Source organism: Dawidia soli (genome assembly GCF_018598185.1).
Taxonomy (GTDB): domain Bacteria; phylum Bacteroidota; class Bacteroidia; order Cytophagales; family Cyclobacteriaceae; genus Ohtaekwangia; species Ohtaekwangia soli.
Genome location: NZ_JAHESC010000018.1, coordinates 1 through 57,671 on the forward strand (window position 1 = coordinate 1; position 57,671 = coordinate 57,671).

At 55.3% G+C, this 57,671-nt stretch carries 37 protein-coding genes (1 of these 37 running past the window's edge); 9 read left to right on the top strand and 28 right to left on the bottom strand.

The window, feature by feature from the left end; genetic code table 11:
* A partial coding sequence (locus KK078_RS13450; protein ID WP_254090802.1) for a FecR family protein occupies window positions 1-626 on the top strand: 626 nt, incomplete at its 5' end.
* A gap of 18 nt (window positions 627-644) precedes the next feature.
* Here the strand turns inward: KK078_RS13450 and ligD are convergent.
* The 4 genes from ligD to surE form a co-directional block, all read right to left on the bottom strand.
* Window positions 645-3,296 (bottom strand): DNA ligase D, encoded by a 2,652-nt coding sequence (gene ligD, locus KK078_RS13455; RefSeq protein ID WP_254090803.1) that lies wholly within the window; start codon window positions 3,294-3,296, stop codon window positions 645-647.
* Window positions 3,296-4,057 (bottom strand): non-homologous end joining protein Ku, encoded by a 762-nt coding sequence (gene ku, locus KK078_RS13460; RefSeq protein ID WP_254090804.1) that lies wholly within the window; start codon window positions 4,055-4,057, stop codon window positions 3,296-3,298. The genes ligD and ku overlap by 1 nt, the downstream gene beginning before the upstream one ends.
* 16 nt (window positions 4,058-4,073) lie before the next feature.
* Window positions 4,074-4,244: a hypothetical protein gene (locus KK078_RS13465; RefSeq protein WP_254090805.1), complete on the bottom strand. Its 171-nt coding sequence runs from the start codon at window positions 4,242-4,244 to the stop codon at window positions 4,074-4,076.
* Window positions 4,245-4,402: 158 nt separating this feature from the next.
* Complete coding sequence (gene surE, locus KK078_RS13470; protein WP_254090806.1) at window positions 4,403-5,149, bottom strand: 5'/3'-nucleotidase SurE; 747 nt, start codon at window positions 5,147-5,149, stop codon at window positions 4,403-4,405.
* A gap of 83 nt (window positions 5,150-5,232) precedes the next feature.
* Between surE and KK078_RS13475 the strand changes: the two genes are divergently transcribed.
* The gene (locus KK078_RS13475; protein ID WP_254090807.1) at window positions 5,233-6,147 is read left to right on the top strand and encodes a diacylglycerol/lipid kinase family protein; all 915 of its coding nucleotides are present in this window, start codon (window positions 5,233-5,235) and stop codon (window positions 6,145-6,147) included.
* Between the two features lie 281 nt (window positions 6,148-6,428).
* Window positions 6,429-9,371, top strand: coding sequence for a M16 family metallopeptidase (locus KK078_RS13480; protein ID WP_254090808.1), 2,943 nt, complete (start codon window positions 6,429-6,431; stop codon window positions 9,369-9,371).
* A 334-nt stretch (window positions 9,372-9,705) separates the two neighbouring features.
* Here KK078_RS13480 and KK078_RS13485 read toward each other — a convergent pair whose 3' ends face one another.
* Entirely contained in the window at window positions 9,706-10,758 is a 1,053-nt protein-coding gene (locus tag KK078_RS13485) for a TlpA disulfide reductase family protein (RefSeq protein WP_254090809.1), read from the bottom strand.
* A 408-nt stretch (window positions 10,759-11,166) separates the two neighbouring features.
* Here KK078_RS13485 and KK078_RS13490 point away from each other — a divergent pair, with 408 nt between their 5' ends.
* Complete coding sequence (locus KK078_RS13490; RefSeq protein ID WP_254090810.1) at window positions 11,167-11,718, top strand: REP-associated tyrosine transposase; 552 nt, start codon at window positions 11,167-11,169, stop codon at window positions 11,716-11,718.
* A gap of 107 nt (window positions 11,719-11,825) precedes the next feature.
* Here the strand turns inward: KK078_RS13490 and KK078_RS13495 are convergent, their stop codons facing one another.
* A complete protein-coding gene (locus KK078_RS13495) occupies window positions 11,826-14,603 on the bottom strand; it encodes a TonB-dependent receptor (protein WP_254090811.1) in 2,778 nt (925 codons plus the stop codon).
* A 329-nt stretch (window positions 14,604-14,932) separates the two neighbouring features.
* Here KK078_RS13495 and KK078_RS13500 point away from each other — a divergent pair, with 329 nt between their 5' ends.
* Window positions 14,933-21,100, top strand: coding sequence for an alpha-2-macroglobulin family protein (locus tag KK078_RS13500; RefSeq protein ID WP_254090812.1), 6,168 nt, complete (start codon window positions 14,933-14,935; stop codon window positions 21,098-21,100).
* 80 nt (window positions 21,101-21,180) lie between these two features.
* On the opposite strand, the gene KK078_RS13505 is transcribed toward KK078_RS13500, so the two are convergent.
* The 18 genes from KK078_RS13505 to KK078_RS13590 form a co-directional block, all read right to left on the bottom strand.
* Window positions 21,181-22,620 (bottom strand): C1 family peptidase, encoded by a 1,440-nt coding sequence (locus KK078_RS13505; protein ID WP_254090813.1) that lies wholly within the window; start codon window positions 22,618-22,620, stop codon window positions 21,181-21,183.
* Complete coding sequence (locus KK078_RS13510) at window positions 22,610-23,185, bottom strand: hypothetical protein (RefSeq protein ID WP_254090814.1); 576 nt, start codon at window positions 23,183-23,185, stop codon at window positions 22,610-22,612. Before KK078_RS13510 ends, KK078_RS13505 begins: the two co-directional genes overlap by 11 nt.
* 29 nt (window positions 23,186-23,214) lie before the next feature.
* The gene (locus KK078_RS13515) at window positions 23,215-24,042 is read right to left on the bottom strand and encodes a hypothetical protein (RefSeq protein ID WP_254090815.1); all 828 of its coding nucleotides are present in this window, start codon (window positions 24,040-24,042) and stop codon (window positions 23,215-23,217) included.
* Between the two features lie 39 nt (window positions 24,043-24,081).
* The gene (locus KK078_RS13520; protein WP_254090816.1) at window positions 24,082-25,725 is read right to left on the bottom strand and encodes a caspase family protein; all 1,644 of its coding nucleotides are present in this window, start codon (window positions 25,723-25,725) and stop codon (window positions 24,082-24,084) included.
* Between the two features lie 18 nt (window positions 25,726-25,743).
* Window positions 25,744-26,892 carry a PKD domain-containing protein gene (locus KK078_RS13525; RefSeq protein ID WP_254090817.1) on the bottom strand — a complete coding sequence of 383 codons (1,149 nt, stop codon included), beginning with the start codon at window positions 26,890-26,892 and terminating at the stop codon, window positions 25,744-25,746.
* 514 nt (window positions 26,893-27,406) lie between these two features.
* Window positions 27,407-29,659: a vWA domain-containing protein gene (locus tag KK078_RS13530; protein WP_254090818.1), complete on the bottom strand. Its 2,253-nt coding sequence runs from the start codon at window positions 29,657-29,659 to the stop codon at window positions 27,407-27,409.
* Window positions 29,660-29,740: 81 nt separating this feature from the next.
* On the bottom strand, window positions 29,741-31,165 hold the full coding sequence (locus KK078_RS13535) for a hypothetical protein (protein ID WP_254090819.1): 1,425 nt from the start codon (window positions 31,163-31,165) through the stop codon (window positions 29,741-29,743).
* A 1-nt stretch (window position 31,166) separates the two neighbouring features.
* Entirely contained in the window at window positions 31,167-32,774 is a 1,608-nt protein-coding gene (locus tag KK078_RS13540) for a hypothetical protein (protein WP_254090820.1), read from the bottom strand.
* A 24-nt stretch (window positions 32,775-32,798) separates the two neighbouring features.
* Window positions 32,799-34,331, bottom strand: coding sequence for a hypothetical protein (locus tag KK078_RS13545; protein ID WP_254090821.1), 1,533 nt, complete (start codon window positions 34,329-34,331; stop codon window positions 32,799-32,801).
* Window positions 34,332-34,336: 5 nt separating this feature from the next.
* Window positions 34,337-34,918 (bottom strand): hypothetical protein, encoded by a 582-nt coding sequence (locus KK078_RS13550; RefSeq protein WP_254090822.1) that lies wholly within the window; start codon window positions 34,916-34,918, stop codon window positions 34,337-34,339.
* On the bottom strand, window positions 34,902-36,662 hold the full coding sequence (locus tag KK078_RS13555) for a hypothetical protein (protein ID WP_254090823.1): 1,761 nt from the start codon (window positions 36,660-36,662) through the stop codon (window positions 34,902-34,904). Before KK078_RS13555 ends, KK078_RS13550 begins: the two co-directional genes overlap by 17 nt.
* Window positions 36,663-36,703: 41 nt before the next feature.
* Window positions 36,704-38,224: a hypothetical protein gene (locus tag KK078_RS13560; RefSeq protein ID WP_254090824.1), complete on the bottom strand. Its 1,521-nt coding sequence runs from the start codon at window positions 38,222-38,224 to the stop codon at window positions 36,704-36,706.
* Window positions 38,225-38,235: 11 nt separating this feature from the next.
* Window positions 38,236-40,251, bottom strand: a complete 2,016-nt coding sequence (locus KK078_RS13565; RefSeq protein WP_254090825.1) for a hypothetical protein — start codon at window positions 40,249-40,251, stop codon at window positions 38,236-38,238.
* 60 nt (window positions 40,252-40,311) lie between these two features.
* Complete coding sequence (locus tag KK078_RS13570) at window positions 40,312-42,297, bottom strand: hypothetical protein (protein WP_254090826.1); 1,986 nt, start codon at window positions 42,295-42,297, stop codon at window positions 40,312-40,314.
* Window positions 42,278-43,009 (bottom strand): hypothetical protein, encoded by a 732-nt coding sequence (locus KK078_RS13575; RefSeq protein WP_254090827.1) that lies wholly within the window; start codon window positions 43,007-43,009, stop codon window positions 42,278-42,280. The genes KK078_RS13570 and KK078_RS13575 overlap by 20 nt, the downstream gene beginning before the upstream one ends.
* Entirely contained in the window at window positions 43,006-43,674 is a 669-nt protein-coding gene (locus KK078_RS13580) for a hypothetical protein (protein WP_254090828.1), read from the bottom strand. Before KK078_RS13580 ends, KK078_RS13575 begins: the two co-directional genes overlap by 4 nt.
* A 5-nt stretch (window positions 43,675-43,679) precedes the next feature.
* Window positions 43,680-45,401: a hypothetical protein gene (locus tag KK078_RS13585; RefSeq protein WP_254090829.1), complete on the bottom strand. Its 1,722-nt coding sequence runs from the start codon at window positions 45,399-45,401 to the stop codon at window positions 43,680-43,682.
* A 5-nt stretch (window positions 45,402-45,406) separates the two neighbouring features.
* Window positions 45,407-47,182: a hypothetical protein gene (locus KK078_RS13590; RefSeq protein ID WP_254090830.1), complete on the bottom strand. Its 1,776-nt coding sequence runs from the start codon at window positions 47,180-47,182 to the stop codon at window positions 45,407-45,409.
* Window positions 47,183-47,372: 190 nt separating this feature from the next.
* Here KK078_RS13590 and KK078_RS13595 point away from each other — a divergent pair, with 190 nt between their 5' ends.
* From KK078_RS13595 to KK078_RS13605, 3 genes are read left to right on the top strand one after another with little or no spacing between them, the layout of a single operon-like run.
* Window positions 47,373-47,948, top strand: a complete 576-nt coding sequence (locus tag KK078_RS13595) for an RNA polymerase sigma factor (protein WP_254090831.1) — start codon at window positions 47,373-47,375, stop codon at window positions 47,946-47,948.
* Between the two features lie 23 nt (window positions 47,949-47,971).
* A complete protein-coding gene (locus KK078_RS13600) occupies window positions 47,972-48,781 on the top strand; it encodes a tetratricopeptide repeat protein (RefSeq protein ID WP_254090832.1) in 810 nt (269 codons plus the stop codon).
* Between the two features lie 30 nt (window positions 48,782-48,811).
* Window positions 48,812-48,961 carry a hypothetical protein gene (locus KK078_RS13605; RefSeq protein ID WP_254090833.1) on the top strand — a complete coding sequence of 50 codons (150 nt, stop codon included), beginning with the start codon at window positions 48,812-48,814 and terminating at the stop codon, window positions 48,959-48,961.
* 82 nt (window positions 48,962-49,043) lie between these two features.
* Here the strand turns inward: KK078_RS13605 and KK078_RS13610 are convergent, their stop codons facing one another.
* Together KK078_RS13610 and KK078_RS13615 are read right to left on the bottom strand one after the other, a co-directional pair.
* Window positions 49,044-52,091: a CHAT domain-containing protein gene (locus KK078_RS13610; protein ID WP_254090834.1), complete on the bottom strand. Its 3,048-nt coding sequence runs from the start codon at window positions 52,089-52,091 to the stop codon at window positions 49,044-49,046.
* Between the two features lie 132 nt (window positions 52,092-52,223).
* Complete coding sequence (locus KK078_RS13615) at window positions 52,224-53,024, bottom strand: EcsC family protein (protein WP_254090835.1); 801 nt, start codon at window positions 53,022-53,024, stop codon at window positions 52,224-52,226.
* 170 nt (window positions 53,025-53,194) lie between these two features.
* Between KK078_RS13615 and KK078_RS13620 the strand changes: the two genes are divergently transcribed.
* Window positions 53,195-53,416 carry a hypothetical protein gene (locus KK078_RS13620; RefSeq protein WP_254090836.1) on the top strand — a complete coding sequence of 74 codons (222 nt, stop codon included), beginning with the start codon at window positions 53,195-53,197 and terminating at the stop codon, window positions 53,414-53,416.
* 84 nt (window positions 53,417-53,500) lie between these two features.
* Here the strand turns inward: KK078_RS13620 and KK078_RS13625 are convergent, their stop codons facing one another.
* Window positions 53,501-54,871, bottom strand: a complete 1,371-nt coding sequence (locus KK078_RS13625; protein ID WP_254090837.1) for a RagB/SusD family nutrient uptake outer membrane protein — start codon at window positions 54,869-54,871, stop codon at window positions 53,501-53,503.
* 12 nt (window positions 54,872-54,883) lie between these two features.
* A protein-coding gene (locus tag KK078_RS13630; RefSeq protein ID WP_254090838.1) for a SusC/RagA family TonB-linked outer membrane protein crosses the window boundary here: on the bottom strand, window positions 54,884-57,671 show its 3' portion. Its footprint extends 293 nt past the window's final position; 2,788 of the gene's 3,081 nt are visible here — the last part of the coding sequence; its start codon lies beyond the right edge, outside the window; the stop codon is at window positions 54,884-54,886.

Genomic DNA, 57,671 nt, shown 5'->3' on the forward strand with positions numbered 1-57,671 from the left:
TCACGGAAGAACGCATTCTAATACTACACGGCGAAGCCTACTTTAATGTAGCGCACGATTCCCTACACCAATTTAGCGTACGACTGGATGATATTTTCGTCACCGCGCTCGGTACAACCTTTTCGATACGGGCAAACGACGGCGAGGAAAGCATAACGATACGGGTATTACGCGGTCGTGTCTCGGTACACACGGATCAATACGAATTGGCTCAGCTTGGCGACAATGAGAAGATGACCCTTTATAGGAACGACATGCATAACCTTTACGAAGGTTACCCGGTGTGGGACTTTACGCTGCCGTTCAAATGGAAAACGGAAAAGTTACCCGTGGGTGTTGACTGGAAGAGCAAGACTAAATTGGCTTTCGAAAATGCCCGGTTTAACGATATCATCAGACGTGTTGAACAACATTTTGGGGTAGTTATTAACCTGAAGGATAAGAGCCTTGGAGACATTCGGGTTACCGCAACATTTAGCAACGATATCTCGCTCAATAGCATCCTGAGAGATCTGTCGCTTGTTTCATCGTGCGAGATTAACCTGGTTCAAAGCGACCCGCTGACGATCGAGTTTCAACGACAAAGAAGTTTGTCCCTACCCCGGAGGGTAAAAATTGTGCCCTAGAGAGGGTATCGTAGGTCCCTATTCTTCCTTCTTCTTCAGGCACTTCGCCATGTCGATCCCCTTGCCCAACACGGGCTTAAACAGGTCGCCCTTCTTGTCGAGGCGCTTAGGCAGCGTTTTCATCGTGAAGTCGCTGGGGTGCAGGCCGTGTTTTACCTCCTTCCATTCCAGCGGTGTAGAGAGCGTAGCGCCGGGCACCGGGCGCATGCTGTAGACCGAGGCCAGCGTCTGACCGCGTTTGTTCTGTAAATAGTCGATGTATAGGCGCCCCTTGCGTTGGTTGAGGGACCGCTCGAGGGTCGTGAACTTGGGGACCAGCTCCTGCGCGTGATGCGCCACCAGCTCGGCAAACATGCGTGCCTGGTCGTAGTCGTACCGGGCGGCAAGCGGTACATAGATGTGCAGACCCGATGCGCCGGAGGTTTTACAATAGCCCACCGCGCCGGCTTTATCGAGCACTTCTTTAACGGCCAGTGCCGTGTCGATCACCTGGTCGAAAGTATTGTCGTCTGACGGGTCGAGGTCCAGCACGAGGTAGTCGGGGTTGTCGAGACTTTTTGTGCGCGAGCACCATGGGTTGACTTCGATACAGCCCAGGTTGTTCATATACAACAACGTTGCTTTGTTGTTGCACAAAATGTAATCGATGTCTTTGCGGGCCGCTTCGGAATACAAGGTGATGCTGTCGACAAACGAAGGTGCATCGTCACCGGCGTCTTTGTGATAAAAACCTTTGTCTTCAATGCCGTTGGGGTTGCGCTTCAAAGACTCCGGCCGATCCTTTAAGTATGGCAGTATATATTTGCTGATACTGTTGTAGTACTCAACTACTTGTCCCTTGGTGATGCCGTCTTTCGGGAAGTACAGTTTGTTTTGATTGGTGAGCTTTACCTCGTGGCCTTCCACGCGCATCATGCGGTCGTTGGGTCCGACATCCGATTCATGGTCGTCTTCGGTGGCTTTCTTCCGGGATGTCTTTGCCGTCTTTGCGGCCCGTTTGGGTGCCGGTGTGGCGGCTTTCGCCCCTTTGCTCGTGCGGCTGGTCTTCTTGCCTTTCGTCGCCTTCCCGTCCGCCTCTTCGACGTCGAGATGATCGACTTCCTTCGGTGCTTTGTCTATACGCATGCCCATAAATACAGCTTGGCGTAATATTCCTTCGTCTGTCAGTTCCGCGAATTTTACTTCGCATACCAACCTGGGCTCGACCCAGGTAACAGGGGCGTTAAACGGTATCTTTTCTTCGAAGGGCGACGTCTTGCGTACCAGGGGCTGCAAGGTGCCGTACACCTCCTTTAACACCTTGTCGGTAAATCCCGTGCCCGTGTGGCCGATGTAGACCAGCCTGCCACGTTTGTACATGCCCAGGATCAGGGCCCCTAAATACTTCCGGCTTTTGCGTGGCGCCGTGTAGCCGGCCACGACAGCTTCCTGTGTATTCAGATTCTTGATCTTGAGCCAGTCATAGGTGCGCCGGCCGACCTGGTATACACTGTCGGCTTTCTTGGCAATGACACCTTCGACGCCCAGCTCGACAGCATGTTGAAATACCCGCTTACCATATTCTTCCACGTGGTCGGAATAACGGATCACCGGATGGTCCTTCGGCAACAGGTTGACAAGGATCTCCTTGCGCTCCGACAGCGGAAGCCCCGTCAGGCTCTTGCCCTTGTGTGAAAGAATATCGAATACATAATATATTATGGGCAGCGACGGATTTTCACCGTATTGCTGCAGCTTCTGAAAACTGGGGCGATCGTTTTCGTCGAGCACGACGATCTCGCCGTCTAATACGGCCGGCACCTTGATCTCGTCCAGCGAGTCGAATACGTCCGGGTAAAGCGATCGGAACGACAGCCCGTTGCGTGAATACAGGCGCTTCTCCTTTTTTCCGATCTCGGCCACCGCGCGGTAGCCATCCCACTTGATCTCGAACACCCATCCCGGGTCGTCAAACGCGTCTTCGCGGGTTTGCGCCGCCATGGGCTCGATGAATTCCTTGTACTTTTCCGCCTTGCCGCTGCGCACCGACGTCAACGCCGACGGCGCGGGCTTCTTCGCTTTTTCCTTCTTTTTGTCCTTGGGCTCGTCCGGATCGTCGCGGGTCCAGGTCTTTTTGCCATGCGCCTTGACAGGCTTAACCGCGGCGATGTCATAGCCCTTCACGACATGCTCGTCGCGGTGTTTGATCAGCAGCCACGCATTCCCCTCCTCGGCATTTTTCATTCGCACCAGCGCAAACGATCCCTGCAGGTTCTTTCCCTTGAGGGTGACCTTCACATCGCCCTTCTGGAGCTGCTCCCGCAAGTGTTTTTCGTAATCGGCGCGTTTGGTGACGCCGTCGGGTGTATAGGTGCCGTGGTCCCAGATGTCGACCGTGCCGGCGCCATAATTTCCTTTGGGAATGGAGCCGTAGAACTTGCCATATTCGAGGGGGTGATCTTCGACCATCATCGCCAGCCGTTTATCGGCGGGGTCCAGCGAGGGGCCTTTCGGTATAGCCCAGCTTTTGAGCACACCGTCCAGTTCCAGCCGGAAGTCGTAATGCAGCCGGCTGGCATCGTGACGTTGAATGACAAAGGTAAGGGGCGCGGCGCCTTGCTTCTTTTTCTCGCCCTCGGGCTCGGAGGTTTTGGTAAAGTCGCGCTTCTTTTTGTACTGCGCCAGGCTCATCAGGATGCCTTTTTAAGACTGGCTTTAAGTTGTGACATCAGGTCGGTCGACTTGCGGTGTGTTACCTTCATCTTCGGCACGGTGGTCTTCTTACCGCTCGCCTTCGCTTTGATGATCTTCAGCAGCTCAGATGCGTAGCTGTCTTTGAACTTGTCGATGTCGAACGGGCCGGTTAACTGGTCGATCAGCGAAAGCGCCATCTTGAGCTCGGCTGGCTTGGGTTTGGAATCCGGCAGGTTCAGCTCCTCGGTGTCGCGGATCTCCTCGGCAAAACGGATGCGGTTTAAGACGATCGCTTGGCCGCGCGGTTTAAGCACGCAGAGATGTTCCTTGCTGCGCAGCACGAAGCTGCCGATGGCCGCCTTTTCGCTTTTGACCAGCGCTTCGTGCAACAGGGCATAGGCCCGCACGCCCGACTTCTCGGGCTCGAGGTAATACGGTGTTTCGTAGTAGATCGAGTCGATCTCGCTCTCGCGTACAAAATCCGTGATGTCGATGGTCTTGCTTTTCTGGGGACTGGCGCGCTCGAAGTCTTTGTCCTCGAGCACGACATATTCGCCATCCAGCTTGTAGCCCTTTACGATGTTGGCATACTCCACTTCCTTGCCGGTGTTGCCGTTGACGCGTTTGAACCGGATGTTGGCGTGGTCTTTCTTATCCAGCATATCCAGGTCGAGATCGCTGTTCTGTACAGCACTGTACATTTTGATGGGAATGTTGACCAGGCCGAAGCCGATAGCACCTGTCCAAATCGCGCGCATACGTCGTGGGGTTGAGTTATTGTATTTTTATCGCCTGGGCCAATTCCCACGACGAAAGTTTTACATAGTCGTTGCCGATCCGCAGCGTATATACCAGGCCCTTAGACTTCACTTCCCTCGGCCGTCCATATACTATACCCTCCTGGTTCTGGTAAATCACCGAATCGCCGTTCTTAATCTTTTCCATAATCTTTTTCTATTAAAGTTGAAACCTTTATAAAAAAAGATTAAATACTGTACCACCGGGGAATATACGAAAAAATACTACGTAATCTATCGGGTTAACAAAAAATTTATACCTTTTGGCCTACACGTTGGGGCATTCCTTAACCACTTGTCCATTCCTCACGCCGATACGTTTTCTGCCGGCGTCTTTTGCAACACGGTCATCAGTTCCGTTTCATTTGTCAGGTCCAGGCGCAACGGCGTGATGGATACAAAGTTGTTCTCGACCGCCCAGCGATCTGTGCCTTCGTCGGCCGGCTCCAGCGGTATGACGGTGAACCAATAGTGCTTGCGGCCGCTGGGGTCTGTGCCCGGAACGATCTTACCGTCGTATTGCCGCACCGACTGCCGGGTCCATTTTACGCCGACAGGGTCATTGGGGAAGTTTACATTGACCAGCGAAAGATTCGGGTTTTCCAGGAGTAGCGCCAGCGCTTTCTCAACAAAAGGTTCCAGCTTGCTGAAGTCCGGTTCGGTCTTGCCCACCGGCGCGCTCAGCGCGATGCCCTTCATGCCGAGCAGCACGGCCTGCTTGGCGCCGGCGAGTGTGCCGGAGTGCCACATCGAGTTGCCCAGGTTCAGGCCCATGTTGATACCCGACAAGACCACATCGGTCTGACCCAGGTGTGAGCCGAGGGCTACACAATCTGCAGGCGTACCGTTGACACGATAGGCTTCGAGATCACCGAAGCTGATCGGCGACTTGCGATAGAACAACGGGCGCGACGCCGTAATGGCGTGGCCCATGGATGATTGTTCAACATCGGGTGCCACCACGCGTACTTCTCCGAAGCGTGAGGCTATTTTGGCGAGCGAGGCAATCCCGGGACTGTAGATGCCATCGTCATTGGTGATCAGTATACGCATACCGCGGGGCCTAATAATATCGTTCCCACCCTGGCATGGGTTTATCGTATGGGATCGCAGGCACACAGGCCTACCCCTGATACATGACCTTGATGAAATTTGCCAAGTTGATCCACAACCCCACTGCGGGAGAAGCTGAAGACGTAACCGAACACCTCGTAGAAGCCATGGAAGACGCCGGCTACAGCTGTAGCTATTCGTCTACAAAGGAAGACGGCTGGGAAAAAGTAGATACAAAGGAAACCGACTTTCTGGTGGTGGCCGGCGGCGACGGCACTATCCGGAAAACCGTACTCGCTTTTTTGGACAAACGGCTCCCCATAGGCCTCATCCCCATGGGCACCGCCAATAACATTGCCAAGACACTCGACATTGCCGGCGAGCCGCCGGAGATCATGGCCACCTGGCGCGATCGACGCATCAAACCGTTCGATATCGGTCGCATCTACGACCTGCCGGACGAAAAATTCTTCCTGGAAGGGATCGGCTTTGGGCTCTTTCCACGCCTCATGAAAGAAATGGACAAACAAAAGCGCAAGGGCGATTACGACAAGAGCATTAAGACAGTGCTCGAGATCTTTCACGACATCGCGCTGAATTACAAAGCCCGGGCCTGTACGATCCAGATCGACGATGCCGAATACTCCGGGAATTACCTGATGGCGGAGGTCATGAACACCCGTTCGATCGGACCGAACTTAAACCTGGTGCCGTTCTCAGACCCCGGCGACGGAGAGTTTGAGGTGGTGCTTATCACGGAGTCTCAACGCGAGCAATTCGCCAACTACATCCTCAGCAAGATCCTGGGCAAGGAAGAACCCGCCTTCTTTAATATCCTGAAAGCAAAGAAGCTCCGGATCGCCTGGGAGGGCGTGCACTTGCACGTAGACGATGCTTACATCAAGCTCGAAGAGGCCGCCGAGATCAAGGTAGAGCTGCAAGCAGGAGCTGTGCAGTTCCTCGTGCCGCCGCCGGTAACGGAAACGCCGGCCGCATAACCCACAACGGTGGGGCTTGCGGTTAAAGCCGATCCCCTCGCAAGGGTATCTCCCGCCACGCTCCCCCACATACTACGCTGCATGCAGCGGATCTTAAATATATATACTATATCACCCGCATAGAGTTTGTGTTGGCGGTCACGCATCGTTACCGGATAACTCAGGTATGCATTCTGGCGAAGTTGTTTTCGGATAACGTAATTTATACTTAATATCATGCCGCCGTTTTGAAAACCAGGGCGGCTTAAATTATTCTGCAAATCAAAAATTCACCAAACTTTATGCTGAAACGAAGTCTTGTAGGGCTTTTGTGCCTGGTCCTTTGTATCACCTTTGAGGGCTATGGACAAAAGCAATACCAGTGGAAGGAGAAGACCGAAGATGGTTATACGTATAAGTATGTCACCAACGACCCGATGGGTGCCCGTTTTTATCAATTAAAGAACGGCCTAACAGTTGTTTTGAGCGTCAACAAGAAAGAACCCCGCATTCAAACCCTGATCGGCATCCGCGCCGGCAGTAACAGCGACCCCGCCGACCACACCGGCCTGGCACACTACCTCGAGCACTTGTTATTTAAAGGTACCGATAAGTTCGGAACCCTGGATTGGAATAAGGAGCGCGCCTACATCGACCGCATCGACAGCCTGTACACCGTGTACAATCAGACGACCGACGCCGGCAAACGCAAGCATATCTATCATATCATCGACAGCGTGTCCGGCGTTGCCGCCAAACAGGCCATTGCCAATGAATATGACAACATGATGGCGTCGCTGGGGGCACAGGGCACGAACGCGCACACGTCTGTGGAAGAGACCGTATACGAAGAGAATATCCCGTCAAACGCGTTAGACCGCTTCCTGGCGGTACAAGGCGAACGGTTTCGCTACCCGGTGTTCCGTCTCTTCCATACCGAGCTCGAAGCAGTGTATGAAGAAAAGAACCGCGGCCTCGACAACGACGGCCGCAAGATGTATGAAACGTTGTTGAGCACGCTGTTCCCGACGCACAACTACGGCCAGCAGTCGACCATCGGTACCATCGAGCATTTGAAGAACCCTTCGCTGAAAGCCATTCGCGAATTCTATAACAAGTACTATGTACCCAACAACATGGCGCTTATCATGGCCGGTGACTTCAACCCATCCTACGTGATCAAAAAGATAGACGCGGCGTTCGCCTACATGAAGGCTGCGCCGGTAAAAGAATATGCGCCCGCGCCCGAGAAACCCATCAAGGCTCCGATCGTGAAGGAAGTGTTCGGCCCCGATGCCGAGAGTGTGAACATCGCTTTCCGCATGCCGGGGGCGCTGGATACACGCTCGTCCGTGATGCTGACGGTCATGTCCATGGTGCTGAGCAACGGCAAGGCCGGTCTGATCGACCTGAACCTGAACAAACAGCAAAAGATCCTCGGCGCCAGCGCCGGCGTATGGTCGTTTAAAGACTACAGCGTGTTCCTGCTGGGCGGCAAAGCCAAACAGGATCAAAGCCTGGAAGAAGTGAAAAAGCTGTTGCTCGAACAGCTCGACCTGTTGAAGAAAGGCTCGTTTGACGAATCGCTGGTAAAAGCCATCGTCAACAACGCCAAGCTGGCAGAGCTGCAAGGCCTGGAAGACAACGGCAGCCGTGCCGAATCGCTCATGGATGCGTACATCAAACATAAAGGCCTGCAATGGACGAGCGACGTGGCGTACCTCGACGAGATGGGCAAGGTGACCAAAAAACAGATCATGGATTTTGCCAACCGGTATCTAGCCGAAAACTACGTGCTGGTCTATAAACGCAAAGGCGAGGACAAGAGCATCGCAAAGGTAGACAAGCCGGCCATCACCCCCGTGGAAGTGAACCGCGAGGCACGCTCCACATTCCTGGAAAGCATGATGAAGATCCCCGTCACACCGGTAGAGCCGCAGTGGCTGGATTACAAGAAAGACATTCAGCAAAGCAAGATCGGCCCGGCCGATGTGTTGTACGTGCAGAATAAAGAGAACGGATTGTTCCGCCTGTATTACCGCTTTGAGATGGGCAGCTGGAGCGACAAGCGACTGGGCATGGCCGCGCAATACCTGCAGTTCCTCGGCACCGACAAAGCCACCGCCGAGCAGATCAGCAAAGCTTTTTATAACATAGCCTGTAACTTTTCGGTATCGGCATCGTCGGAAGAGACCACCATCGCGATCACCGGCTTACAGGAAAATTTTGCCGAAGCGGTAAAGCTCTTCGAGTCGCTGATCACGACGTGTAAACCTGATGACGCAGCGCTGGCTGCGTTGAAAGACCGCTTGCGCAAGAGCCGCGCCGACAACAAGCTGAACAAAGGCGCCATCATGCGCGGCATGATCCAATATGCTATGTACGGCGAGAAGAACCCATACAACTACCAGCTGAGCGACCAGGAATTGACGGCAATTACCGCCCGAGAGCTGACCGACCTGCTGCACGGCCTGATGGGCTATAAGCACAGCATCCTGTATTACGGTCCCGAGCCGCTGGCGACCCTCACGCCTGCCGTGCAGAAAGCGCATGTGCTGCCGACTACCTTCCGCGAAGCCCCCGCACCGGTGAAGTTTACCAAGATCGACCAGCAGGAGAACACCATGTTGTTTACCGATTATGACATGGTGCAAGTGGAAGTAACCTGGGTGCGCAACACGATGAACTACGATCCGGCCAACACGGCCCGCATCATGCTATTCAATTCGTACTTTGGCGGTGGCATGGGCACGATTGTATTCCAGACCATCCGCGAGTCGAAGGCCCTCGCGTACTCGACGTATGCCGTATATGGTTCGCCCGATAAAAAGGACGAACGCTACACGATCCGGGCCTATGTAGGCAGCCAGGCGGATAAGATTGGGGAGGCCATTACCAGCATGAACGAGCTGCTGGACGACATGCCCCACACGGAAAAGATCTTTACCACCGCGCGTGATGGCATAAAACAAGACATCGAAACCGAGCGTATTAACCAGGATGGTATTATCTTTAGCTATCTGTCCGCAAAGAAGCTCGGGCTCGATATCGACTACCGCAAAGAAGTGTACCGCGCCGTGGATTCATTGAGCTATGGCGACATTGCGAAGTTCCACGACGACAACCTTCGTCACAAACCGTACACCTATTGTGTGCTGGCTTCGTCGAAGAACGTCAAGGAAGATGACTTGAAGAAGTTCGGCGCCGTGAAGAAGCTCACGCTGCCGGAAATATTCGGATACTAATATTACAGGTTCCCCCGCGGTTTTCCCGGGGGAGCTTGTACCGTTATACTTCTTGTTACTTAGCCATCCTCTCTTACGCCGCTGTAACAAGAACTGCCACTGCAGGGCCGGATACCCGCACATTTCTAAGGCGTAGATTGTGTTTCCTCATAAGTTTAGGTTAATGAATGATGAAAATCCGGTCTCTGCAACAGGCTTAAAAAAAGAGCGAGTACACTCGCTCTTTTTTTGCTTCCGCCATTGCTGGCGCAAGTCTGAGCGAAGCGGTGACTTGTGCCTACTACGATATGCAGTCTGTGACTGCCGTGCAGCGCGTAGCGCCCGCATTTTCGATCTACTCAGACAACAATGAAGCAAGCAGCTCCTGAAGCTTCTCCCCTTTCACATCCTTCGCAATAATACGCCCCCGCGCATCCAGCAGCACATTGAACGGTATAAACGACAACGCATAATATTGCGCAACAGGCCCCGTCATGCCTTTCAGGTCTGACAATTGGGGCCAGGTAAGCCCGTCGTTGGCAATAGCACTTAACCACTTCGGCCGCTCTTCATCCAGCGAGATACTCACGATCTCAAAACCCGCCGGATGATATTTATCATACAACGCTACCAGGTTGGGATGCTCCCGCCGGCAGGGCCCGCACCAGCTCGCCCAGAAGTCCACAAGCATATAGGTATGTGGCAGCTCCTCACCGCTCATCGGCTTGCCGTCCTTGTCCGCCAGCATAAAGAACTTAAAGAGCGAACCCCGCTCCGTATGGGCGAGGCGTTGCAGCAGCTTCGCTACGCCATTACTACCCGCGAGCGCCCGCTGCCCGGCCGATAAATGATGGAAGATCGTATCGGCCTGCGCGTAGGTTAGCAGGTCCGCATCGCGCAGCAGCTCGGAGCCAACGTTGCTGTCGGGTTGTGCATCCACCAGGGCGAGCATGTGGCGATAGAGCGTCTCCGCCTTGGCGGAGTCCGTCTGGTCGGTTTCCAACACGCCACGCCAGAACGTAAAGAAGTCATCTTGCAGTTTTTCGCTGTACGAGCCCGTGATGGAAATCGCCTGCAGGTTGTTGACCAGGCGACCGTCGCCATCGACAAAGGTGTGCGTGCGGGCTTTTACGTGAATATTGCCGGAGTCGAGGTACAGCCAGACGGCGGTGGAAAGACCCTCGAGCTCGAGTACGGCTTGCACAGGGTGCGGCACCTGGCCGGTGAAGTGGAAGGTTTTGTTTTCGACAGACGCTGTTAAAGCCATGGATTCCTGGGTATTAAGCGTGTAGCGCAACGTTATCGTGCCCGAGTAGCGTCCCTGCAGCTCGCCGGAGATGGTGAACGGACGCGGAGCCGCCGCGAGGGATACCGGCAGCAGAATGGCAAACATAAGATACCTGTGCATAACAAATAGAACCATAGTAGAACGTCATCATAACGACCCGGCCGGCCGCTTTAGTATTTCGCCCGCCCCAAACAGTCGTTTGGAAAAAGGGGTTTTACCCGTGTCAAAGCCATACCAAAGCTATACATAAAGCATACTTACGCCCTACATGCCTTATTCCAGGTTCTTATCCCAACTACCTTCACCTGTATAGCCCTATCCGGACTAACAAGAATGACTGACCCGGTGTAGTAACACATCTGGCGCAAGTCTGAGCGAAGCGGTGACTTGTGCCGCGATGGTAGGCAGTTTGCAACTGCCGTATCCGTATTTTTCCGGTATTTCCCCAAAACTAATTAGCAGTCCTTATGCCACCCTTATCAATATAATTTATATTGATGCTCAATATAGTTCCGACTACCGTTACCTATGAGCAGAAAATATAAATTCCGTGATCCGGCAGGTGTTTATTTTGTAACTTTTACCGTCATTCGTTGGTTAGACGTTTTTACCCGCAGGGAATATCGCGACATCTTCATGGACAGCCTGCGTTATTGTCAAAAGAATAAAGGACTTGCACTGTACGCCTATTGCATAATGAGCAACCATGTGCATATGATCGTCTCACAACATGGAGAGCGGGAGCTTCAATCAACCATTCGTGACATGAAAAAACACACATCAAAGAAAATCATATACGCTATCAGCGCCAATGAAAGGGAGAGCCGCCGGGACTTGCTATTGTGGCAATTTGAAAAAGCGGGAGCGAATAATGGCAACAACGAGCAGTATCAATTCTGGCAACAGCATAGCCATCCGATTGAGCTGAATACCGAGGAAAAGGTATATCAGCGATTGGACTACATTCATGAAAACCCCGTCCGGGCTGGCATTGTTTTGTCGCCGGAGGAATATTTATATAGCAGCGCTATGAATTATGCCGGTATGCCGGAGAAACTGATTGATGTCATTTTGATCTAGCTTGGTTTCCGCAAGCCCATGGCTGGGGCAGTTACAAACTGCCGACCGTGCAGGCACAAGTTACGCACCTGCGCTATCGCTCGGCGCTAAACTTGCGCCAGGCGCTATTACGCCTTAAAGTTCCGCAAGGTATACGTCAGCGTCAGCAAGAAATAGCGGTTCAATACATTGGTTTGACGGTCTTCGATATACGTCTCCGTAATGTCGCGCGAGATACTGTTGTTGTTGTTCAGGATATCATACGCATTGAGCTTTACTTCCAGCGCGTCGTTCTTCAGGAATTTGTAACCCAGGCCGGCGTTCCAGAACCAGATGCTCTGGTCGTATTCAGCCGAAAGGCCGCGGTAGAGCGTATTGTTCGCTGTGGTCGTGAAGACGAAATGTTTGAGGAAGATCCAGTTGAGACGAAGCGACGACACCTGGTTGAAATAATTGTTGTCGGACTGCTTTTGAAGCGTGTTCTTAACGATGGTGTAGTTGGCGTTGTACGACAGTGTGAAGTCGAAGTTTTCGCTGATGTTGCTGCTGAGGACAACGCCCTGACTGAGCGCGTAGTTGTTCGCGAGGTTCTTCGCCTGGTTGATCAGCGCGGGAATGCGGTTATAGTTCACCCCCGTGTTGACGTTCAGGTTGACTTTAAGCGTCGACAGCGGCGTGCCGTAGGTGAACAGCGCCCGTGCATTGCGGTAGCCGCTGATGTTTACCGGGTAGCTCAGCTGCGTGCCGCGCGACAAGAACACGCCGTTTACCGTCTCGTCTTCCGTGGCAATATACGCGGCATTGGTGATATAGTCGCTGATGAAGCTCCCACTCAACAGGAACAGCAGGCTCGTGGACTTTTCAGTGTTGCTGCGGCCGTAGCGCACGGTAAGGCTGTGCGTAAAGTCCTGCGCCAGGTCCGGATTACCCGTCCGGAGGAACAACGGGTTCCGGTTGTCGATCACGTTCTGCAGCTGTGATACCGACGGCGCGTTGGTCGACGTGCGGTACATGATGCGGATGTTCTCGGTTTGGGAGAACCGGTAGTTCAGCATCGCCCGCGGCAACAGGCGCTGAAAGGAACGGTCGACCGAGAATGCATACGGAAACTCCTGGTCGCTCTGTAAATGAGAATATTGAAAGTTCACACCGGTCATGGCGCTGAGCTTGCGGTTGTTGAACCGGTAGCTGGCTCCGCCCTGGTGCGAGATGTACGAGTTCTCGAAAGTGTTCGTAAGCGCCGTATCCAGGTTGTTGTATTCGCCGCCGTCGCCCAGGTTGTAGGTTTCCTTGTCGGTCGTGCTGCGGGTGTACGACGGTGTGTAGTTGAGCTGTACCTGGCCGAAGCGGCTTATCGGCTCGGTATACGATACGTCCGAAGAGACCGTGTAGCTCTTCGTGTGCTGATCGGATTGCTGGTCGATCAGTTGCGGCGTGTCGCCGTTGGCATATTCGTTCAGGGAGTATAGTTCCGAGTTGCCGTCACGGTCGCTGGCTTGGGTGTTGAGATTCACCGAGAACGAACGCCCACGCTTGGAAAACCGGTGGCGGTACAGTATGCTGTTCCCCAGGTTGTAGCCGCTGTTGTCAGATCGGTTGCGGTTCGTCAGGTGGCTTTCAAGAGAAGTATTGTTGGCCGTGTAATCTCCTTGCAGCGACGACCGCGCATCGTTTGTCTGGAAGCTCAGGCGTGGCGTGATGACAAGCGAATTCGCCGTATCGATGGTATGCTCGATCCGGGCATTGATGCGATGGTTGTAGTTGCGGCTGTTGGAGCGGCTCATTTCGCGGTATACCAGGCCGCTGTCCTGCTCGGTAATATATTTCCGGTTGAGGTCCGTCAGGTTTTCGTTGTCGGCCGTATTAAAGAAATAGCTGCCGGTGAATTCGGTCTTTTTGCCCCAGCGGTCGGCGTAGTTCAACCCCGCGGAGTGTGTCGTCGAGATCCCGCTTTGCTGGCCTACGGCGAAGTTGTTTCCCCCACCGCCCCCACGGCCGCCGCGTCCACCCCGGCCACCGCCCCCGCCGCTACTGCTGCTAACACCCAGGAGATCTTCGTTGCTGAAGTTCTGCTGGTTGATATTGTTGGACAGCCCCACCAGCGATAGCTTGCGCTCGCCGCTAAAGGAATTGATATTGCCCCCCGCAGTATACCGGCCGTCTTCGCCGAGGCCGGCATAGATGCGCCCAAACTGACCGTTGTTACGGCCCTTCTTCGTCACAATGTTGATGGTCTTGCGGGTATTGCCGTCGTCAAAGCCCGTGAACTGCGACTGCTCGCTGAGCCGGTCGAATACTTCGATCTTATCGATGATCTCGGCGGGCAGGTTCTTGAGGGCCAGGTTGGCGTCATCGCCAAAGAATACCTTGCCGTCCACCAATACTTGTTGTACAGCCTCCCCCTGCGCCTTCACACCGGTGTTGTCGACGGTAATGCCGGGCATCTTGCCGATCAGGTCCTCGGCCACGGCGTCGCGGTTTGTCTTGAACGCATTGGCGTTATATTGTAACGTGTCGCCTTTCTGCTCTACCTGGATCGCGGCACCCTTGATCTCGACTCCTTTTAAAGTCGTGACGCCCGGTGCCAGCGTAATGGTGCCCAGGTCGGTGTCGGGTTCGCGGATGCTCACGGCCCGCTGGCGTGTGGTGTAACCGATGTAAGAATAGTGTAAAACATAACGGCCCGGAGTTACGTTGGTAAACGTGAAACGACCGTCGATGTCGGTCACGACGCCCCTGCGTCGGGTCGAATCGTTGGCTTGTTGCAACACGACACTCACGCCGATCAGCGCGGTGTTGTCGGTGCTATCGGCGATAATGCCGGTTAAGCGGCGTTCCTGGGCTACAGCATGGTAGGTGGTGGCACCTATCAGTAAGAAGATGAGGCAGATGTACCTGAATAACATAGTAGTCCCACAATCGAAAAATCGTACCATTTTCTTGGTTTGGATCGGAAAAGTAAAGAAAGTCGCGCCAATCGCCAGTAGGTACTACGGGAGCGGTCGGCAGTAGCCGGCTGACGGTCGACGGTATGGGAAGACTTTTCGACGGGTCGGCCCTACCCCGCCCATTGTTGTTGTAACGAATTGAGCCTGAAAGGGAAACATCGGGTATTTTGATAACGTCCAACATCTGGTATCTTCCGGGTGAAAAAAAAATCGATGTGCTTCCATATGGATTCCCGGGTGCTGACGCATCCTGACCAAAGTGAAGACAAATCAAAATACGTGTTGCGATGAAGAATTTCTGGCTGATACTCATACTGAGCGCTATCGCTCACATAAACCTGGCACAAAACACAAAAAAGATGACTCCATGGGATTACGCAAAGGCCTGGAAAGAGGTCGCGGACTTTGAGCAGAAAGGTCTGCCCAAGTCGGCTCTCACCACGGTCGGGACGATCTACGCACAAGCAAAAAAGGAAAACAACGCGCCGCAATTGGTAAAGGCCATTCTCTTTCGCTTAAAGCTGATCGAGCACGAAGAAGACGCTACTACGCAGAACCTCGAATCCATTCGCACCGAAGCCGAACAGGCTGCTTTTCCCGCCCGGCCGCTGTTGCACTCCATGCTGGCGGAAATGTATTGGCGTTATTACCAAAACAACCGCTACCGCTTTCGCCAGCGCAGCGATATGACGGCAGATGCCGAAAAAGGTCGCGACGTAGAGACCTGGGGCCTGGAGCGGATCATTCGCGAGACAAGCGAGCAGTATACGTTGTCGCTGGCAGAGGCTGCCCAAAGTCAGGCGACACCCATCGATCTGTACCAGGAGATGGTCTATGCCGGCAATGCCAAGGGACGCGCTGCCCGCCCTACCCTGTACGATTTCCTGGCACATCGCGCCATCGACTTCTTTGGCGCCGAAGAGCCGTCGATCGCACGACCGGCCTACGCCTTCACGCTGGACCAGGAAGCGTACTTCGGCGACGCCCAGGCCTTTGCGGCCCTGACGCTCACCACGCGCGATACGACTTCGCTGAAATTCCAGGCACTGACACTGCTGCAAGCCCTCACCCGCTTTCACCTGAACGATCGCGACCCCGCCCCGCTCATCGATGTAGACCTGGAACGCCTGCAGTTTGTACGCAGTCACTCCACACTATCCAACAAGCTGGAGTTATACCGGGCCGCCCTGGAAACGCTGGAAAAGAAGCTCGAGGCGCAACCGGTGTCGGCGTTGGTGAGTTATTACATCGCGCAAACGTACGTCGAGACCGCCACACGCTATAAGCCATTGGTGTCGGATGCCCACAAGAACGACCTGAAGATTGCGTACGCGCGCTGTGAAGCCGTGAAGCAACGTTTCCCGGGTTCCGACGGCGCGCAGTATTGCGAAAACCTGCAGGCGCAGATCAAGCTGCATGCCGTCAGCGCCAAACTGGAGGAAAACAACCTCCCCGGCCAGCCATTCCGTTGCCTGGTGCAGTACCGCAACTTCCAGGACCTGCACTACCGCCTGATCCGTGTTACATCCGAGGAAGTACGCGCGCAACGCAAACGCCAGGAACGCAGCTCCACCAACGACCGCGAGCTCGAGTTCCTGCGGTACTTCCTGGCCAAAGCGCCCGCCCGTACCGGTCGCTTTACCCTGCCTGACGATGGCGACTATCAGTCGCACAGCCTGGAGGTGAAGCTTGACGCATTGCCCGAGGGCGAGTACATGGTCATGCTGAGCAACCGCGCCGACTTTTCGGGCGGTGAGAACGCCCTGGCCTATGCCTTTACACGTGTAACGCTGATCAGCTATATCCACCGGAACCTGCCCGACGGCACCCTCGAGTTCCACGTGCTGAACCGGCAAACCGGCGAAGCGCTGGCGAGTGTGAAAGCCGACGTATACGGCTCGAAGTACAACTATAACAAAAGCACCTATGAACCGGTACTGGTCGGCAGCTATACCACCGATCCGCGCGGGTACGTAAAGGTGCCCTACGTGCGCAACGAAAACCTGAGCGGCCTGTACACCAACTTCACCTACCACAAGGACTTTACCAGCACTGTGCCGATCGATCAACAGTCGTATTACTACGGTTCGCTGCATCAATACAAGGAACCGCCGCGCGCGGAATATGTACAGACCATGTTCTTTCTCGACCGCGCGATCTATCGCCCGGGACAGACGATCTATTTCAAAGGCCTCGTGACCCGCACCAATGGTGCGAAGTCGGAGATCGTACCCAGGCATCGTGCCACCGTTACCTTACAGGATGTCAACGGACAGTCGCGCGGGCAGGTGGAAGTGACCACCAACGAGTACGGCACGTTCAGCGGTACGTTCACCGCGCCTACCTCGGGTCTGCTGGGCGAGATGACGCTCCGCGCGAACGACAACGGCTCCGCCTCGTTCTCGGTGGAAGAATATAAACGACCGAAGTTCGAAGCCGCCTTCGAGCCCGTCAAAGCATCGTTCCGGTTGAATGAGACGATCCATGCCGAAGGAAAAGCAAAAGCATACTCCGGGGCGGTGATCGACGGCGCCAAGGTACAATACCGCGTGGTGCGGGTAGCGCACTTCCCCTATTGGTGGTATTACCGGTGGGGATATTATCCGCAGTCACCGGAGGTGGAGATCGCCCACGGCGAAACCGCGACCGATGCGACCGGTAAATTTACCGTCGACTTTACTGCCATTCCCGACCTGACGGTAGATCGCGCTTCCGATCCCACCTTCAGCTATACCCTCTATGCCGACGTGACCGACATCAACGGCGAAACGCACAGCGCTACCACCACGGTAACGGTAGGCTACAAGTCCCTCGTACTGCAGGTGCCCGTAACGAACCTGGACAAGGATGCAGCGAAGACGCCGGAATTGACCATCCGTGCCACCAACCTGGCCGGAGAACCCCAGACAGCCCAAGGCACGATCACGATCTATCCCCTGAAAGCACCCGCCAAAGCCTTCCGCGCACGCCTGTGGGACCAACCCGATCGTCACCTCTACACGCAGAACGAGTATTACGACCTGTTCCCCACAGACCTGTACGCCGACGAGGCCAACAAGTTTACCTGGGAGAAGGACAAGGCCATACTAACGCTTCCTTTTAACACGGCCGGGAAAACAACGTTCACGATCGAAGACCTGTCGAAGTGGAAAACCGGCGAGTATGTATTGGAAATAACGGCCACCGACAAAGACGGCCAGCCCGTAAAAGAAGTAACATACTTTACCGTGTATTCGCTGCAAGCCAAAACGCTGGCGACACCGGCGGTACATGTGTTCCAGCCGGTCAAACTTACCGCCGAACCCGGCGAAACCGCCACGTTTATCGCCGGCACCGGTGCGCGGCGGATCAACGTACTCTACGAAGTGGAGCACGACGGCACGATCCTGAGCAAAGAGTGGGTATCTCTGGGTGACGAGCAGCGATTGTTTAAGATCCCCGTGCAGGAGACGCACCGCGGCAACCTGGCGATCCACTATACCTTTGTGTATAACAATCGCCTCTATCATCAATCGGAGATTGTAAACGTACCGTATACCAACAAAGCACTGGATATTACATTTGAGAGCTTCCGCGACAAGCTGCGGCCAGGTCAGCAGGAACAATGGAAGATCCGTATTAAGGGCAAGACAGCCGACAAGGTCGCGGCAGAGATGGTGGCCACGCTGTACGATGCTTCGCTGGATGTTTTCCGCGCGCATGGCTGGTCGGCCGGCTTCTTCGAGTCTTTCTACGCGCAGCTGAACTGGAGCAGCGCCAAGGGCTTTGACGTGGAGTCACTGCACATCTACGACCACGATTGGAATCGTTATCCGCATCATTCTCCGGAAGCCCCGCGATACGATGCGCTCAACTGGTATGGGTATAATTTCTACTACCATGACCGCCGGATCATGAAGAAATTCTCCGTCCGGGGGGCGAGCTCCGTAGTAATGGAGGAAGCGAGAATGTCGCTCGACGCCTCGGCACCGGCGGCAGCCGCCCCGATGGCGGAGAAGGAAATGGCAGACGAAGCCGTGGCGGCTGGCGTTGGTGGTGGTGGACAAAAAAATGAGGAAGGCGGCAAGCCCGATGCGCCTGCAGCACCGCGCGAAGACCTCGGCGCCGTACAGGCCCGCACGAACTTTAACGAAACGGCGTTCTTTTATCCCCACTTGCAGACCAACGCCGAAGGCGAGATCATCGTCGGCTTTACCATACCCGAAGCGTTAACCCGCTGGAAGATGCTGGGCTTTGCGCACACACAAGACCTGAAGTCGGGCCTGACCACAAACGAGCTGGTGACGCAGAAAGACCTGATGGTCGTTCCCAACCAGCCGCGCTTCTTCCGCGAAAACGACAAAATGGTCTTCCAGGCAAAAGTGACCAGCATGACGGACAACGTCCTGCAAGGGCAAGCGCAACTGGAGTTCTTCGATGCCTTGACCGGAAAGCCTGCCACCGGCGTACTGGCCACCGGCGCCGTACGCGACTTTACCGTGGCCGCCCGTCAAAGCACGAACCTCGCCTGGAACATCTCCATCCCCGAAGGCCTGCAGGCCCTCACCTACCGCGTGGTGGCCAGGTCGGGTAACTTTGCCGACGGCGAGGAAATGACGCTGCCCGTGGTAACGAACCGCATGCTCGTAACAGAGACACTGCCGCTGCCGGTCCGCGGCAAGCAAAGCAAGGACTTCCGCTTCGAGAAGCTGCTCACGAACAAGTCCACGACGTTGCGTCACCAACAGTTCACGTTGGAATTTACGTCCAATCCGGCGTGGTATGCCATCCAGGCGCTGCCGTACCTGATGGAGTATCCGTATGAATGTGTGGAGCAAACGTTCAGCCGCTTCTATGCCAACAGCATCGCCTCGCATATAGCGAGCTCCAGCCCCCGCATCAAACAGGTGTTTGATACCTGGAAGAACATACAACCCAACGCGCTGTTGTCAAACCTGGAGAAGAACCAGGAGCTGAAGTCGGCGTTGTTGGAAGAAACGCCGTGGGTACTGCAAGCGCAGGACGAGACACAACGCAAACGCGCCGTCGGCTTGCTGTTCGACCTCAACCGCATGGCCAACGAGCAGGAGCGCGCGATCGACAAGATCGTGAAAGCACAGACCTCGGGCGGTGGCTTTAGCTGGTTCCCCGGCTGTCCGGAAGACCTGTATATGACGCAACACATCGTTACCGGCATGGGCCACCTCGACGTGATGGGCGTACGCTCGGTACGCGACGAAGACCGTACCTGGTCGATGGTACAAAGCGCGCTGCGGTATATGGACAATCAGTTGCAGAAGCAATACGAAGACCTGAAAGACCGCGTACGCCGCAAGCTGACCACTCTGGAAGACAACAACCTGGGCTACGGCCAGATCCAATACCTGTATGCACGCACGTATTTCAAAGACATCGCCTTGCCGGCGCAAACCCAGGAAGCGTATAATTACTATGTGGGGCAAGCCAAAAAGTACTGGTTGGAGTACAACCTGTACCTGGAAGGCATGCTCTGCCTGACGCTGCACCGCACGGGCGACAAAGTAACCACCGCCGCCATGATCAAATCGTTCAATGAACGCGCGCTGCACAACGAAGAGATGGGCATGTATTGGAAAGCCGAGCACGGCTACTACTGGTACCAGGCGCCGATCGAAACCCAGGCCCTGATGATCGAGGTATACGACGAGGTAGCCGCCGACGCCAAAGCAGTAGAAGACATGAAAGTATGGCTGCTGAAGCAGAAGCAAACACAAGACTGGAAAACGACCAAAGCCACCACCGAAGCATGTTACGCGCTGCTGCGCCGCGGCGTAAGCCAACTGGCCAGCACCACGCTGGTAGATATCAGGGTCGGCGACCAGGTAGTCGATCCCGCGAAACGTCCCGACGCCTCTGTCGAAGCCGGTACCGGCTATTTCAAGACAGCCTGGCAAGCAAACGAGATCAGCAGCAAGTTCGGAAACATCCACGTATCAAAACGTGACGAGGGTGTAGCCTGGGGCGCAGCCTACTGGCAGTACTTCGAGCAGCTCGACAAGATCACCCCCGCCGAAACACCGCTGAAGCTGAAAAAAGAGCTGTTCAAGGAAGTACGCACAGACCGGGGTCCGGTACTGACACCGATCACCGAACAGACACCGCTGCAAGTAGGCGACCTCGTAAAAGTCCGCATCGAGCTTCGCACCGACCGGACGATGGAGTACGTCCACCTGAAGGACATGCGCGCAGCCGGCTTTGAACCGGTGTCTACATTGTCAACAAGTCGCCATCAGGACGGCCTCTACTACTACGAAAGCCCACGCGACCTGGCCACAAATTTCTTCATGGGATACCTCCCCAAAGGAACCTATGTATTTGAATACGACCTACGCGTATCTCAACAAGGTGACTTCTCCAACGGCATCACCACAATCCAGTGCATGTATGCACCGGAGTTCTCGAGTCACTCGGCGGGGATACGGGTGAATGTAAAATAGCAACCAACACAAAAAAGCCCCGACATTGTCGGGGCTTTTTTGCCTCTGGGCAGATGCGCGTTAACTAAGCGCTTATACATCTACTTCTTCACATCAAACTCCAACAAAACCGACACCACCCCCTTCCCCTGACTCGGCGCAAAATAATGGATCCGATCCCCCGCATAAGCCGCCTCACACCCCCGAACAAGTTGCCCCCCGAACACCTTCTGAACACGCGCATTGACATCCCCCCGCAAAGACGCAAACTGCTCGAGCCGCGCCGGCAGGTCCTTGATCGCCTGGTGCGCATGTAACACCCATAAATATTCCGTACCGGGTTCAGACAACGAAAACACATTATACTTCCCCGGCAACACGATCCGCGGCTGCACCGTCGTAATCACCGCGCTGTTATACTCCTCTGCGAACTGCCGGTTCAATCGTTCGTCACGCGGCCAGTGTACCGCAGGTTGTAAGTCCCGATCGAGGCTGACCACATACACATAGCTATCCGGCAGCAAACCCTCGGCAACGAGTTGAAACTCCAGCGGCAGGCTGCCGCCATGCCGGACACGAAAGCGGTCGTTGGCATAGGTAAACGCTACCGGTGCGAAGGTGGCCGAGACATCCTCTTCACCGATGATCTTCAGCACCGGTCGCAATACCTGCAGGTTGCCTTCGAGGTAATGCTGGTCGCCGTGCGCGAGAACAAACTGGTAAGCGTATTTGCAATACGAAGCAAAGTCGTCGTAGCGGATCCACGCAAAGCCGCCATTCGCCCACCCGGTACCCCAGCTGTTCATGACTTCAAACGCCTTACGGCTGTCATCGTAACCGATCACCACCATGGCGTGGCCGCCAAAGACATTGGTCTTGCCGATACCCGGGTACCACACCGGGTCGCTTGACTTCAGGGTAAGGAAGTTCTCCAGCACGACCATGCCCACCACCACGGGCTTGTTACCCGCCAGCGCCAGCTTGACACGATCGATCTTGGTCTCGGCGGCGGCATCGGGCGTGAACAGCGCGGCAAAGCGCTGAATGCGGTTCAGCGAGGCTTTGTTGCGAAGGGCTATCGCGGGGATCGAGTCGCAGGCGTTGCTGACGACGAAGTCGCGGTATAACACGTTGCCCTTTTGTTGTACGAACGTCAGCGCCTGGTGCAGCTCGGCACCGTAGTCACAGGCACCGAGCTTGATCTGGTTGTACAGGAACATGGCGGAGTACGCCTCGGCATCGATCTGGCTGCGTTTGCCGGACCAGCGATGGGCGATGGCCTTCTCGATCGTCATGGCCGCATACCCTACCGACCAGCCGACACACGAGCTGATCTTGCCCTGGTCGCGCACCGTGGGGCAATACGGCTTGAGGTCGACCTTGAACTTGTTGCGCAACGCGTTGCCCTCCTTGGCGCCCAGGCTGTCATAGACGCGCCGCGGTGCGCGTGCATAGGCAGCGTCGTCCAGCACAAGGCCCTGCGCCAGGCCGTTGTAGCCGGCCAGCCAGGCGATCAGCATGAGTACGATACTAGATCTCATCCCAGTTTTTAAAGCGATAGGGCGTTACCAGGTATTGCTCGAGAATGTTGTCGTTCATCTTTTTGATCTCGCTGTCCACCTGCTTGATCACTTCTACGGCCAGCTTGGCATACTTCAGGATCTGCGGCAGCATGACGATGAGGGCATTGCCCGTGATCTGACCGTTGGTCAGCGTGGTCACCTCCTTTTGAAAGGTGTTGGCGTAATACTCTTTGGCGCGGTACAGGTCGGCTTCCACCTGTTTGGAATAAGCGTCCGGATACCGGATGAGGTATTTGCGTTTCTCCTTGTGAAGCAGGTCGGCCTTGATGTTGCGTAAAGCAGCATTGAAGTACTCGGCCGACGAGTTGTAGGCATACACCACGTTCTCGACCTCTTCTTTGGAGTAACGGTCCTGGATGACTTTAAAATTACGGACGGCAGATTGCGACCGCTCCTGCAGCTCACGGAACTCGGTGAAGAATGGTGTGTTCTGCAGGCTCTTCAGCGCCACGACCGTACTGGACTGCGCGCGCGTGGACAGCGTGGCCACGAACAAGAGTATCGTTATAATGAGATATTTCATACTATTCAATGTTAAGATTTGAGACAGGATCACTTCGACAAACGGCAGCTGAGCGTCAGCCCTCCCGCGGTATATACTTTACCCGGTGTGGATTGACGATCGATGTTCAGGTAAGGCGCGAACGACACAGTGCGTTGCTCCAGTTTCTTGAGCTGGATCAGCCGGTTCACCATAATGATCCCGGCGGTGAGCAGCACGGCGCCGCCGGCCACTTTCAGGAACGTGCCGGTCTTGTGCTTTTTGTTGGCCTCATCGTATACGTCGTTACGGGTGGATCCCATTTCTTCATATACCGCCGCCGTTTCGACCGTGTTCGCCTTATAGACATTGTACAGGTCCTTGGCGTCCGAGCTGCTCTTCATACCGCTGGTGATAAGCCCCGCGCCGGTGGCGCCGATGCCACCCAGGCCGACCCAGAACGGTATTCCTTTGCCGGTCGCGCCCGAAGGCAGATCTTTCAACAGGTCAGGAGCCTTTACTGTCTCTTCCGGTTTCTTGGTAGTAGAAGTTGTGGTGGCCGTGTTGGTCGGTACCGGGCTGGTGGCCGATACTTCCACCGACAGCTCGCCGTTGAGCTCGGCAATGTCGTCGAATATATTCCAAACGATCTTTTTGCCGGTACCCATGCGCACGTAGTTGCCTACGTCGCCCGAGACGGACTTCGGCACGATGGCCTTGTTGTCGATAATGACTTTCAGGGCGACGTCGAAGTAAATGGCGTTGCCTTGCTTGGCAAGGTCGTATGTAATGACGATGCGCTCGTCATTTTCCAGCTCCCATTTTACATTGGACACAGACTGCCCGGAGGCCGGCCAGGCCAGGGAGACTACGGCGAGAAGTGTTATAAAGAGTTTCATGGTGTAGAGGGTTGTTATTATCCTGTGTTTCTTCAAGTACTAATCCGTTACATAAAGCGCCACGTCGCCCAGGTCGTCTTTTACCAGCACCGGGTTCTGTGCGCGGTTCTTTACTTTCCTGACGACCGTTGCCACCTCCTTGCTCACAAAGGTGTGCAGCTCGTGCAGCGTGACAATGTGATTCTTATCGGCATCCGCCCGGCCGAGTGTCAGGCCTTGTATGATCGCCCTGGTAAAAGCGCCATTCTTCCATTGCGGATCTTCGTAGGACTGTTCTTCGCCGCGGCTGGACGCAAATACCGTCAGTCCTTTCTTGGCGGCGTTGAGCTTGCTGATCTCGAAGTTTATATCCGCCGGGTTGGCCCGGGCGCCGCCGCTGTGACAAGCGTCGACGAAGATGATCTTCTTGCAAGGCACCTCTTCGAGGATCCCGACAATCTCCTGGCGAAAGGATACCGACGTGCTGCGCTGCCGCGTGGGCGCATAGTCGTCACCCTGGATGCGGAAGTCGCCGTCGAGTATAAAACCGTGTGAGGAGATAAACGCCAGGATAATATCGTCGGGGCCGATGCTGCCCGTATAGTACCGGACCTTAAACTCCTCCAGCGTGCCGCGGATCTCCTGCGCCGAGGCATGATCGCCCACCAGCGTATCGACCAGGATTTTGCTGAACAGGCGATTCCCGCCCGGTGCACCCTGGTTCTTAAACACACCGGCAAAGTCCCGGGCATCCTTGCGCGTATAGGCCAGGTTGGTCTCGGTGCCGACGCAAAGGATATGCAGGTTAGGCCGGAACGGACTATAAGCCACCTGCAGCCGCTCCGAACGGGCCACGGGATTTGTCTCGACTTCCAGGTATACTTCGTTGGTGCCTGCCTGCTCGGCCAGCTCGACCTGGCCGGTAAAGATGAAGTTGCCCTGCGAGTCCTTTTCCAGCCTGGACTCGCTTCCTGCCGGCAGCGCCTTGCCATTGTGCACGACGCGCACCTGGCCCAGGGAGATGTTGTTCGGCGTCAGGATCCGGAACTTCAGGGGCAAAGCTTTCTCCTTGGTAGTATAGGGCTGGCCGTTCAGCAGCACCGGGTCGTAGGCCGTCCACCAGTATACACTGGCAACACCCCGCGGTGTGTCCCGCGTAGCACCCAGGGATTGAATGGTGATTGTCCGCCCCTTCCGGAAGACAACGAGCGGTTCGCTTTTTTTGCTCTGCTTTTCGGTTGTCACCTCCAGCACGATTTCGTTAGCACCTTCGTTCAGCGCCACCCGGTTGGTATAATTGAACTCCTGCTGCTGGCCGTACAAACCGCTTACATCCATGCGCGCGCCAGAACGCTGACGATTGTGATACAGCACCACATTGCCCGGCTTGAGCGCCGTAGTGGAAAAGATCTTCGCCTGCACCTCCAGCTGACCGTCTTTGAGGGGAATATTCTCCCCCGCGGCATTACTCCAGTCGATCAGGATATAGTCCTTCTTCTTTCCGCCGATGTTGATCGTCATAGACTGGCTCTTGCCGGTAGAGACTTCGTTAACTCCGCCGTCGGTGCCCTGCTCTTTCTTTTTCTTCCTCCCGAACAGGCCCGTTTTCTTTTTGCCGTCTGATCCGTCCTGGGCATGGGTGGCCACGGAGGCCGCGAGCATGACGGCCAGCGCCAGCATGCAATAGCATTTGGTGTATTTCATACCGATGAAGAAGTCAGATCATTGAACGACAAGCACGTTGTATTTGCGATCTTGTAGCATCGCATCACCATTCTGGTTATAGATACTCCAGTTCGCGTTCGGACCATACCAGAGCCCGGTAGGCTGATCATTGGGAACCGGCCAGGTGATCTCCGCCCCCTGGTTAAAGGTGGTGATGACCAACGCCGCGGGCTTGTTGTTCGTCAGTACGTTGTCGAACTTGCTGTAGTCGCCGACAATGGATTCAAACGCGCAGATATGCGTAAAAGAGTTCGAGTCTTCACTGATGATGACATTGATCTTGAGGTCAGCCGGCAATTCGGCCTGGTGCAAGTGCATGATCTCCCACCGGTTGTTGACATACACCACGCCCACGGGCCAGGTGATATAGTCGCTGGATTTTTCCCAGACGGGTGTAACAAACACGCGGGCGTTGGGATGGTTGTTCAGCAGCGGGTGGTCCATCGTCGAAACATGGATCAATCGTTTATTGGCAGGTGTTATGGTATGAACGAAGGCGTGCTCCGATCCGGCATCCGCCGTCACGACATTGAACTTCTCACCTTCCTGCAGGCTGCCCAGGTTCTGGTTAAAGATCCCCCACTTGCCGCCCCAATAATATACCCCGAGCGCCGCGCTGTTGCGCTTGCCCAGCACCGGTGTCACAACAATGATCTTATCGGGTTTGTTGTTCGTCAGCGCATTGTCCATCATGGTAAGCTGCGGCGACTCGGCCTGAACCATACCTTCGCCTACCGTGTGCTTGAAGGCTTTAAACCCACTGCTATTGGGTGTTTGATTGATATATACCGTAAGCGTCGTATCGTGCTGGATACTATCGTTAAAGGCACGCAACGTTACCGGAAATGCCCCGGAGGTAGCATAAACGTGCACCGGGTTGGGCAGTGTGGACACCGCGCTCTCGTCGCCGAAATCCCATTCGTAGGAAGTAGCATTTTTAGAAGCATTGGTGAAGCTGACCGAGCAGTTGGCATTACACAGCGGGTCTTGTACCTGAAACGTAAAATCGCTTCGTAGTTTACCGTCAGACGGTTCAATGACCGCCAGGTCGCAACCGGATACAAGGAACAATCCGGTCCAGAGCAAAGAGTTCCGGAGCAGCAGCAGCCTCCGGAAAGTGTTAATAAAACAAGTGAGTGTGTTCATGGGTCTTGGGTTTTTAATGAACTCACCCCTTTGTCACGCCGGAACGAAAGTGGTTACCGAAACAGTAAAAAAAAGTTGGAACCGTAAAGAGTGCTACGCTGGCCAATAGTACCGTGGAGCGAAGGAATAGTAGGGGCGCAGCCCCTACACATTACCACCTGGCGCGAGTCTTCCGACCGCAGGGACTCATTGCTCGTGCCTCTATGGAAGGAGTCTCCGACTCCTGGACCTTCACACAAATTATTTTCGAGCCTCAATGGTTGGGAAACTGACCTACACAACCAGCCCGAGCGTGAAGCTGACCCTCCTGGGATTAGGCGTAGTGACAGCAATCTTCCACTACATCTTGATCAGCGTTGTCGCACAGATAAGGCAGCGTCTATAGAGCTGCTTTATCTGTGCCGCAACGCTGCCGTAACAGTGCGACAACACTGCCGTATCCCCGGCTTTTGCCCGGCGTTATCGTGAACGTAAGCTCCGCTTGCCGGCGCCAGGCTCAAGCCACGTCTAAGGCTTACCGCCGTTTGCGGCGAATCAGCCAGATCAGGAGAATCAGGAATAAAAGCCCCAGGAGATACCATAACCATTTCGGGAGCTTATGACCACCGTTTTCCAGGTCGGAATAAGGACCGTCGTAATACGATTGCCCTTTGATCGTGATGGTTACTTTCGGGTCATCTTCGGAGATGACCTCTTCCGGCACGACCGCCTCATAGCTGCCGTCGAGCTTGTCGGTCAGGGCAATCGCCTTGCCTTCCAGGAGTATATGCAACTGGCTCAGGCGGTTGGGGCCCAGCAGGCTGCCGAACTTATTTTTAGGAGTGATCTGTAACACCGTCTGCGCATCGACCCGGACGGTACGCACGAGGGTTTTGCTCCGATCTGCTTCGCCAAAGTCGATCACCGCCGTGCGCAGCACAAAGCGTTCATATTCGCCCGCCTGCGGATCGTTGCCCTGCAGACGGAAGATGAATGTATAGATGCCCGACGCCTGCGTATTACTGTAGCTGCCGGTATATTTGCCACCGGCCCCCGTGAGGGATACGGAGTCGATCGTCGGTTGTAATGCCGCCGTGAAAACTTTATCAAAAGCGAGCAGGGCTTCATACTTGGTTTGGCCGGGATCATTACCTTTTTCGATCGGGAAGTCGCGTGGTTCTACCGCGCCCGCCTGGGCGAAAAGATCGTTTACGTCCTGTCCCGGACGCGCCACCCACACGCGTGCATGCGCGCCGTTAAGAGGCTGCCCCTTGTATTGCAATAAAGCCTCCAGCGATACAGCGTCACCCGGCACATACGACTTTTGTCCAAGCGAAGCGCTCACGTCGATGGACTCGTCGTTGACAATGCCCGTTACCTGGTAAAGTCCCGCCGGGCCGGTAATCCGCACCGTCCACTTTCCGGGCAACGTTGCCTGATAACGTCGGATGCGGATTGTGTCCATGATAAACGTGCGATACATCGTGCCGTTGGCCCGTACCAGGGAAGAGAAGTCTTTGCCATCCTTTTCAATCTGTATGCGCGCCTTTGCCAGGATCGCTGGATCGGCCACGATGCGAAGCATGAGCTTATCGGCCGTAGGGTTTGCCACAAAGATCGTCGAAGCCTCTTGTACGAGCTGGATGCGGCGGATGTCGAGCAGCTGCGGACTGAACTGCGCCAGGTTTTCGACAAAGGTTTGACTGAACGACATATCGAGGCTCGCCGGCAGGTTCGTCGTGGTATTGATGGGAAAGGACTCGCCGTCGAAGGCGTTATCCGTCGGTGCATGCGCAATGTTGTCGAGCAAGCCGTTCAGGGCATTGTCGCCGATGCCCACCGTATACGTGCGGAACTTAACGGCAGGCGCTTTCAGGTCTAACGGCAGCGTAGCGGGAAACCCGGTGCCGTCGGGACGCATACCAGAGTCGTTGATCACCATGTTCGTGCCCGGCGCTTCGCTCACCATCGGGTCGGTGTTCTGCATGCCATCGGTAAAGACGATCATGTTGCGCTTGGGATGCATGGGGTCCAGGAAACTATAACCTTCCAATATACCCCCACCGAGACACGTCAGACCCGCCGGTCCTTTCGCATCCATATCGGCCTGCACCGACCCGGTGCCCGTCAGTGGCATCGGCGCCGTGTCATGGTTGAACACGTACATACCGCGCGGCGTCTTAAAATCGTGACGGGCGTCGTCGAAGTACGTAACACCGATCCGGTCGCCACACTCGCCCCAGGCGCGGTAAGCCTCCAGAAAGGCTTGCACCGATTCTTTCAGTACCGCCCACTTGCTCAGGCTACTGCTTCCGGGCACCGTTTGAGACATACTCCCCGACATATCCAGCACCAGTACTACGTCTACCGGTTCGCGAACGGAGCCATTGGCGATCTGTAGAGAGAACTCTTCCGAGATATGATCGCGACACCCCGTACAATTGCTCCCCGCACCGCAATCAAAACAGCTTCCCGATGTGCAGCGGGCTTCCACCTGTAATGTGAAAGTACCCGCGACAGTGGGCTCTCCGGTAATTTTATAGCTCGTCCCCAACGGGGTACCGGTCAGGCCGATATTCGCAAGTGTACCCATGGGATACTCCGCCACGCGTATGATCCAGTCGAAAGAGTCGGTGTTTTGTACACCGGGACCGCTCACCGTGAGGGTCAGCGAATACGAATTACAGATCTCTCCCGCCGGTGGCATGGCAGGCGTGGTGGTGATGCTGTTATCACATTGCGCAAAGGCAGGCTTGCTCCATAGAGATAATAGCACCAGCAGTATCATAACGGTTCCTGTCCTGATGACAGGAAAAAGAGAGGGGTCTTTCCGGGACATGTTGGTTAGGGTTTTTATGTTTCCCACGGACTATTCCTTGGGTATATCAAAATACAGGTAATCGTCTTCACCCACAACGGGATTATTCCCCGTTAAAGTCTTTCCGTCGGAAAAAGTCCACCGTATAGCGCAGGCCACCGGCTGACCACGGTCACACTTAAACGTAGCTTGCTTTAACGGCAGCTCGTCGCCCGCCTGAAAAGTAACAAGTGTAGCCGTCGGCTTCTGGCGGAATGTATACCGCACGATAACGTCCGCACGGCGGATGCCCAGTGTTTCAAATTCTTCGAGCGGTACTTCCAGGTCAACTTCTCGGCGGGCAAACGCATTGGTAGCCGCCGGCGTGGTAATGTCGAGGTGTGTATTCCACGACGGCGCCGTCACCCATTCGGAAACCTGCCGGGTACCTTCGCGGGTATATTCCACGATACGATATTTATAGGGTGCCGTCAGCTTGACCGCATAGGGAAAACGGATCTGGCGTGCCCACAGGTCAGGCTCGCTGCTGAGGAACTTTTGCGCCGGCAAGGTGACCTGCTGCCCACCTACGCCCGTGGCGACAATGTCGATGGCCTTGATGGCCAGGTCGGGGCGCAGATCATCCGTGAAGTCAAAGCAACGAACTTCCAGGGCCGCATAGGCCGGCGGCACACCTTCGTTCAGATCGATCTTCTTTAACACATCGGGCCATTGTTTGGTGTTGATGCGGATGGCAAAGGCATCGGCACGGACGACCGACGACGTAGGTACCGTATCCGTTGTCAGCAAAGGTGTGACGGTTTCCTCAAACGCTTCCGATACCCGGCCATTGTGTTTGACGTCAACATCGCCGGTCCTGGCCGGTAAGAGGTCTGCATAGAATGCATACCCCAGGCTCAACGCCAGCTGATCCTGCTGCACCTGGTCCCACAACAACTGCGCCTCGTGATTCTCCAGCTTGAGCGTAAACGTACGCTCGGTCCAGTAGCCGCTGCGACCGGAAGAGCCTTTGTCACCTTCCGCCTGAAAGCTGCCGTCTTTACCGATGCGACGATAACCGCCCTTTTCCTGCTGCCCACCCACCGGGGCGACGACAAACGCTTCTACATCGCGTATCGGCAACGGTCGCAGATCGATGCGGGTGCCGCCGAGCTGCTGGCGGGCTTGTTGCAGTGCCTCCCGTGGCGCCTCTTCCATCAGTACGGTAAACTGCACGACGTTGGCAAAACGTGCCTCGCCCTGGTTGCCCGTGGCAGCCGTTCCGGTATAGCGCATCTCCAGCAGTTGAAACCGGGGCTTGCCATGCTGCTCGTTTGCCAGTGAGAGGTTGCCCGGCGCATAATAGAACAGGTTCCGGTTTTTAAAGTCCTGGTATATTTCCAGATCGCCGATGGTACGCTTCGTACCGGCAACGGGTTGCGCCCATGCCGCGGCCGTGAGCCAGCACCCCAGGATCGCTGTACATACAATTCGCATGTTATTGGCCATCGGACACCACGGGTTGTACCGGCTCACCGGCCGGAGATGCTACCTCGAAATGTTTGCGGATCATATCCTCTCCTACAATGATGAAAGGATCGGAGGCTTCCACCCATTCGCTCATCAGCGTCTCGCCGTCAGGCTGGATGAGGGCCAGTTGGTATTGATACGACAGGTCGTCTCCTTCGGCAACAAACAATTCACCGCCCGCGAGCGTCTGGTTGTCTTTCGTTACCGTCAAAATGGGAAGTAATACATCCGATGTACCCTTCGGATCACCTTGTTTCGACCGGATCATCAGCTTAAGGCTGTTGGCACCAGAGTACCCGAGGGGCGTTAATACCTGCACTTCAAGACCCTTTACGCGGCTGGTAGAAGTCCCCCCGAGTATCTTCTGTGTGACCTGTTCATTGCACGTTGTACACGGCATGATGCTGTATTCTGCCCAAAGCTTGGTGATGATGTTGCCGCTCAGCACCCGGTCTTTCTCTTCGGCAGTAAAGCCCGAGAACGTATCCTGAGGCTCTACCTCGTATGAGGCCAGCGGTATCCGCTCGATGGTCAGTTCCTTGGAAGCCTTGGTCCGCATCACCACCAGGTCGCGCAACACAACCGGGTAATCGATCGGGTTGAGGAACCCGTTGAGCAAACCGTCGGCCTGGGTATATTCCATTTTGCCAAACGTTTTGTCATCATTGATCTTGAGACGCACCGGCACCGATATAGCCTGGTCGCCCTCGGCGTGGGGCAGGAAGTCGACATTGCCCGACAGACCGATGTTGTTCATCATCGCGCCCACCAGGTCGTCCACACGGCGCTCCATCTTCCACGACACGATGATCGGTTCGAGAAAGTCGGTGGGAACGTTGGTGCTCACACTCTCGGGCTTTACGTCAAAATTGGTCAGCGCGCTGCCAAACGACACCTTGGGGGTATCCCGCAGCGGCAGCGGGCGCAGCCGGATGTCTTTCTTCATCTTTTTGCTCAGCAGCGTTTCCGCCAGGGCAATGTCCTCCTGGCTCACACCCGGCGTAAGCTCGGCCGTAACGATAACCTCACCCCGGCCTTCGGTATCCGCCGACAGGTAGTATACATAAAACGAATACTGGCCCGAGCTGCGGTCCCATTTCATATTATAGCTCCTGGGCAGGTAATAGAAAAAGCCCGCATGAGGGTTCTTGTCCTCATATACCTCGCGAAAGATGTTGAGCTTGTCGAGGAAATATTCAAAACCATTGCCGCCCAGCAATATCGACACGTCTTTACCCAGCGTCAGGTTGGGCCCTTGTACATCCGTGTTGGTGGGCGTGGCTGCGCCCGGTTGTGGCGTTAACGGTTTATAGGGTAAGATAAACATTTGACTGGGCTGCAATTTTGTATTGGTGACCCATTGCTTTCGGTTGTCTTTCACGGCCGTCTTTGTCGCCGGCACGGCGCGGATGATGCGGATGGGTTTCCTCCGCGAGGTGTCGGCGGTTACCGCCGGAGCAGTTTTGACAGGCGTCGTCGTGCGCATCGTCTTGATCCGGTTTATTTGCTGACCCGTGGCGGCCGTAGCCGCCAGGATCAACAAGCCCGGCAGGAAGGTTCTATATATGCGGTTCATCAGAGTATCCGTTAGGAAGGTTGTTTACTTAAAGTGACTGATCATTTCTTTTACCTGGCTGGTACCGATCACGATATCCAGGTCGCTGGCTTTCTTCCATTGGTCGGACTCGTAACGCGTGCCGTCGGGCATGAACACCTGCAGCATGTATTCAAAGTCAGGCGAGGCGCCGTCAGGCACAAAGATCTGGCCGCCCGACAGCGTGGTGTTGTCTTTGGTGATCGTCAGCGTGGGCAGGTCCGCTTTCGACAGACCGTTGGGATCTGCCTGGAACGAACGGATGCGGACCTTGAGCAATTGGGCGGCGGTAAACTCCAGCGGGGTCAGCACCGTCAGCTCGATGTTGCGTACCCGGCTGCTGCTGGTGCCTTTGATGATCTTTTCCTTTACCGTACCGTTACACGCCACGCAAGGCTTGACCGTATAGTCCATCCACATCTTGACCACGCCGGCATCCTGGTCGATCCACGTAGGCACGCGCGAGGCATCGAACCGCACCCGGGCTTGCTCGGGCACCTCCGGGTCGCCCGTCTGCCAGGTATAGATCTTGAAATTACCCGAAGGTTCTTTTCTGAGCACATTGAAGTGCGTGAGCACCACCGGGAAATCGGTTTTATTTTGCCAGCCGGTACGCCAGTTCTCCGCCTGGAGCTCAAACCGTCCGAAGGTGCCCGGGTCGTCGATCTTGAGATTGAACGGTATGCGGATAGACGCGGGCATCCCCTCGCCTGCCGGGTAAATGATCACGTCGCCATACAACCCGATGTTATTGAAGAACATGCCCATCAGGTCGTCGATCCGGCTCGTGGTGAACGAGATATAGATAGGATCCATCAGGTCTGACGGCGCGCGGATGGAAATGTCCTTCGATTCTACGTCGAACTGGCCCAGGTTGGAGAATGCGATCTCCGGTGCCTGCGCCATCGGCATGGCGATGAGATCGGTAACACCGTGCGGCGCCTCGGGCTTACCTTTGATGTTGCCCTGCACAAGCTCTCGCACAAACTTCAGCTCGTGGCTGCTGGTCCTGGGCTTGAGTATAGCCGTGACCGTGGTCTCACCCCGGCCGTTGGCATTGGCCGCGCTGTACGTGGCGTTGAAGTCATACTTGCCGGTGCCGGCCGTCCAGCTGAGGTTGTACGATGCGGGCAGGAAGTAATAATACCCCGCCTGCAGGTTGGCATCGCGGTATACCGTGTTGAACACGTGCAGCACATCGGGCGCGTTAAACTCCCGGTCGGCATCGATCTGGCTCGTGAGGAAGAACGGAATATTGGCCGGGCCACGGCGTTCTTTCGAAGGCTCTTTGAGATTGTCCTGCGGCAACTGCGGTAGGTTGGGATTCAGCGGACCCGAGGGTTGCTGGGAAGGCGGTTTCGGTGGGTCAGGCAGCGACTTGACCGGCGGGTGAGCTTCCTTATAACCCCGCTTGGGTGTGATCGTTACCTTCTTGGTGGCCGAGCGCTCCGCCTTTATCTGCGCCGCAGCCGGTAGCGTGGCCGTAAGCAGCAGCACGCCGAGCAGACAGCGCAGGCTGATCGTGGTATGTCGTTTCATAACATTTACGGTTTAAGGGTGGCCGCCGATTTAAAGGGCATCAATACCACCGGGATGACCATGGAGGCACTCCCGCTCACACGCCATTTCTTTTGAAAGGCATAGACCGTGTTGTCGCCCAACACGTCGTCACCCAGGTCGAGGCTACCGAGGATCCCTTCTTTCTTCGCCAGCGTCAGCGAAACAAAGTGCGTCTCCAGCAAGCCGCTTTTATAGGCAGCGTTACCTTGCTTGAATTGAAACTTCAGCTCGGCCGTGCCGTCACCGGCGGGTAGCTTGCGGGGTTCGCAGACAAAGTCCGCCAGGGGCTTCTTGAGCTTGTTGAGCACGGCTCCGCTGAGCGACGTAGCATCGCCCTCGATGCCCTTTACGCTCACCTGCAGGGTGATACTCTGCTCGGTGTTCGCCACCACTTTCACCGCCGTGATACCGGATGCGTTGCCACCGAACAGAGAGCCAAGCGCCGTGGACGTATCGTCCACGGGCTTTAGCTCCTGCTCCTGGGCCACGGCTGCGTGCATGGCCATCGTGATAAACACCAGGAACAACCCAAGTACACGCACAAAGGATCTACAACACTTTTGCATCGGCGGGGATTTCATCGACATAGATCAGGGCATCCGAAGACTTCTTGCGACCGGAGGACAACGTCTTGCTGCCCATCAATCGCCAAACGATCTCGTATTCATAATCATAGCTACCGCGTTTGAGCATAAACTCGGCCAGCGCGGCAGGCACTTGCTCGGTGCCCTTGATCGTTACCTGTTCTTCTTTCATACCGGCACCGTAATCATAATAGAACTTGACGGTGGCCAGGCGGATCTTCGCTTCCTGCAGCAGCTTGGGGTCGGCTTCGATGCTCACCGACACCGGGTGGAACGGCGGCGCCAGGTTCAGACCCAATTGATCGGACTTCATCCAGTCCTGTTGCACGGTATGATCGCCGAAGAAGCTCCACTTGGTTTGAAATTCGTATACCAGCCATTTATCGCGATCGTTATCCGATTGGTCTTTCCAGCCGTAGAGCAGGCGGAACGGATTGCCCAGCGCTTCTTTAAATTCTTTCTCGGCAATACGCAGCTCGTCGTACGTCACGGCACCGTTGCCGTGCGTCTTCTTCATGCTGACCGTTACAAAATTGATATACTTGCTGAACTGGTCGGAGTTCAAACCGTCGACCGACACGAGCAGCTCGCGCTGTTTGTAGAACGGATCATCCAGGTTCACCGAGCGGAAACAATCCTTGCATTGGGCCACATCGCTGCCCAAGTTTTCGTCAAAACGAAAGTTGATGGTCTCCATCGTAGCCTTGCTCAGGTCGATGACATAGTGGCCTGACTTCTTTTGCTGCTTCATCTCGTACGCAAAATTGAGACTGACCACCGTGGCGCTTTGCTGAATCCCCTTCGCGATGGTATTGATGCCGCTCGCAATCTGCTCGACCGTGGATTCTTCACCGCCGGGTGGCATGGAGAACGGCGCAAACATCATGTCGAGGATCTTTTTGTAGGCTGCGTCCAACATCGCTTCCATCTTGTCGTCGGCGCCCATGTTGATAACCTTGATCGTACCGTCTTCGCGCAGCTCGTCGAAGGCCGCTTTGATATCGACGCCCAGCGCGATATAGGGGTTGCCACCGATGTTCACACCGGCACTGAACTCCTCATGTTTGTATACTTTGTCCCAGTCTACTTCCACACGCGCCTGCATGGGCGAGCGGTAGCCGGCAAAGTCCATGACAAAGGAGAAGCTCAGGTCGGGTGTGGGGGTCTTGCACGACTCCCACAGGATCTTGGCCCCCAGCTTCGTGAGTCGGATCGAGCAGGCTGCCTTGTTGCCCACAAATACAGGAGCCCGCCCGACACCGACAACCTTCTTGGTGAAATCCGATCCTTCTTCTGCGAAAGAGGAGATCAACGCGAAGGTGCCACCTTTATAGACAATTGGACCAACGATTACAGCATCTTTGTTTTTAGTCTTGCTACGCAGCACACTTTGTGCCCGCGAGATCTCGGACTCCGGCACGCTGAGCTCGACCAGCGCGTGTACAACGCCGCCGCCGTCGCCCTCGATCACCTGGTCGGTGCCGGGCTTGGTCTTGACGTTTTGCACATAGCGCAGGAACGAGAACTGCGGCAGACCGGAGAGCGTCTCGCCCAGCCGGAGCTTGTTCGGCAGGTAATAATATTTGGTCGAGTCTGTGATGTGTGGAAACACCAGCAGCTCACCCGCCTGGATAGGCTGATCGATAAAGATCGGCTGCCCCAGGGCGGTGTGGCCGGTAAGCCACCCCGCTGCGAAGAGCAGAAAGTATATGATTTTTGTTTTCATCGGAATATCGTTTTATGCGTGCGAGGGAAATATCACAGCGGTTAGCGGAGTATGCGGCTGGAGTCCGTAAAGTAGTTTCTGACCTCGGTCACCGCGCGGGCAAAATCAATCGCGCCGGTACCCACACAGTTAGGTCCGCCCAGGTGTGGACATGCCAGTGCCTTGACGGCGGCCCGGTGCGTAAAGTACTGCGTAACGGCTTGTGGCGGCGCCGCCGTTACCACCGAGCTGCTAAACCTGGTCCTGAGTTCGGCATCGCTTATATCGAAGTGAGTTACGATGTCGTACAGCGCATACGCAAACATGCTGGACACCAGGCGGTGGTTCGTCTCGGCAGCTCTGCCGGCGGCCGTGCGGGCATACGCTTCCAACTCGTTGGCCAGGGCCGTAGCAAAGACGCCGGGATAGCGCAGCCGGTTGTTGGGCGGTGTCATAACCTGGGCGGCACGCATCATGACATCAAATGCCTCCGTGCGGGTAGGCAGCGCCTGGTCGAAGAAGAACCACCCATATGCCTGGAACATCATCTCGTTGTAGAATACATACTTGCCCGGCACATCCAGCCAGCGGTAACTTCTCAGCTCGTAGCGTGCACCGGTCTGAATATAGCTGTTCACAAGTGTGATCCTGCTGCGGTGTGGTGGAGTCACTTCGCGGTTTTCGGGAATGGTTGTCGTGAACTCCATTACGTGCGGTCTGTCCCACATGTCAGGCACGCCGGTTAAAAAGGAATGGCTGCCCAGGAAGAAACGCGAGTCGTTCCGATTGAGCCAGCTCAACAAATTACTGCGTCCGTTGGTGTGACGTTCAAGTCCCCAGAACGTAGCAAGACCTTCATCCAGCGCCGACTGCTCGTCGGCCTGCAGCTCATCGCCCCAATGTCCTTTGTCTCCACCATACGACACTGCAAGGCCATTTGTACCCCATTTGTTGCGAACGATTTGGTTGGCAGCATTGTACTCGAGCGCAAACTGGGTGTGAGAAAATTCGTGCACCACGGTTTTATACCACGCCCACCAATCCGGAGAAGATGTGCCCATGATGTGATTAGCCGCCAGCTCGCCCAGCATCACCCAGCCTTTGTACACACGGGTTGTGTGGTTTCGCTCGCTGCTGGCGCACGGCCAGACGCCGTAGAGCGAACCGATCTTGTCACGACATTTGCAGGGACCTGGGGCCGCGATGCCGGCATGGTCGTCATACAGATTGACCTCGACGGTGTCGACCAGGCCATTCGACATATTGCGAAGCTGCATCAACCGGCGACGGAGAATAGAGCTGGTGTTGGTCAGCGAGTCGTAGGTTTGCACGATCTTCAGGCCGGCGAAAGCACTTCGGAAGATCGGTGCGGTTTGATTGTCGAGCACGACGTGCGAGAAACCGTACGAGGTCGCGCCGCAGTTCGAAGGCTGTATGTAGGAAGCCGTAGCGCCCGTGAAGTTTGCCGTCATCGCGGCGGTAGGCGCATGAAAATAAACAATGATTTGCTGCGCCAGCAAGGCCGGCACGATGCCGGCGGTGAATGCAAGCGCAAGGGCTATAGTTCTGATATGCTTTTTCATAGACAAGAGCGTTATAGATTGTCGGCAAAGATGAGCGAGCTCGTACCCGGCAGCTTGCCTGAGCTGACGGTCTTACCCGTCTTGAGAATCCAGTTGATTTCGTATTCGTAGGCCAGCGCTTGCGCCGGCATGAGCAGGTCGATCTGCCCCGAGAGTGTCTTCTTCGGATCGAGACGGAAGTTGCGCACCTGCTCCTTTCCGCCCAGGGTATAGGTAACCTTTACCTCGGCCGAGCGCACGCCCTTTTCCTCGAATACCGCCGGGTCGGCCTCGATGTCGACCATCTTGCGCACATAGGGCGACGAAACAGGCACAGAGCCCATGCTGGACGTAACCCAGGGAGATTCTTCGGTAAAGCCGCCGAAGTAATTCCAAACAACCTTATAGTCGTAGTCGAGCCATTTCAGCCGATCAGCGTCGTTCTTCCAGCCGTAGATCACCTTGAAGGTGTTGCCGGTGGTATTGAAGTTCGTTTTATCAATACGGATCTCCTGGTTCGTTACGTCTCCGCCTTCGTGCTTCTTGCGGATAGTAACGTTGGCAAAATTGATATACTTGCCGAAGTCCTCGGAGTTGAAGCCGTCGAGGTAGGCAAAAACATCACGCTGTACATACAGCGGGTCTTCCAGGTTGGCTTCGCGGAAACAGTCCGTGCATTTGATCTGCCCGAAGTTTTCGTCAAACCGCAGCACCAGGTTGTCGACGGTATATTTGTTCAGGTCGATGCTGAAGTTGCCGGACTGGTGGATCTTCTTCATCTGGTAGCTCGCCATGATCGAGATTGACGGCACGTCCACCTCCGGAATGTCGGCTGGCTGGCTGACGGCGCTGCTGCCGGTATAGCCCTGGCTTACATCCATCGCCCGGCGGGGGCCGATCCGGACGTCGTCGCGCAAGGACGCGTCTGTCCCCCCCGTAGTTGTACTTCCGGTAGTGGATGCCGTTGTCGTACTCCCCGTGCTGGTCGTAGACGTCGTCCCGCCGGTGGTAGTCGTTGTACCGTTGCCGGTATTGCCGGTGCTGGAGGAAGCGCTGTTGCGCCGGTCGGCATTTGCACGATTTTCCGCACGGACGGCCGCGTTCTGTGTGCGTGCGCTGTTACGCTCTTCATTCAATCGCGTTGTGGCTCGGTCCAGCAGGCTCGCGCCGCCCACACCGGTCGATGCGCCCAGCTGGCTCAGGCTCGGTGAGCCCGTGCCGCCCGCGGGATCGAACATCATCGATGTGAGTTTATTGTACGCCGTCTCGAGTGCCTTTTCCAGGTCTTCGTCCTCGCCGTATTGCTCAACCTTGATGGCGCCGCTCTTGCGCAGGTCTTCAAACGTAGCATTGATCTCCCCCGCCAGCAGCACCGGCCCGGTCATAGAGGCGGCTGCCTGAAAGGTCGATGCTTCATACATCTGATCGAAGTTCGCTTCGATCTTGACCCGCTTTGGCGAGCGATAGCCTTGCATGGTCATTTCAAACGACACGCTCATATCCGGCGTCGGTGTTTTGAAAGATTCCCACAGGATCTTCGCGCCCTGTTTATTCAACAACACAGAGATCGCTGCCTGGTGCCCGTCGAGTATAGGTGCCTTGCCCACGCCAAGTACCTGTTTGGTGAACTCACCGTCTTTGTTGGCGATCGACGAGATCAGGGCGATCGTACCATCGGTAAACAGTATAGGGCCTTTCAACACCGCGCCGGGCTTGATGCGTTGCAGCTCGCGCTCTGCCAGCCGGCGGTGCTCTTCGGTTACTTCCAGCACCACGACAGCATGCACCAGTCCACCCCCGTCGCCTTCCTTGTTCGCGGCGTTATTGTCGACGTATTTCAGGAATGAGAATTTAGGCTTACCGTTGGCAGCCGTCGCAATGCGCGGCTTATCGGTAACGTAATAGTACGAGTTCTTATCCGCCACATCCGGGAACACGGTCAGCGGCCCGGCCTTGATCGGTTCGTCCAGCATTACCTTCTGGCTATGGGCAGTTTGGACGCCCAGCAGGGTAAGGACAGTTATACATACACAGAAGATCCATTTCATATACTTGGGTTTTTGAGTTAGAGAGCGGGCGCCGCCCACAGCCAGCGCCCGTGAGTCCGGTCAATTCTTAACGGTATCGAATATTTCCTTGAAGCCGTCCAGCACTTTGTCTACTTTATTCACTTCACCGTCTTTGGGCGAAAGAATGGTTTTACCCAGTTCCACAGCTTGCTTGAATATTTCTGATTCTTTGTCGCGCAGCGCGTCGGGGATCACCGCAAACACATAGTCGTCGTTGATCTTGGCTTCCCAGGGCAACACACACTTCTCACCGGTCTTCGGCGTCAGGATCAGGCGGTATACATAGCCACGGGTGTCTTTGTCTGTGTAGATCGTCTTTTCGATCAATGACTGGCCCTTTGAAACGGTCAGCGGGATATTCGTCTCCACTTCTTTGCCAAACTTCTGGTACCGCACTTGCAGCGTAGCCCGGGGAATACCCATCTCCTGCATCTGGGTCAGGTCACCTTCAAACTGGATCGTACGCGGAGATACCGGTGCGGTCAGGTTGATGCCTTTCCAGTCGCCTTTCTCCCACTTCGGATCGGTCGGGTAGATATTGCCCTTCAGGTTCCAGCTGGTGCGGTACTCGTACACGTCCGGGTTTTTATCTTCGCCGCGGGCATAGGTCAGGCTGGCGAGCGTGCCCTTTGTCAGGGTGGTTTTATCGATGGTAATAGCGTCCTGGAAGTCGTTGCCGCTGCTGCGCTTCTTGCGAATGTCGACCGACACGGCGTTTACCTCGTCGCCAAACATCTGCTCAGCCTGGCCGTCGAGGATCAGGTGTATTTCGCGGTGCTGAAAGAACGGATCGTTCAGGTTCACCGACGTTACGCATTTGGCGTTGTGTTTCACGCCGTCATACCACGAGGCCAGGTTTTCGGTAAGGATGGTTTCGTGTACTACCGGAATGCGCAGCTTGAGGCTGTACGTCTCGACGCCTATTTTTGTCTTGGTTTCAATACGCTTGGTATTGAAGGTGTATTTATACAGGTCTTCCGACGGCTGGTAGCGTTCACCCGGCGCAGGGCTCGTCGCCGCCTTGCCTTCTTCGGGTTCAGAAAAATCCTTTTCTGCTACCGACGACAGGAAGTATTCCATAAAGGCATCGGTTACCTCTTTTGCAATGGGGTTATCAGGTTTCAGCTGGTCCAGCTTGATCACCACAGCCTTATTTTTCATCAGGAAGCTGACCAGCGAATCCTTTTCCGTGTCCGTGATCTCATCATCCTTCAAGCTGTTGCTGAACGGCATCGTGTCGTCGTCTTTGTCCTTGTGCGTATACTCACGGCTATATTCATGGTACAGGCGGCTGATCTCCGTCCAGTTGACCGTGATAACACCATCGACGGCTGGGGTTAATACCTCATAGGCAAAACGCAGGTTGAGGGACACGTCCGTGATGGAACGGGCCTTCTCGAAGGTTGCCGCCAGCAGCTGTGCACCGTTCTTTTCCAGGATCGCCGCCACAGCCATCTTAGCACCCGGCACCGGGGCCGCTTTACCCGTCGTAACCATGTTGGGCGTAAACTTCTCATTGGTCAGCGTACCCGATATAATGCGGAAAGTCTCGCCTTCTATATCCGACTTTAACGTAACCGGCCCGATCACCTTGGGATTCTTTACTTGCGAATATTTCGGGTTTACCCCTTTCAGATCACCGATCTTTTGAGCGATCTTCTGTTGCAGCTCTTTTTCCTGCGCCGGTGTCAGCCCCCATTCCATCAGAAAATGCATGAGAGCGCCCTGCACGCCGCCGGCAGCCACCGTTTCTTCCGTGGTATACTTCACAAAGATGAACTCGGGCGTACCGTCGTCTTTTTTGGAAAGCCGCAGGTTCGTGGGCAGGTAATAATACTCGTTCGAGAAAAGGTTGTAGTTCGCGCTCGACGCCGTGTTGGCGCGGCCGTAGCAGATCACCTGGAGTCCGTCAGATAGGGTAATGCCTACCTTGTTCTCAGAGTCGAGAACCTGACAGAAGCCAGTCAGGCATGCTGATAGGAGGAATCCGATCAGCACGAAACAATTAATCATTGGTCTTTTCATGGTGTGTAGATTGATTAAATAATACAGAGTTGATGATACGCTCCTGGACGAACGATTTACCGACCTCGTCGCCGGCAGCCTTCATGATCTGTACCGGCAGTTGCGCGACGACGGTCTTATAAAACTCGTTGGGGGTCGACGACCAGGTGAACGGTATATATTCTTTAGCTTCCAGGTTGGTATGGAGCAAACGGTTCAAACACAGCAGCACGAAGTCCGTGCAGTTGTACTCCCGGGAATTGAAATACGGCCGCTCAACCTGGATGCCGGCCGCTATCTCTTTCAGACGCGCGTCCAGGGTCGGGCTGGTACGCAGGCGTACCAGCGCATCGCACGGATAGTCATAGCTGTGCGGTAAGCCGCGGGAGAGGAAATAGTCTGCCGTAATGCGCGGCTCTGACGACGAGCGCGGCAGCGTAAAGTAACGCGATGCCAGGTTGTCGGCATGCTCGTCCCAACGGATCTCAGCCGGTCCCCACAGGTCGAAGTAGGTCAGCGACAACGTGCGGACGGTATCGTTGCAGGTGGTCTTGACGTGGTTGATCACTGTGTCGCGCACAACGATCGTATAGTTGTCGACCGCTAGGCCAACGTGGCCGGTGTGCCCGTCGTGCGTGGTATAGATCACGAGGTAAATGTCCGTGGGCTTGGCGGCCACCGGGCTGATGGTTACGACAAACAGCATGCAGAGCAGAAGGCGCATCGTATTCATGGCGTTACCGTTAGTTGTTTCAGAATGGTCTTAAAAGGCAATTGCAAGGTTACCGGGCGGTCGAGCACGGAGCCACGCGTGGACCGCAGGGCATAGTAGTAGGTCACAGCCAGCATGGCGGTGACACCCTCCGGTTCGCGCAGGCAACGCTTGAACTCCTGGACCCCGTCCGCATCAAACCGGAAGGACAGTGCCATCCGGGCGCCGGGCGTGGTCGGCGGCACGTGCGCCCGCTGTACACTGCGGGTTAACAGTGTGCTCAGGTTGTCCTTTCCCACAATACGTATCCCCTCTTCGGCGGCGCGCACCACGGCCGGACCAGACAATACCGCCAGGGAATCGTACCGTTTGCGCAACGTAGCCTGTACGCTGTCTTCACCATGGGCGGGTAAACCCCAGTCGGTCAATACGTGGAATATACCCCCCGCCGGCGAGCCCCCCTCCTGTTCCCAGGATATGAAGGAGGCTTCCAACACGTGCGTGTCGTGACGTTGTGAAACGTGCAGCGCCGGCGGCAGGTAGTAGTAGCAGTGCGCGCAGTCGGCCATGGCATATACCACCACCGTGGTGCCCTTGACCGGTATTGCCACGCGGGAGGACTCTTCCAATAGCTGGCCGCGTAACGACAAAGGCAAAAACAGGAATATGATCAGGCCGGTCTTCATGACGCTTAGTTGTTTACCGGGATTTCGTCGATGAGAATGACACCGTATTCGTCTTCGCCGCTGACGGCGACTTTCTTACCTTCCTTATAGATCCAGGTCACCTTGTAGTTGACCTTATCCGTACCGAGGGGCAGGATGGCCTCCAGGCTATAGTCTTCATTATCTTTACCGGGCTTCCCCGGTTTGATGGTCATGCGGTCTTTGCGGGTGTTGCCAAAGAAAGGGTATTCAATGTCCACCGCCACGGCTACGATCCCGGCCTTCTGCAGCGCGATCATATCCCCCATCAGGTCGATGCGGCGATACTTGTAGGGCGTGTGCAGGTTGATGACCGGAGTATTGGCCGACACCCACCCCGTGCTGTAGCTGCCGTCGCGCTTGAAATGCCACTGGGTGTTGTAATCGTACTGTAACCAGTCCGTGCGGTTGGCGTCGCTCTTGTTGAGGTAGATCATTTTGGCGTTGCCCGTATAATCTTTCAATGAAGCCTGGCTGAGGAACATTTCCCGCAAGGTCTCGTCGCCGTTCTGGTGGCGTTTGCGCAGCGTCACACTCACGCTGTTGATCATATTCTCGAACTCGTCGCGAATGCTGCCGTCGAGGTTTACCAGCACCTCGCGCTGTTGATACGTGGGGTCGTCAATGGCCGCCTTGCGAAAGATGCGCGCGTCCGCACCGTATCGTTTGTGCAGGTCGCCGATGTTGAAGGTCAGCAGGTGATGGCGAGATACCAACTTGCGGCTGTTGATCTGCACCACGGTCTTGCCGCTGGTGCGGATGGTTTGTTTCTTATATATATCCGATCCCCCGACGAGGCTGCCCAACAGTCCACGGCTGCCGAAGATCTCATCCAGTACACCGCGGGTCTTTTCGGGCGGAATAGAGTCGGGACGTACGGGGTCGAACATGAGCTTGAGCAGCCGGTCATAGGCCACGGTAAGCAGATCAGACGCAATGCTGTCCTTGCCATACGACTCCATGCGAATGGCGCCGTTCTGCACCAGCGAACCGAAAGTCTTTTCCACGTCGCGGCTGTAAAAGATCGCGTCGACGCTCTCATGCGCATATTCACTGTGTTGTACCTGTGACCAGTCCACCACCAGCTGGCCGTTGTATGCGCTCGTCAGGCCTGAAAACTCGAGGTCGAACGTAATAGAAATGTCCGGCGTGTTCATTTTGAAGCTCTCCATCAGCAGCTGTGCCTTGAGCGGCTCCACGAGGAAAGAAAAGGCTACTTTGGAATTCTGAAATACCGGGGCGATGCCCGTGCCGATCAGCTCCTTCTGTTCCTTACCGTCCACGAGCAGGCTGGATACCAGCATAAACTTGCCCGCGTTGATCTCTACCGGGCCGGTCAGGACCAGCTCACGGCGTTTCAGCTTTCGCCGCAGCTCGTTCTCGGCTTTGCGTACCTGGTCCTCGGGCGTATCATACAGCACCAGGAAGTGGATCAGCGCGCCGCCACTCGCTTCGGTGATCGCGCTGCTCGTCGCCGGGCCGTCGGTCTTTACCATAGCATACTGCAGGAACGAGAACTCCGGCAGGTCGTTGGCACCGGTCGCAAGCCGCCCGCGCGACGGCAGGTACTTGAAGGTGAGACTATCGCCATAGACCGGGAAGCATATCAGTCCCGCGGCTTCGACATATTCTTCGATCAATACCGGCTGAGCAACCAGTCGCAGGGATGTCATGCCTGCCAGCAAGAGTATAAAGCCAATCTTTTTCATGGTATTTATTTCATATCCGGGGGTATCAGAAAGAGGAAGTCGTCGGCCAGGACCCTGAGGTCGTCTTCCACGGTCTTTTTTGTAGAATACCAGTTCACCTGGTAGACGATCGGCTGACCGGGGTCGTGGTATATGGTTACCTTGGGCGGCTCGGCATCGCTGTTCCGCAATACCAGCATTTTGCCTTTGTAGGGCCGCCCGAATAAGATCGAAGCGAATCGCACGCGAATGGTCTGTATCTTGTGCTCGTCCAGCAGTTGTTTGTTAACCCCCAGCTCGATCGTGGTCTGTTGCAAGGGCGGCTGTATCGATACCGACGGCAGGTCCGTTGAAAGCCAGCCCGAAGCGGGCGTCGTCACCATACTGTCGATGCCGATGAACTTCCATCCCACTTTGTATTTATAGTGCAACCACCCGTTGGTCCGGTCGCCAAGACGCTGGTAGGTCAGAGACTTGATGACGTTGCCCGAGTCGATGGCCGTCTTGTTGAACTGCACCACCCCGTTGTAGCTGTTGGCGCTCGTATCCGGATAATCTTTCTGTACCAGCACAGATGCCTGGTCGATAATGTCGCCAAAGGCATGGGTAAAAGCACCGTCGATCTGAAAATGGATGTCGCGCTGCTGAAAATCAGGGTCGTTCATGTCGACAATGCGGAAGTAACGTTTGTCATCCTTAAAGGCATCGTAAAAGCCGCGAATGTTACCGGCAGAGTATACCGGCACTTTAATGACCGTGGACTGTGTCATGTCCAGGGTGAAGTGAAAGCTGCGAACCTCCTTTTTGGATTTTAAAACCAGCTGGTCGTCGGGAATATACTGTTGGGTGCCGTCACCGGCGAAGAAGCGAACAAAGGCGCCACGCTGGTAGCGTTCCTTGAGGTCAGACGGCTGTGCAGCCGTAGCGGTAGCCGGCGCCTTGGCCCAACCGGCATTGACATCAAACATGGTGTCGATCACCCGCTCGGTAATGATATTGAGAATGTTCTGGTATACTTCGCTTTTGATGTCGAGACCGGCCGTCATGTCGGCGACGTCGATGGTAATCGCGCCGGACTGACACAGGCTGTCGAGTACGTGCGTGGCCTGCCGGCGGCTGAAGCCCGATTGTTTGTTTTGGAACGAGCTGAAGTGATTGTATACCAGTTCCAGGTCCGCATTCACCCGCGCTTTATAGGCTTTGATCTTGGCCCGGAAGTATCCTTCCACCACCACGGATACATCGGAAGTTGCATTGCTGAATGATTCCCACAACAGGGTAGCACCTTCCGGCGGCAGGTGCGCCGCGATGGCTGCCCTCGAATCGGGCAGGAACGGTGCACTGCCGGAAGTGATCACCCGGGCAGTAAAGGGATTATCACCGCCGGGGTTGAGTATGGTGGATACAATGCGGAAGCCCGGGGCTGTTTCACGGTCGTCGTATTCCTGCATCGGCACCGCGCCCATTAACGACGCCTTGGGGAATCTCTCCCGTAATTTCTTTTCTAGCAAACGCGTCTCGTTCGGAGAAAGGGAGAATTGCACGAGCACATGAAACAGCCCGCCTGAGCTCTCGCGTGTCCCCCCGGTGTACTTGATACACGAAAACTCAAAGTCGCCGTTCTCGAGTACCGACACCCGTGGGTAAGGCGGTATGTAATAGTATGCATTACTGTTCTCGCTGTCCTGCAACAGCTGGATGCCATTGATCTCGATCCTGCCTTCGTCGTACTTGACGATGGCCGATGCCGTGAGCACCGGGATAAGACAATACACCGCGACACATACCAGTAGTCTAGTCATATACAAAGGGGTTAAAGGGATTTCCTTTTTATATTCAATGGCTTTGTCCGGTCTGCGGGCAAGTGGTTACCGGAAAAGAGAAATATTTTTTTACTTCCTTTAAATATCTTTTTCAATCGCCAGGCGACAGAAAATAAAAATGGTTTTTAGGAGAACCTTTTGTTATTTTGATGAACAAAGGAATATTATAATGGACTTGCGGATCCGGTCGTTGATAAAAGATATAAAAGAAGACAATCACCTGGTTTTGAAAGCACTGTATAACTATATGAGGCCTGAATTCCTGTCGTGGTTTAGCCGGCATTACTACTGCCGCATCGAAGACGTCGAAGACGCCTACCAGCGCTCCTTCAATATCTTCTATTTCAACGTACGGGAGGACAAGGTTGCGATGCAGGAGATCAAAGCCAGCACCTACCTGTTCTCGATCGGCCGTAACATCATGTTACAGGTGCTGAACAAGGAGCCAAAGAATAAAACGTCGCTGGAGAACGTCCACGAGCACGCGCTGGAGCATGTCAGTATCGACTACGATATGGAAGACGCCTACCGCAAGGAGGTGATCGTACGGTTGCTCAACCAGCTAGACGAAACCTGTCGAAATGTACTGGTACTCAGTTTCTACCGTGACTTTTCGATGGAATCCATCGCCTCCGAGCTGAACTTTAAGAGCGAATCGGTGGCGAAAAAGAAGAAACATCTTTGTATGAAAAAGCTGAAGGAGCTGGTCGACAAGCACAATATCGTGCGCGACAGCCTGGCATAGAGGGGTATTTAAATCATTGCGTGATGGACGAGGAACTGGAATTCGAATGGATTGAAAATTATCACAAAGGCCGGCTGAGCCTGGACGAGCGCCAGGCGTTCCTGGAACGGGAACAGGCCGATGCCGCCTTCGCGGGCAAGGTCCGCTCCTACCGCGAGATCATGGACGGTATTGCTTACTACGGTAAACAACAGCCCTTTGCCGAGACGATTCGCGGTTGGGAGCAAGAGATCAAAACACAAGCCGAAACCGATGGCCTGGCGGCACATCCTGCCACGACGGCCCAAAGCACGGCCGGCAAGAAGATCATCCCCCTGTACCGCACCTATGTATACTGGGCTGCCGCCGCGGTATTGATGCTGATCGTTAGTTCGGTCTTATTGCTGCGCCCCACGCCGGCAGATACACGGGCGCTGTACGAAACATACTATAGACCGTACCCCGACGTCTTCAACCCCTCGGTGCGCGGCGAGCCAGGCACAACAACGGCCTCGGCACGGGAAAAAGCTTCCGCCGCTTACCGTGCAGGCCGCTATCCGGAAGCGCTGCAGCTCTTTCGTTCCCTGTCCGGAGCCGACCGTCAGGAACAGGACAACATCCGGTTATACCTCGGTAACTGTTACCTGGCCCTCGACTCACTGGATGCAGCAGCCAAAGCCTTCCTCTCGATCGGCGGCGACAGCCACATTGCCAGCCAGGCAAAGTGGTACCTGGCCATGACGTATCTCAAAGCGGGAACCGCCGATCGCGCAAAGAGCGTACTCCATACGTTGGCCGACGAAGGCGGTAGTTATGCAGACCGGGCCCGGGAGATCTTACAAAAAATAGAGTGATCTATATATAACCCTTTAACCCCCACATGTATGCCAAAAACAAAAACCCTCAACACAAACAACACCAATGACATTACGGACGCAAGGCCGGCCATGAAGAAGCCGACCAAGAAAGTCAACACTACCGTAAGCAGCGTCAAATCTAACACCAACCGTCATGGCAGCACAAAACGAAAATAACAACACCAACGACATTACCGACAGCCGCCCGATGATGATGATCCGCACAGGGTCAGCGGCAATAGCCTCGCTATCGTTATTGTTATACGTTCTCTTTCAGATACTTCATTGCGGGTGCCGGTAAACCCGGTATAGATACCTTGCTTCTTACCTTTTTCCAGGTGAGAAGCAGGGTTCCCGTTAAAACCAGAAAGATCATACCCGACACCACACCGTATAAGAAGGGATCTTCCTCTCCCGGTGTAATTTTGTGAGTATTCCCCCACGACACCATGCCCGCCCAATACGAGGGATGCGCTGTATACTGGTCGGCTTCCTGCAAATATTCACGTTGCGCCACGGCCAGCGCGGTACCGATGGTCTCCTGTCCCAGGCCCGCGTAAAACTTTTGCATCAGCGAAGCCGTCGTGCCGTCGTCTATACGCCACAGCGACATGACCACGTTGCGCGCGCCCGCATGGAAAAAGCCACGCGCCACGCTGTAGACACCTTCCGCCCGAAACGACTTGCCGTAGCCTGTTTCACAGGCGCTTAATACGGTAAGGTCCGCCTTCAGTCGCAGGCTATAAAGCTCATGCGCAAAGAGTTTCCCGTCCTGAAATTGTAAATAGCAGTTGTAAATATCCTGCGCGTCGGCTTTACCGTGCAGGGCCAGGTGCAGCACTGCATAGTCGGGGGCTTGTTCGAGGAAGGAGCGTTTACCGGCTGCCCGGCCGGCTACGAACGTGCCGCGCATGATGCCGGCGATGGCCTCCAGCTCCTGGCGCGCACCGGGCAGGCTACCGGCGCCGGCGACTTGTTCCGTGCCGTCAGACCAACCATACGCCAGCAGGTTCCGGCGCCGCGTGCGTTCTGCCGGGTGGGCAAAGAGCGACGCTGCATCGTATGAATACGCCACCGAGGCGTGGCGCACCACGTAATCCAGCTGACGATAGTCTACAACACCATCCCGGTCCGGGGCGGTCAGTAGCAATGCCTGAAAGGGCAAGAGGTTCAGGATGCCATCGGGCACGATAAACACAGGCGGCAGTGCCTGGTCGGTTTTCAGGTCGCAGGCCCGAAAGACCGGAGCCAGAAGCGTTTCTCCCAACCGGGTTGCCAGCCGTGTATAGACCGCATAGTCGTCACGCAGCAGTTTCTCCCGCACACCGGCCGCCAACAGCTCGCCCAGCGTACGGACGTCCTCTTCTGTTGTGCCGACCGGAAAACGTAACAAGTGTTCCTTGCCCGCATATATGGCCACGGCATAGATATGTGTTTTGCCCGTAAAATATTCGACAAAGACGGCGTTATCCCCTAGTTTACTTTTCAGCATGGCAAGCTCCATCGGGCTGACAGGTTGATCGACCACGACGGCCCCCGGGAATCGGGCGCCGGTCCGCTCCTGCCACAGCCGGAGCTTTTCTTCCTCTGCCACCAGTGCGGTATTGATGACACGTTCCAGCGAATCAGCGGGAGCCTGGAGTTTACTCAACTGCTGTTGTAACGAGGCAATGGCATGTCGTATCGTCCGCTCCTGCTGCATGATGCTGTCGGGTATTTGCCGCTGCAACTGCCGGCCTACCTCTTCCAGCCGCGCCCGCAGGATCCGGCCTTTGCTTTTGTCGATCAGGGAAAAAGCCTCGCTGATATACCGCACGTCGCCCGTACGCCCATACAGGTGATGCGCACACGCCAGGGCGGCTTCGTAGATGGCGTAATTGATGCTGACGAAGCGCAGACGCGAGCTCTCGCGGTCCTGCGCCTGCCAATGCAGGTCCATAAGCCTGTCGGAAAGCTTAAAACACTCCAGGGCCAGGCGCCAGTAGGTATACGGTTGGCCCTGCTCCTCCGCCAGTTTCATGAGCATGTCACCCTTCTGCGACAGCTCCTGGTAGCACTGCGGAATGTTCTTTAGCTTATCAAAGGATGGGTTGCGCATATCGTCCTGGGCATGGATGCCTTCGCCCGCGGCAACACAGATACCTCGCTGTAGATACAGCAACCCTTCCTTATATTTTCCATCAGCCTCCAGCACGTCGCTGATGTGGCGGCAAACGTTGGTGATATCCAGGGGGTTGGCATCGGCATAGCGTTCCAGGATCGCCAGGGCGTCGTGGTAATGCTTCAGGGCCAGTGGGTTCCTGCCCGCCGCCTGCAACGCCTTGCCCCGGATGATCGATACGTTGGCAAGTTCGGCGGAATCATGGGCGTTGCGCGCTAACAATATATGCCGCGCACTGTCCGCACACGCCAGCGACAGGGCAACGCGTTTGGTCTCCGTATACGCAATCGATAAGTTCTTGTAATCATTAGCCATCTCTGAAGTATATAACATGCCGCTTGTCCGGCGCAGGCCGATCGCCTTGCGATAGTAGACGATGGACTTCTCAAAGGCCCCCTGATTGTTATAGATATTGGCCAGCATGCCATAGCAGCGCATCAGCGCGGGGGTGTCTGTCGGACGCATGCGTTCCAGTGCATCGATGGCTTTATAGGCATAACCGCTCGCCTTTTCAAAGTCGTTCTTCAGGCGGTTGGTCGTCGCCAGGTTGTAGTAACTACGGTAAAGTTGTTTGAGATCCGGGGAGGAAAGGCTCGTGAGGATCTCCACAGCCTGTTGGAATTTATGCTCGGCCGAGGCGTAGTCGCGCAAGGTGTACCGGTACACCTCCCCCAGACCGTTGTAGCTCTCGGCTACCTGCGCATGCTGGTCTCCCCATAACTTGCGGCGGATCGCCAACGCTTCGCGGTGAAACTGGAGCGCCCGGTCGGGCTGGTTGATCAGGTCGTATAATACACCACACGCATAAAAGGCTTCGCCGGCTTCCGCACTGCGATCCTCCGCCCCGGCAGCCATGGAGCGGGCGCTGTCCAGGTATAATGTCGCGTGATCATAGTCCCGGCGTTTCATGAACACATTACCGATGCCCGTGCAGGCGGCGATGTGCAGCTGAGGAGCGTTGGCAAACAAACATCGCTGAGCGACGGTTTGGTACAGGAACAAAGCGCTGTCATATACACCGCGTTGGTATACCTGGTTGGCACGGCTTAACAGATGCTGGATAGGCTCTTGCTGCGACGCCACGGCCGTGACGGAAGACAAGCAGCATAGCATGAGAACAGCCAGAAATACATTTCTACTGCACATAGAGGGGTCCGGGTCAGGGAACGCATGCAAGTTACTATGTGCTGATGCGAAATGTATCGCACATGATGCATTCTCCGGAAAAACACCCTGATTTAATACCTCATTTTACAGGTAAACTTTTGGGGTACGGATCTACGCAAAAGATGTAGTAAGCCTGGGAGCGTCGCCCCGCTCATACTGCAACGGCAGAACATTGATCTCCTGCCACCGCATGCGGTACGCATTCATGGCAAATCTGCCGAGCTTATAGGTAAGCCGGTGATTGACATACGCCCCGACCACCGCCCCAATGCCCGGTACAAGTTGTAACAACTTGGCGAGGTCTATATAGTCGCGGTACTCTTGCTGAAAGCTTCGCCAGTCAAATTGATGGATATCGTCGGGCAAATGTTTCTTTTCCTCCGACCAACGCGCCATAGTAGCATAAATGCCATTGCGGTGCTTTTGGCTCGAGAACGCCAGCTGAAAGATGTGTAAAAGGTAGATCCGTTCCTTGTAATCGCGCGTCTCAAATCCATACGCCGCGGCAATCTCAAACAGCATTTTCATTTTAATAGTAAGCCAGAGTGGAAAGTCGGCGAGCCCCAGCAGGATCCCGCCGGCGCCCGTGATCGCACCTTCCGTTGCGGCCGTGTTGCTATAGACACGTATGCGCTCCATTACCGCCCGCTCACGCTCTTGTAAGGACCCTTCGCGCACAACCGGGCGATTGGTGACCTTCGCACCAAAGATCATGGCACGCGTCATCTGCTTGATCGCTGTCGTTAAGGCACGGTGCACTTTCTCGGGAATCACACGGTTCACCCGCTGCTGTATGCCGCGTGACAGCTTGTTGAGCAGCGACGGTCTGCGTTGCATATCGTGTTGCCATTGCCTGAGTTCGTCCAGTGCCTGGCGATCGTACGGGGTGGATAGGTATGTAGTTCGCTGCATAATCGTATTCCTTATTTGTTGTATACGTGAAATGTTGTGCCACGTTTCCTCGACGAACGCTTATCCCGTGCGAGGAATTTTCTCTACATGTATTGTATCCGAGCTTTACCCAATAGGGCTTGTTCGCGCAGTCATTTTTGTCTACTTTACCTGACATCAAACAACCTGCTATGGAAGAAAAAGAAATCAGGATCAAGAAAGGTGAAAACGATCTGACGAGCGAGGTAAAAGGTTTCGATCAGGTCGTGTTCCTGCACTGGAATGCGAATGTGCCGTTGCTGTATAACGGCGCGATCATCAACAAAGGCGATACCGTCCGCAAGGAAGATCCGTTTATCATCTCGCAACGGAGTACGGACCACGAATTTGTTGCGACGATACAGCTTCGATGAATTTGAGTTACGTGCAGACACACATAAAAGAGGCCGTCACCTGTAAGGGACGGCCTCTTTGCTGTAGGCGGATATAGCTATCTTTTATCGGTTCAGATACGCGTCGTTCTGCGACAGGTTCGGGTTGAGATCGCGCTCAGCCTGCGGGATCGGAAACACAAAACGTCCGGGGTCGGGGTTCTGCATCATTTCTGTCAATGCCAGCTCCGTGCGTGTGTAGTCAAACCAGGCCTCGCCCTCAAACATCATTTCCAGCCGCTTCTCGCGTTGCACGACCGTAATGAAGTCTTGCAGGGTAGTAAACGTGCTTATCTCGGGAGTCTCCACACCGGCGCGATCGCGTACGGCTTTGTAGTAGTTGTACGCATCCTCCGTAACACTCTCTGCACGGCGCGCTTCCGCTTCGGCATAGATCAGGTATACTTCCGCCAGCCGGATCACCGGTATGTTTTGAACGGCCGGCCCGCTCGGATATTTGCCGATAAAGAACTGATCGCCTTTTTCCGTTTCCACACGCACGACGTTAAAGTAACGACGCTCGTCGGCGGAATCGTATTGGTCATAGATGGCTTTGCTCGTGCCAAAGATCCCACCGGTCTGGGCCACGTTTTTAGCCAGCTCGTTCTGTACCTGCGCATCGTACTGGATCTCGAAAATCGACTCGGTGCTGTTTTCTTTCGTCCATACGTCGCCGTAGTTATCGGTGGGCAGGTAGCCGCCGTTCATAATCACATCACCCGCCAGGGCGGACGCCCGTTCATAGTTACCGCTGTAGAGATATACTTTGGCCAGCAGCGCTTCCGCCGCCCAACGCGTAGCGCGACCCATGTCGGCCGCCGCCGCATACCGGCCCGGCAGTTCCTCATATCCGCCCAGGTCCGATATGATCTGGGCGTAGACCTCCGAAACAGATGCCCGTGCAACCTGCAGATTGGTCGAACCGGAAGTGGTTGGCGTCGTGATCAGCGGCACGTCGCCAAAGCTGCGCACCAGGTTGAAGTACACAAGCGCCCGGATAAACTTAGCTTCCCGCAACAAGGCATTGCGCGTGGATTCGTTGCTGAAGGTCACTTCGGCAGCGCGTTCCGCTGATTCCAGCGCCAATACATTATTGGCAGCATTGATCGTGGTATACGAGCTCGCCCAGATATTCAGCGTCCAGGGATTATCAATGTTAATCGTGTTGCTGGTAAACACCATGTATTCCGGGTACTGCTGAAGGCTGACCACCTGCCCGGCGGCAAGCTCGGGAACGATCAGCATCGCCCGCCCGTAGTAGTTGGCATTCACAAGCGAGTTATACAGGGCGATCACCGCCGAGGTAACACTCTTTTCGTCCGTGAAATATTGGTCGGACGAGATCTGATCGATAGGTTCTTTGTCGAGAAAATCATCGCAGGAAACCGCCGCCAGCGATGCAATGCTTAAAAGTATGTAGTAACTGATTTTTTTCATGGTAGCGTCAAATTAGAAAGTCATGGTTAAACCGCCGGTGAAGATGCGCGGCTGCGGATAGCTGCCGTAATCGTAGCCATAGATCAGGCCCGGGTTGAAAGAGCCACCTTGCGAAGAGCCCACTTCGGGGTCGTAACCACGGTAGTTGGTAAACACGTAAGCATTCTGAACGGTAGCATATACGCGCAGTGCCTTGATGTGCCACCGGTCGGTAATGGCCGTCGGCAAGGTATAGCCCAGGGTAATGTTGCGCAGACGGAAGAACGATCCGTCCTCGACAAAACGCGTGGAGATCGTGGCGTTGTCGAAGCTGGCCGGTGCCGGGCGTGGCACATCGGTAACATCGCCCTCCTGACGCCAGCGGCGCGTCCAATCCACCAGTCCGTTGGAGGTACCGCTGCCCGAAAGCCCGCTGAATAAGTTGTAGTTGAAGATATCGTTGCCATACGAGAACTGCCCCATGATGCTCAGGTCGAAATTCTTGAAGAAGAACGTGTTGGTGATGCCACCGAAAAAGTCGGGGTTCGGGTTGCCGATGATCCGGCGGTCTTCCGGAAACGTCGGCGGGCCTACCGTGCCGTCATTGCGCTCGAAGTCGATCATACCGGTAGAGGTGTTCACCCCTACCATGCTATACCCGAAGAAAGAGCCCAACGGTTCTCCCTCACGGGCTATATTCAGATAGTTACCCAAACCGCCGAGGATGTCGCCGTTGGGTAGGGACACAACCTTATTGCGGTTAAAAGTCATATTGAGAGAGGTTGTCCAACGGAAATCACCGATCAGGTTGCGGGAGGTGATCTCAAACTCGAAACCCTTGTTCTGGATCTCGCCAACGTTCTGGAAAGATGTCGCAAAACCTGAGGTACGTGGTATTTGTACACCGATCAGCAGGTCGGAAGTATTCTTTACATAGTAGTCCGCCAACAGCGTGATCCGGTCTTCGAAGAAGCCGGCATCGACACCAATGTCGATCTGCTCGGTGGTCTCCCAGCCCAGGTTCGGATCGCCCAATGTCGAAGGAAAATAACCCGGCTGGCCGATGTAGTTGCGGCCGCCGCTATACAACGAGTAGCTGGCGTAGTTGCCAATGTCCTGGTTACCGGTAATACCCCAGCTGGCACGCAGCTTCAGGTTGCTGATCTGTTTATTGCCGGCCAGGAAAGGCTCCTGAGACACGCGCCACGCCGCGGCAACGGACGGGAAGACCCCGTAACGATTGTCCGCGCCAAACCGCGACGATCCGTCCACACGGAAGTTCGCCGTCAGGAGGTAGCGGTCTTTGAAACCATAATTGGCGCGCGCGAAATACGATGCTATCGCCCACTCCTGCGCACCGGCCGACGCACCTGTAACGGTACCGCCGGCAGAGATCCATTCAATATCGGTGCGGTTATAATTCGAGCGACGCGCATCCACATAGCTCAGCTTCGATCCCTGAAAGGATATACCGCCCAGCAGGTTGATGTGGTGCAGGTCGTTGATCCGTCTGTCGAACGTAAGCGTGTTCTCATTGACCCACAGCTGGTCACGCGTGCTGCGGCTCGCACCAAGACCCTTATCGACGACAAATGCGCGAATGCCGGTGCCGGGCATAAAGAACCGCTCGTCGATGTAGCTCATATCCGCACCCCAGTTGGTTTTGATGCTCAAGCCCGGGATGATCTGATATTCCAGCGAAGTATTGGCCAGGATCCGGAACGTCTCGGCCGTATTTACCGGCAACTCCAGCATGGCCACCGGGTTCTCGCGCGACAGCACGACAGTATCCAGGCCCCAGCTGCCATCGGCATTGTGCACCGGGATATTCGGCGGTGTCACAAATCCGTTCTTGGTAGCACCTTCCTTGGAGTTCTCTTCCTGCACACGTTGATTGATGGCGCGGGTGATATTGATGTTTGAGGTAAGCTTCAGGCGTTTGCTGAACTGATGATCTACGTTCATCCGCCCGCTGATCCGCTCGAACGATGAGTTCAGCAGGATCCCTTCTTGCTTGTAGTAACCGATGGACGTATAATATTGGGTGGACTCCGAACCTCCCGAAGCGGAGATCTCGTAGTTCTGCATCGGCGCCGTGCGGAATATCTCATCTTGCCAGTCGGTGTCCACACTGGTCACCTGGGTTCCCGGACGGGGCGCGGTACCCAGGTACTTATAGTAGTCGCGCATGTAATCTACATATTGCGCCGTATTCATCATATCATATTTCCGCTCCTTGGGCATCTCAGACACGCCCGCATATGCGTTTACCGTGATCTGATTCGTATTCGGCTTCCCGCGTTTCGTCGTGATAAGCACCACACCGTTGGCTGCACGCGCACCATAGATGGAAGACGACGCAGCGTCTTTCAATACTTCGACCGATTCGATATCGCTGGGATTGATCGAAGAAAGGATATTGATACCCTGTGTACCACCGCCGAAGTTGAAGTCGCTTCCGCCTACAAAGTTGGTCGTGCTGTTCACCGGGATCCCGTCCACAACATAGAGCGGATCGGAACCGGCATTGATAGACGTCGTACCGCGGATCCGGATGCTGACGCCACCGCCCGGAGATCCACCCCGTTGTGTTACCTGCACACCACCCGCCTTACCTTGTATCGCCTGGCTGACGCTGGGCAGCAGGTCGTTCTCGATCTGCTCGCCACCGATGGTGGATACCGAGCTCGTAAGCGTCGCGCGGTCCATCGTACCATACCCCACAACGACGACCTCTTTAAGGACTTTCTGTTCGGGCTCTAATGATACATCGATATTCTTCTGTCCGTTGACTGGTACTTCTTTATCTTGCAGGCCTACG

Excerpts from the sequence above, each read along its gene's own strand:
- ligD (WP_254090803.1), bottom strand. The coding sequence starts at position 3,296 with ATGAGCCTGGCGCAGTACAAAAAGAAGCGCGACTTTACCAAAACCTCC.
- ku (WP_254090804.1), bottom strand. The coding sequence starts at position 4,057 with ATGCGCGCGATTTGGACAGGTGCTATCGGCTTCGGCCTGGTCAACATT.
- KK078_RS13465 (WP_254090805.1), bottom strand. The coding sequence starts at position 4,244 with ATGGAAAAGATTAAGAACGGCGATTCGGTGATTTACCAGAACCAGGAG.
- surE (WP_254090806.1), bottom strand. The coding sequence starts at position 5,149 with ATGCGTATACTGATCACCAATGACGATGGCATCTACAGTCCCGGGATT.
- KK078_RS13475 (WP_254090807.1), top strand. The coding sequence starts at position 5,233 with ATGACCTTGATGAAATTTGCCAAGTTGATCCACAACCCCACTGCGGGA.
- KK078_RS13480 (WP_254090808.1), top strand. The coding sequence starts at position 6,429 with ATGCTGAAACGAAGTCTTGTAGGGCTTTTGTGCCTGGTCCTTTGTATC.
- KK078_RS13485 (WP_254090809.1), bottom strand. The coding sequence starts at position 10,758 with ATGCACAGGTATCTTATGTTTGCCATTCTGCTGCCGGTATCCCTCGCG.
- KK078_RS13490 (WP_254090810.1), top strand. The coding sequence starts at position 11,167 with ATGAGCAGAAAATATAAATTCCGTGATCCGGCAGGTGTTTATTTTGTA.
- KK078_RS13495 (WP_254090811.1), bottom strand. The coding sequence starts at position 14,603 with ATGTTATTCAGGTACATCTGCCTCATCTTCTTACTGATAGGTGCCACC.
- KK078_RS13500 (WP_254090812.1), top strand. The coding sequence starts at position 14,933 with ATGAAGAATTTCTGGCTGATACTCATACTGAGCGCTATCGCTCACATA.
- KK078_RS13505 (WP_254090813.1), bottom strand. The coding sequence starts at position 22,620 with ATGAGATCTAGTATCGTACTCATGCTGATCGCCTGGCTGGCCGGCTAC.
- KK078_RS13510 (WP_254090814.1), bottom strand. The coding sequence starts at position 23,185 with ATGAAATATCTCATTATAACGATACTCTTGTTCGTGGCCACGCTGTCC.
- KK078_RS13515 (WP_254090815.1), bottom strand. The coding sequence starts at position 24,042 with ATGAAACTCTTTATAACACTTCTCGCCGTAGTCTCCCTGGCCTGGCCG.
- KK078_RS13520 (WP_254090816.1), bottom strand. The coding sequence starts at position 25,725 with ATGAAATACACCAAATGCTATTGCATGCTGGCGCTGGCCGTCATGCTC.
- KK078_RS13525 (WP_254090817.1), bottom strand. The coding sequence starts at position 26,892 with ATGAACACACTCACTTGTTTTATTAACACTTTCCGGAGGCTGCTGCTG.
- KK078_RS13530 (WP_254090818.1), bottom strand. The coding sequence starts at position 29,659 with ATGATACTGCTGGTGCTATTATCTCTATGGAGCAAGCCTGCCTTTGCG.
- KK078_RS13535 (WP_254090819.1), bottom strand. The coding sequence starts at position 31,165 with ATGCGAATTGTATGTACAGCGATCCTGGGGTGCTGGCTCACGGCCGCG.
- KK078_RS13540 (WP_254090820.1), bottom strand. The coding sequence starts at position 32,774 with ATGAACCGCATATATAGAACCTTCCTGCCGGGCTTGTTGATCCTGGCG.
- KK078_RS13545 (WP_254090821.1), bottom strand. The coding sequence starts at position 34,331 with ATGAAACGACATACCACGATCAGCCTGCGCTGTCTGCTCGGCGTGCTG.
- KK078_RS13550 (WP_254090822.1), bottom strand. The coding sequence starts at position 34,918 with ATGCAAAAGTGTTGTAGATCCTTTGTGCGTGTACTTGGGTTGTTCCTG.
- KK078_RS13555 (WP_254090823.1), bottom strand. The coding sequence starts at position 36,662 with ATGAAAACAAAAATCATATACTTTCTGCTCTTCGCAGCGGGGTGGCTT.
- KK078_RS13560 (WP_254090824.1), bottom strand. The coding sequence starts at position 38,224 with ATGAAAAAGCATATCAGAACTATAGCCCTTGCGCTTGCATTCACCGCC.
- KK078_RS13565 (WP_254090825.1), bottom strand. The coding sequence starts at position 40,251 with ATGAAATGGATCTTCTGTGTATGTATAACTGTCCTTACCCTGCTGGGC.
- KK078_RS13570 (WP_254090826.1), bottom strand. The coding sequence starts at position 42,297 with ATGAAAAGACCAATGATTAATTGTTTCGTGCTGATCGGATTCCTCCTA.
- KK078_RS13575 (WP_254090827.1), bottom strand. The coding sequence starts at position 43,009 with ATGAATACGATGCGCCTTCTGCTCTGCATGCTGTTTGTCGTAACCATC.
- KK078_RS13580 (WP_254090828.1), bottom strand. The coding sequence starts at position 43,674 with ATGAAGACCGGCCTGATCATATTCCTGTTTTTGCCTTTGTCGTTACGC.
- KK078_RS13585 (WP_254090829.1), bottom strand. The coding sequence starts at position 45,401 with ATGAAAAAGATTGGCTTTATACTCTTGCTGGCAGGCATGACATCCCTG.
- KK078_RS13590 (WP_254090830.1), bottom strand. The coding sequence starts at position 47,182 with ATGACTAGACTACTGGTATGTGTCGCGGTGTATTGTCTTATCCCGGTG.
- KK078_RS13595 (WP_254090831.1), top strand. The coding sequence starts at position 47,373 with ATGGACTTGCGGATCCGGTCGTTGATAAAAGATATAAAAGAAGACAAT.
- KK078_RS13600 (WP_254090832.1), top strand. The coding sequence starts at position 47,972 with ATGGACGAGGAACTGGAATTCGAATGGATTGAAAATTATCACAAAGGC.
- KK078_RS13605 (WP_254090833.1), top strand. The coding sequence starts at position 48,812 with ATGCCAAAAACAAAAACCCTCAACACAAACAACACCAATGACATTACG.
- KK078_RS13610 (WP_254090834.1), bottom strand. The coding sequence starts at position 52,091 with ATGTGCAGTAGAAATGTATTTCTGGCTGTTCTCATGCTATGCTGCTTG.
- KK078_RS13615 (WP_254090835.1), bottom strand. The coding sequence starts at position 53,024 with ATGCAGCGAACTACATACCTATCCACCCCGTACGATCGCCAGGCACTG.
- KK078_RS13620 (WP_254090836.1), top strand. The coding sequence starts at position 53,195 with ATGGAAGAAAAAGAAATCAGGATCAAGAAAGGTGAAAACGATCTGACG.
- KK078_RS13625 (WP_254090837.1), bottom strand. The coding sequence starts at position 54,871 with ATGAAAAAAATCAGTTACTACATACTTTTAAGCATTGCATCGCTGGCG.